Origin of the sequence: Stieleria maiorica, from assembly GCF_008035925.1 — a bacterium.
Lineage (GTDB): Bacteria > Planctomycetota > Planctomycetia > Pirellulales > Pirellulaceae > Stieleria > Stieleria maiorica.
This window is the reverse complement of record NZ_CP036264.1, coordinates 8,036,343-8,094,013: the sequence shown is the minus strand read 5'-3', so window position 1 is coordinate 8,094,013 and position 57,671 is coordinate 8,036,343. Positions and strand designations below refer to the sequence as shown.

Here is a 57,671-nt window from a genome sequence, read left to right as displayed (position 1 = left end):
ATCCGGGCCATCCCATTGGATCCACCGTGTTTCAACAAAAGGCACGCCAACGTCTGGGTAGCGATCACGCCAGTCTGGTCCGTCAAGGTGTTGGTATACGCGGCGATTGTACGCCTGGTCGACGATCACGCGCGCGTGGAAACTCGTCTCAATGCCGCCTACGAAACTTGCCAACACGGCGTAGTCAGACGCCAGTTGTTCCGGTGCGGGATGGAGGTTGTCGAAACGCCACTGCGCCAAACTGGCCGGGTCGTTGGCGTCGAACACCAGCCGATCACGTCCGAAGGCGTCCGCGTGGAATTCGAAGATCCCCTCGGGGGTTCCCGTCGACGAAAAATGCGTTTGCGACTCGTTGTCACTGATCACCAGGTCGAGCCGGGGAAGGTCGTCCACCAGGCGAAACGGGCTTGCCTGCAGGGTGTCGACCTGTCCATCGGCAAGTAACGTGTTGTGGGCGTTTGAATCACCGCCGGTATCTCCTCCTCCTCCTCCCCCCGGCTCGCCATCGTCGACGCCATCGGTTTCCCCCGCGTCGCCACCGGGAATGTCAATGTCGACCGCCTGCGGCCGGTAATCCGGATCGACATCCGGCGAATAACCGATCTCGTGCGCTTTGCTCTCGATGAAATTCAGGTGCAGTTGGCCGTCTTCCAATTCCAACAGATGTGCCAACTCCTGCTCGCTGAGCCGGAATTTCGAATCGGCCAAGACATTGTTTTCCAGCGTCAGGCTACGGACTTCGTCGGCGAACCGATCATCGAGGTCGATGGACCGATCGTCGCCATGGACCACCAGATGATAGGTGTCATAGCGGCGCGGCTGCGCACCGGTGTACAGCGACGTCCGGTCGGTCCAGATCGACGCAAAGGGGCCCCATGTTTCGCTACCGGCAATCGTGCTGTTCTCGATCACCGTGGGCGGCGCGAATTCGGCAACCTCCGTGCGAATGATCGACTGGGTGCGATCGTGTTCGTCCGGGTGTGCGTACGATCCGCTGTAGACCCGATCGGTTCCGGTAAAGAGGTGGTCCCCCATCGCGTTTCCGGAGAAGGTCGTCCCGGAAATGGTCAGCGCGCCGGGGATCCCCCAAATGTGCGCGGCTTGATCGAAGCGGATCGGGACGGTGCCCTGCCGACCGCGTTGGATGTCGGCGACTCCGGTGAGCGGATCGATGGCGGTGATGGTCATCACTTCGGCCGCCCGCACATTGGCGTGAATCAGGTGTGTATTGCCGACCTGGGCTTCCGAGTGCAGCAGACGATAGTCTTCGGTCAACACATAATCCGGCTCCAGAGCGTCGTGCCCCCGGTTCGGCCCGTAGCCGTCGGCGCGATAGGCGACATTGGCTCGGTCATACACCGCGACGTAAACGTCCATCGGCAACTCATGTTGCAGTATCTGGTCGAGGTTGTCGATCACCATTTGGGTCGCGAATTCGTTGTGCACGACGACCGCTGATTCGGCTTCGTGTCGAACGGGAAAGACGCGATCAACGTCAATTGAACGGTTCGTGTGGTTGACGTCGATAATGGTCATCCGCTCATCGTTGATCACAACTTCCATGGGCAGATCGAACACCGTCAGTTCGATCGTATCGTGTAAATACAACGTCCGATCGTCCTCACCGACCTCCTGGCTGAGCGACAGTCGGCCCACATCCACGAGTTTCGTTTCATCTTCCACACCGACTCGATCGCTTTCAATGACGATGGCCTGCTGAAGGGTCGATCCGGCGAACAAGACTCTCGGGATCGAATCGACGGTCACCGTATTCGCCTGAAAGTCCACGCCGGTGATCGTGACCGGTTCGCCGCGGATGAAAACGTCCATCGGTAGCTGACGCCCGAAAAACGGGCCGGCATCGACCAATTCCAAGTATGGATTACCTTGCCCGTCGACCTGGCCGGGCGAAGCTTCAACGGCCAGTCGTGCGACGAGCGGATCGGTGGACGCCAGGTATTCGCCGTGCCCAAAGTGCTGGACCGCGCCGATCCAACGATACTCGATTTCGTTGGACGTCGTGTGAATCGTTGAATTGAGCAGGTTGAGTTCGCTGTCGCGGTTGTAGATCGTCGGCGCATCATGCGACATCACATTCGCGATGGTCGAATCAATGATGTTCATCACGCCGTCGTGCCCGCGGTTGACGATCGCAAAGAACCCTCCCGCATCCACCGAACCTCCATCGACGACGGTATTGAGAAACGTGAGTTCGCCACCGTAATTGTGAACGTGGGCATCCGTGATCGGGGCCGTTTCGTAGGTGTGACCGCTGGGAGCGTCTTCGGCAAGGTACGCCCAATCGACGATCAAGGCATCGGCCGCCCATCCACGGTTGCCCGTGATGTGCGAGTTTTCGATCAGCGCCTTGCCGGTACGGTAGTTCGTGATCACCTTGGTCGTCCCGTCAAACAACCCTCGGTTCACTTCAACGTTTCCGGAGGAGACGATGCTCGTGAACCGAGATCCCATGACGAACGAATTTGATTCGCCGAAATAGGAATCCTGCGACTTGAAGCTGCCCGACGGTTCGATCAGGATCTCGCTGGTCGTCGAGTACAAGCTATCCGCGTAACCGGCGAGAAGACCTTGGAGCAGTTCCGCCTCATACGAGTCGGTATCGTAGTCGTTTTTATAGACGGAGGAATCATCGAAACGCACCTCACCCCCTTCGACATAGAGGGCCACGCCTTCGGCCATCAGATCACCGCCGGCGTGCCCGTTGGGCAGGTTCTCGCCGAAGGCCCGATCGGTCCCCTGTCCGGTGATCAATGTCTTTTCATGAATCAGCAGATCCCCATCCTTGACATAAAATCCACCTCCCCGGCGCGTCATCAAGTTGTAAACAACGTCGCTATCGGAGACCGTCAATTCTCCCGAATCAAGATACGCCGCGGCGCCATTGGCACCGAGGTTGCCCGACAGAATGGTGTCTCGGTCCAGATGGGAGGTTCCTCCGACCGTGTAGACGCCGGCGCCGTATTGGGCGTAGCTTCCTGCAATTTTCGAATTGCGAACGTACAGATCCGCCTCTTGATTGAGCACCGCACCGCCAGATCCGGTGCCGTCCTCGAAGACCGCCGACCCCCTCCGCAGCTCGATGTCTTCGAAATCGACTCGGGATCCGGGATGCAGGTGGAAGAGACGATCGAGTCGGTGTGGAACAATGTACTGTCCGATCTCGTCTGAAAAGGCAGTCACCGTGGTGCCGTCCCAGGGGCCGTTCACGATGATGGACGACTGGCCGCTCCGATTCATCGATCCGCGAATGCTGACATCGCCGTAAATGTCCAGGTCGCCCGTTGCAGCGGAATCCTCCTGATTCCCTTCTTTCTTGATCTGATACCAGGTGGGACTGGCGACGTGGTCGAACAGGATGGCGCCCTCGAAAACCCCTTGGATCGAACCGAAGTCGTTGGCGTGCCCGGCCAGCGCATTGAGTTCCTGGATGGCGGCCCGCAGCGTGATTTGATCGCCCGGCGTCTGCAAATCGACGTCGACACGACCATCGCCCAGATCCGTCATGTCGCCCGCATCCAACGACCAACCGGTATTGTCTTCCAGAGGTTCGACGAAGAACGTGCCAAACTCGACGGCGCCGATATCAACGCGAGCGACCGAATCGCCCAGCGCATCGTGTTCCAGTCCGTCCAGTGTTCGCTCGGCACCGCGCTGGTCGACGAAGTGATGGATGTCGGTCCCCGCGTCGATGGCGGGACTGCCCGGCAACAACATGTGCGTGGGAGCCACTCCGCCGTTGTCCTGCAATTCGCTCAGTTTTGCATCCAGCGGTGCTGCTGCGCTGCCGATCTGATCCTCCAGCGCGGCGTCAAATCCGGTCGACGTCTTCACGACACCCACCAGGTTTCCGCCGTTCGATTCGATCGTGCTCTGTTCCACGTCAGCAAAACAGGGGTCGGACACCAGGATCGTGTTCGACAGACTCGCCAGTGAGACGGCGGCAAGGTTGGCGGCGGTATTTGCCGTGTTATAGGCGATCGTCGACGCGATGATTTCCGCGTCGCCGGCGTTGTAGACACCGCCGCCCCACGAGCCTGCCGCGTTGGATGAGACGGTCGACGTATTGACGATCACGGAACCGCCGTCCGCGTTGTAGAGTCCGCCGCCCATCGAGGCTGAACTGTCCGACAACGTGCTTTGCGTCAGTGTTAACGACGCACCGTTATCGTTGAACAGTGCGCCGCCCAGGCCGGTCGTCGTATGGTGCTCGGTCAGATGGACCCGCTCCAATGTCAGATCGCCTCGATTCAGAATGCCCGCGCCATCGTCTCCCTGTAGTATCGGAATCTGTCCCGATGGTGCTTCGCGGTGGGCGATCACCAGATCGCTGATGGCAACGCTGAATCCCGCCTCAATCTTGAACAACCTGGATTCATCGTCCGTCCACACCTCGACAGGAAAATCACCTCCCCGAATCTCCAGATCCGATGCGATCGTGATTTCGCCGTTGGACAACCGCACCTGTGGATTCTCCACCGCGAGGGCAAACTCGATGATGTCCTTTGACGGGCCATTGGCGTTGGCAAGTGCGATCGCGTTGCGCAGTGTCATCGCATTCGGATCGGTGCTTTCGCCATACGCGTTAACCACAATCGGCGTCAGTTTTTCCTCCAGGTCCAGCACGGTCGGCTCGGATTCGATCACTTCGATGTCAACGGTCGCCGGGTGACTGTAGTCGCGGCCGTCGAAGGCACGGTACCGGAAAGAATCAACCCCAAAGAAGCCAGGATACGGCTGATAATGGAACGATCCGTCACCGGCATCGGTCAGCGTTCCATAACGAGGTTTTGAAACCAGCTGGGAGCTCAGAGGGTCGCCTTCGTGATCAGAATCGTTTTCCAAATATCCGTCGGCGGAAACGACCAGGGGTTGATCCCGATAGATCGAGAAGTAGTTTGCCTCCGCCCTGGGCGCCTGGTTGGGACGATCCTGATTGGCAATGATGATCGTCGCGGAGTTGTTTGCGCCGATCGGAATCCCCTCCAGGCTGATCTGATCCAATGTGATCGTGACCGTTTCATCGGCCTCAGAAACCCCGTCGTAGATGACATCGATGTCGATCACGGTTTCACGCCGCCCGGCAGGTATGATCGCTGTTCCGGTCAGCGATTCATAGTCGATGCCAGGGGTTGCCGTTCCGGCGAGTGTGTAGGTGACAACGGCTTCCGTATTGAACGCCTCGCTCAACACAATGCGGAACTGTCCACGATCGCTCTCCTGCGACGCAAATCGCTCCGACGCGGAGGGATCGGAGACGACAACGAAAATGGGCGGAACGTCGTTGTCGACGATCACGCCCACTCCGGTCTGGTCAAGCAGCTGCGCGTTGCCGGTCACGTTGGAAAGCGTCACATGAAACGATTCCTCGTTTTCGATGTCTGAATCGTCGGTAATCGACACGTCGAAGGTCCGGCTGGTTGTGCCAGCGGGGAAAGTCAACGTTCCGGTCGCGGCGGCGTAGTCCGCCCCCGCGGATGCACTGCCGTCGCTGGTCCCATAGTCGACCGTGATCGGACCGGCATCGCTGATGTCCAGTGACACGGTGAACGTCGCCGTCGTTCCAGCTTCGTTGACCGAGACGTCGTTTACGCTCAGCTGAGGAATGGTCGAAAAATCGTCGTTTTGGATCGTTCCCACGGCGGATCCGTTTCCGACCGTTCCGCCACTCGGGTTAGACAGTGAAAATGTGAATGATTCATCCCCTTCAACCACATTGTCGTCGCCCACCGAGACATTCACCAACTTGCTCGTCTGGCCGGGGCTGAAGGTCAGGGTCCCCGTTTGCGTCGAATAGTCATCCGGAGCAACCGCCGATCCGTCCGCCGTGGCATAGTCGACGGTCACGGGACTCGCACTCGACGCGCTCAACGTGATCTGGAAACTGATCAGTCCTGAACTTTCAACGATGGAAACGTCGCTGACGTCGATGGTCGGAATTGCCGGCGACTCGGCGAGCAACTGCAGACGATAATTGCCAGTGCCACTCGATGTACCGGCCCCTTGGATCGTCGGGTCATAGCTCGTGTTGCCGTTGGCGGTCACGCCGATGTAGTACGATCCGGTCGCGCTGGGTGTGAACGTCAGGTAGCTGTCATAGCTGAATCCCTGGTAGTCGTTGGACGAAAGCATGTCGTCGTTGCTGGCCAGTTCCGTTCCGGAGGAATCGAAGACGCGCAAGTAGCTGTTGAACGAAAAATTCCCCGTGCCGTCGTCGAAGTAGTAGGCATCCACATCAACATTCACGGTTTGGCCAGCCGTCAGATCGATTTTGAACAAATCGACATCGGCTGAACCATAGTTGCCGTCACCCAAGGTCGCATCGGTCTTTACGAGCGTGTCGGGCGGCAGGCTGACTGCCAGGGCGTCCTGCAAGCGATCACCGGGGGGATCACCGGGCGGTAAATCGTCGTTGGCGATCGTCGCGGTTCCGGTCGAGTCGTTCACCGCCACGCCGACGACGTTCGAAATGACCAAATCAAACGTTTCGTCGGGTTCCTCCATCGCGTCGTTTGCGATCGGCACGCTGACCGTCTTGCTCACTTCGCCAGCCGCAAACGTCAGCGAACCAGACACTGTCGTGTAGTCACCCGGTGCCGTCGCGGTTCCGTCAACGGTGGTGTAATCGAGCGTCACCGCTGCCGAGGCCGCTTCACTCAAGGTGACATCGAAGACGGCATTTCCCCCGTCCTCACTGATCACCACGTCACCGACGCTAATCGAAGGCCCCGGCGCCGCCTGGGCGGTCAATTGCAACTTGTATGCGCCGGTCCCGGAGTAGTACCCGGACCCTTGGATCGTCGGGTCATAGCTCGTATTGCCGTTGGCGGTCACACCGATGTAGTACGATCCGGTCGCGCTGGGCGTGAACGTCAGGTAGCTGTCATAGCTGAAGCCCTGGTAGTCGTTGGACGAAAGCATGTCGTCGTTGCTGGCCAGTTCCGTTCCGGAGGAATCGAAGACGCGCAAGTAGCTGTTGAACGAAAAATTCCCCGTGCCGTCGTCGAAGTAGTAGGCATCCACATCAACATTCACGGTTTGGCCAGCCGTCAGATCGACTTTGAACAGATCGACATCGGCGGAACCATAGTTGCCGTCACCCAAGGTCGCATCGGTCTCCACAAGCGTGTCGGGCGGCAGGCTGACTGCCAGGGCGTCCTGCAAGCGATCACCGGGGGGATCACCGGGCGGTAAATCGTCGTTGGCGATCGTCGCGGTTCCGGTCGAGTCGTTCACCGTCACGCCGACGACGTTCGAAATGACCAAATCAAACGTTTCGTCGGGTTCCTCCATCGCGTCGTTTGCGATCGGCACGCTGACCGTCTTGCTCACTTCGCCAGCCGCAAACGTCAGCGAACCAGACACAGTCGTGTAGTCACCCGGTGCCGTCGCGGTTCCGTCAACGGTGGTGTAATCGAGCGTCACCGCTGCCGCGACCGCTTCACTCAAGGTGACATCGAAGACGACAAATCCGCCGTCTTCACTGATCACCACGTCGCCGACGCCAACCGAAGGCTCCGGCGCCGCCTGGGCGGTCAATTGCAACTTATATGCGCCCGTCCCGGAGTAGTACCCGGATCCTTGGATCGTCGGGTCATAGCTCGTATTGCCGTTGGCGGTCACGCCGATGTAGTACGATCCGGTCGCGCTGGGCGTGAACGTCAGGTAGCTGTCATAGCTGAATCCCTGGTAGTCGTTGGACGACAACATATCATCATTGCTGGCCAGTTCCGTTCCGAAGGAATCGAAGACGCGCAAGTAACTGTTGAACGAAAAGTTCCCCGTGCCGTCGTCGAAGTAGTACGCGTCCACATCGACATTCACGGATTGGCCAGCCGTCAGATCGACTTTGAACAAATCGACATCGGCTGAACCATAGTCACCGTCCCCCAAGGTCGCATCGGTCTCCACGAGCGTGTTGGCCTGGAGTGTGATCACTTGAGCCGATGCCAAGTCATCTCCGGGTCCATCGGCCGCCAACAATTGCCGTTGCTCCAGCGATTCGGAGAGCAGCTTCCGCCGATGCTGATCGACGGCTCGACGCTTGTCCCGCTTTCGACACAATAGACGCAATCGCCACGTGTTCTTTTTTTGGGTCACCGATAATACCGCCTCTGTGCGAGTGAACCCCAAAATCGTCGCGCCGACCGGATTCGTTGGCATTGCGATCGACCAGACACGATCAGTCCGTGACGCACCAACGAAGCATGGATCGACGCCCTAGCGCCAAAGAGAATTAGCCCCAATTTCACAGCCAAACTCAGAAGGTCGGCTGATCAAGATTTCAGGAATCTGTGATAAGACAAGAGATTGAACGATTCGAACGAATCTGCAGTTCCAACGCGATTACTCAGACATCGCCTACCCCCGATCGTCTGTGTGCATGAACTCAATCGTCACAGGGAGCGATACTCATCGCGATTCGTCGAATCAAGGTGCCGCTCACATGTTGCGGCCTGAATGTAGGGGATGCTCCACGCCCCAATCAACCATTTTCCGGTAAGAAACTGCAAATTGATTCCCGCGATCGTGGCCGTTACAATCGCCGACGCATCAATATCTGCGGGCGAGTTCTGGCGAACGGTTTCATCCAACCAGGTGATAGATCGCGATTTCGATCGCTCGATATCATTCGAATGCATGGAACAATTTGACGTGTCGATCCAACAGGGGCTTGCCTTTCATCAAGCCGGCAAATCGGACCAAGCAAAGCAGATTTATGTACGGCTGATTGAGCAGAATAAAGACAAGGTCGATGCACTGCATCTCCTCGGCCTGCTAATGCACGAAGAGGAGAAACATGACGAAGCGTACGACTTGGTAGCGACTGCCGTTAACCTGATGCCATCCTCCGCCATCTTGCACAACAGCTTGGGCGTGGTGGAACTTGCACGAAAACGATGGGAATGCGCCGCGAACCACTTCCGTGATTCCATCGCGATTCAACCCTCTCCCGAAGCGCATCGGAATCTCGGCATTTCGCTCTACCGCATGGGTGACGTCGCCGAAGCGGAATCGAGCATTGCAAACGCCGCGTTACTATCACCGATGCCTCCAAGCCCCTACCTGGACCTGGGAAGGCTTGCGATGGAAAACCAGGACTGGAAGCTCGCCGAACGCTGTCTTAGGCGTTTGTTTGATCCAAACGGGAACATCAAGACAGATTCCCGAATCATGATTGATTTGGCACGCGTCTTAAACGCCCAGTCACGCACCGACGAATCCGTTGCGATTCTATTGCCGTTGCTAAAACAATCTCCACCGAACTCCGATCTTCACACTCAACTGGGAATCGCTTTCGGGTTGTCAGGCGATCACGAGAAAGCGGTCCAGCATTTGAGTGCCGCGTCGCAACTGGCGCCGAACTGCGTCGCCAGCTGGATGAACCTGTCGATCAGTCTGTCGCACCTTCAGCGTTGGGATGATGCCCTGACGTGTGCCAGAACGGCGGCGTCGATCGATGAAGACCCGAAGGCACTCCTTCATCTCTGCCGCCTCCTGCATCAACGGAACTTCGTTGACGAGGAGTACCAGATACTCCGTCGTCACCTGCGCAATGCGGACAATCCGATTCCTGAATTGATCCAACGACTGGCAGAGATTGAAGCGGAACGTGGCAACCACGACGACGCGATCGCACTGCTGTGCGACCTGATAAACAACGACCCTGCCAATCACAGGGCGTTACTGAGGCTCGCCGAGATATCCGAGCATGCCAATCGCATTGACGCCACGGTGCGAGCCTGTGTGTCGCTGCTTCAGCGGGACCCAGATTCCGTTCCCGCCCATCTTTTGCTCGGTCTCGTGCTTTCATCGAGACTCACTCCACAGCATCGAGCGAAACTGGATCTCAAGGAACGGGACGGACTCGTCGACCGTGCTCTCAAGCATTTTTCTCGAGCCGCCAACCTGGATCCGTCTGCGGAAACTTACGACGCGTGGGGTGTCGGTCTGATTCGAAGCGGTGAACACGAGAAAGCCATTGAGAAACTCCAACACGCGATCCACCTGGCCCCGACTTTTGCCCCGAGTCATCTAAACCTTGGAAAGGCAAAACTGGAAACAGGTGATTTGACGAGCGCGAAAGCGCACTTCAGGCAGACGATCAAGCTTCAAGAGTGGTGCGGCGATGCACACTACGAGTTGGCATGCCTGGGAGACGATGACGACTCTTTCCAATCGCTCCGTCAACTGCTCGCCCTGCTCGAAAGCAAGCAACCGAACCAGCGCCAACGAATGATGCTGCACTTTGCCGCGGCAAAAAAGTTTGAATCAGAAAGGAAATCTGACCAAGCGTTCGAACACTACCGAAAAGCGAACGCGATCAAAAGCCGCCACGATCAATCAGGCTCCGTCCGAGACTTTGTTGCTTCGGACGCGATTATCGATGTTTTTTCGGAACGTTACTTTCATGACCATCCGATCGGATCCGAAAGCGACGTCCCCATCTTTATTGTCGGGATGCCGCGGTCCGGAACAACCTTGATCGAACAGGTGCTCGCGAGTCATCCTTGCGTGCACGGTGCCGGAGAATTGAACGACATCTCCGATCTCGCAAATTCCCTGACGAGAAAAAGCAGAACGGGTCTCCCCTTCCCTTATTCGGCGAAAGAAATTGATAAACCACTGGCCAATGAACTTGCCTCACAATACCTGACACGACTGCACCGCGTGGCAAACTCCGCGGGTGGAAATTCACGATACAGACACATCACCGACAAGATGCCAACCAACTTTCGTCACCTGGGTCTAATCGCAACACTGTTTCCAAACGCACGGGTGATTCATTGCACGCGAGATCCTCGCGACGTCTGTGTTTCGTGCTATAAACAAAACCTTGCGTGGCCGTTCTGCGACTTGATTGCGGTCGCAGATTACTTCACCCAGTATCATCGAATGATGGCACATTGGAAGAAAGTGCTTCCGATCAACATCCTTGATGTTAACTACGAAAAGTTTGTCACGGATCAACCCTCACAAACCAAACGCGTGCTCGCCTATTGCGGGTTGCCATGGGATCGACAGTGTTTGGAGTTCACACACACCAAACGTGTGGTCAGCACTCCGAGCAAATTGCAGGTGCGTCAACCCCTTTATCAGTCTTCCGTCGGAGCCTGGAAGAAATACGAAGACCACCTGCAGCCACTCCTAAAGCGGCTCGCAACGGTTCTACAATCAGTGTAGAACCGCTGTCCCCAGCTGTTCCCCCATGGCCGCGTAGCGGACACCCGCACAACCCTTAGGGCGAATGACTTGCAATGTGATCAGGCCGCGCGGGCGAGGTTTCGGACGGTTTGCAGTTGCTCGATTCGCCAGAGCAACGCTTCACGCTCGCGCGCGTGCTGACCGATCCGGCGTGATAATTCGGCGCTCAAACGATTGACTTCGTCGATCGGACGCTTGTGCTGTGCCCAATGATCAACTTCCGTCTGCAATGCTCGGATTTGCTCGGTCGCTTCGGCTTGCTGCGATTCAAAGGACGCGCGTTGATCGACCAGTTCTTGGATCTGTCGCTGCAAACCGTCGATCGTTCGCTGAAGATTCAATTCGTTTTGATGGTGTCGTTCGCGTAGCGTCAATTGGTGCTGCTCCGACTCCCTTACTTGGGCCGACCACCTGGCCTGGAATTCGGTTTCCAGCTCCGCCCTGACCGCTTCCAAAGTCTGCGTTCCCGATTCATTCTCTGGCGGCGATTGTTGGAGCGATTCCAATTGTTGCTCCTTTTCGTCCAGCGATTTCTGTTGTTGCTCGATCGTGTGTTGTGCCGAAGCGAGTCGATCGGCGAACTCGGCCAACTGCTGCTTTCGATCAAGGCTATCGGAGGTCAGCAGAGCGTTCTCTTGCTCATTCTCGGAAGCTTCGCGTTGCAGGTCGGCCAACGCAGCTTGAAGCGATGTGACCTGTTCGGCTTTCGTCTCCGCCGCCATCTCCAGGTCGGCAATTCGCCTCCCAAGCTGGTCGATCGTTTGCTGCAGACGGTCATTCTCGGCCGACGAAGCCGAAACTGCGCGACGGCTTTCAGCCAAGGCATCTTCGAGTTCCGCGATCCGAGTCTGGGCCGCGGCTTCGTGATTCGAACGATGGTCCTGTGATTCTTTCTGTTCGGCGAGTTCAGCTTCCAGCCGCTCGAGTTCGACCGCGTACTGTTGTTCGGCTTCGCTGGCTCTCAACAATGCATTGGCGTCCGCGGCTCGGGCGGCGGATTGAATTTCGCGCAGCTGGTGTTCGCGTTCGTCTACCGCGGCCTCGGCTTGCTCCACTCGATTCTTCGCGTCGGCAAGCTCGCTCTGCAACCGCTCGACCTCGTTATTGACGTCGCGAACTCGGTTTCGCATCTGGTCGTTCTGGCTGGCCAATCCCGCATTCTCGCGACGCAACTGCTCCAGTTGTCGTTGTGTTTCGGCAACGAGCCGTTTGGTCGCATCGATCTCTTGATCCTTGGCAAACAGCGACGCGTCAAAATCGTCCGCCGTCTCCTTCAAATTGGCGACGGTCTCGATCAAGGACTGTTTCTCTTCCGAGACCGCGCCCAGACGCACTCGGGCCTCATGTAATTCCCCACGCAACCTTTCGATGACACGTTGAGCCTCCTGCCCGTCACGCGTGGACTGGGCGACGACCGATTCAAGATCGACTTGCAACGATTGGAGTTCGGATTCCAGTTTGGCGTTCAGATGATCCAGGTCGGCATTGATCAGTTCGACCGTTTCGTGATCGGTTGCCAAGATCCCGGCGGTTGCCTCCAGCGTCGCGATCTCGTCATCGCAAAGGGTTAGCTCTTCGTTGGTCCGCGAGCGGAACTGCGCAAAGTCCTCGCTGAGTTCGGCGAAGCGAGCGCGGTCGCGTTCGTGTTCGGATTCATACCATTCGCTCAACTGCACCGCTTGTTCTTGTGCGGCACGCCAGTGCTTCAAAATCTGCTCCTGGTCGTCGACCCGCTTTTGCAGGTTTTCGATCGTGGCGAGGTGCTCGGCGATGGTGGCGTGGTGCCGAGTGACGATCGATTCGCAGGAACGTTGGAGTTCTTGTTGTTCGGTCGAGGCTGCGGTCGCGACGTTGGCGAGCTCCTGTTTCAGATCGACGATTTGCCGGTTCGCTGTTTCGGCGCAACGTCGCGCTTGGGAAAGTTGATTCCGGACGCCGACGATTTCCTGCGCGTGACTCTGCTGGCTTTGTTGGTTTTCTCGTTGCAGGGATGTGAGCTTCTGTTGCAGGGACTCGATTTGTCCCGACAGGAGATTGCGTTGTTGAACAAATGCCTGCTCACCGCGCTGCCGCAGTGCAGTGACTTGTTGCGCACACGCCGACTGTGTGGATGCGAGCAGGTGTCTCAGTCGGGCGATTTCGGCATGATACAACCGGACGTCAGCAGCCGTACCTGTCACGAACGAGGGGCTGATCGTTTGATGCGGCATCGCCGTGAAACCGGGACCGTCGGCGTAACTCCAATCGCGGTGAACCTCGCCTGGAAATCGCCCGCCCGCGCGTGTTGGTTCGGGCGAAGTGGTGATTGGTGGTGCGGCGTGGGGATGTGCAGCAGTGGTGTAGGCGGTGGGGTAGTCGTTGCGCCGGCGATCATCCATCGATTCGTCCCATCCATGGGAAAGGGGTTCGCCCCGCGAGATCGAAGGAGCTGGATTGACGTCCTCTCGCGCGGGTTGAGTGCGCGTGAAACATACGGCAGTCCGTCGCACCAGTGGAAGGGCAGTTTCACGCCAGAATTGATAGCAACGCAGCGATCTCCTGGCGCTGGGGTAGGCGAATCGGGCGATGGCTTCGGGTTCCCCGCTGCCCAATCAACGCGGATGTCGCCCCCCGGCCGATCCCGTTCGACTATCATCTGGATCGGCCGGATGTCTAACTTTTACGTGGCGGAATCAGATGCGTTTGGTGTTTCTTTTGATGGTGGTTTGGTCCGCGGTCTTTCCTTTGACCCCCAGTCTGGATGCGCAGACGACGACGGAGGAAAGCCCGGCTGGGAATGAAAAGGTCGCGGAGATTTTTCGCACGTTTTCTGCAAAGGGGGCCCAACGAGACGAATCGGAGCTGACGCCGCCGGAGGCGATGATCAGCCGACTGCGTCTTCGCAGCGACGTCGAAGCGGACCTGATCGCGCACGAGCCCGAGCTTTCCCAGCCCTTGTTTCTGACCTGGGACTCCCGCGGCCGCATGTGGGCGGTGCAGTATCGCCAGTACCAGTATCCGGCGGGACTGAAGGTCGAGCGATTCGATCAATACTTGCGTGCGGTCTACGACAAGGTGCCCGAGCCGCCGCCGCACGGTGATCGCGGGGCGGACAAGATCACGGTGTTCAGCGATACCGATGGCGACGGCGTGTACGATTCCGCCAAGGACGTGATCGAGGGTCTAAACATCGCGACCTCGGTTCAAGTCGGTCCGAAAGGCATCTGGGTTTTAAACCCGCCGTACCTGCTGCACTATCCCGATGCCGATGGCGATGACATCCCCGACGGTGATCCAGAAGTGCATCTGTCGGGATTCGGGTTACAGGACACGCACTCGGTCGCCAACAGCTTGCTGTGGGGACCCGATGGTTGGCTGTACGGTGCCAACGGCAGCACGACGGCGGGAACGGTCAGCTCCGAAGTGACCAAGGGCGTGGCTTTCGAAGGGCAATGCATTTGGCGTTATCATCCCGAAACGAAAGTGTTCGAAGTTTATGCCGAAGGCGGCGGGAACACGTTCAGTGTGGAAATCGATTCGAAAGGACAGGTCTTTTCGGGAACCAACGGCGGCAGCAAACGCGGTTATCACTATCCGCAGGGAAGCTACAGCGACAAAAACTGGGGCAAGCACGGGCCGTTGACCAATCCCTATGCGTTCGGCTATTTCACCGGAATGCCGATGAAAGGCGACACGCGACGATTCGCTCAAGCATTCATGATTTACGAAGGCGGCTTGTTCTCGGATAACTTCGATCGGACGATCGTCGCGCCGAATTCATTGCACAACCTGGTTTGGAACAGCCGTCTGATTCGCGACGGATCGACCTATCGCACCGAAGACGTCGAGAACCTGGTTGAAACCGATGATCGCTGGTTCCGGCCGGTCTACGCCGGCGCGGGCCCCGATGGTGCGATCTATCTGGCGGACTGGTACGACACCCGATTGTCCCACGTCAATCCCGTCGATGATTGGCACAAAGACAGCGGACGGATCTATCGAATTCGCCCCAAAGGATCCAAGCCCGTTTACCGATCGGGCGATCTGACGACGTTGCCAAGTGAGGACCTGATCGACCACTTTGATTCACCCAACAAATGGTTGCGCCGTCGAGCCGCTCTGGTGCTCGGCTGGCGAAAGGATCCCGAAGCAGTCGCCTCGCTCGTTGAACGTGTGGAACACGCCGAATCATTGGAATCGCTTTGGGCGCTGAATCTGATGGGAGAATTGTCAACCGAGCGGGCTGGCGGTTGGATGCGTCACGACAATCCCCACATCCGGCGTTGGGCAGTACGTCTGATGGGCGATCGACACGAAGGCCACCACGAAATGGTGGCCTTGGCGGAAACCGAAACCGATTTGCAAGTCCGCAGCCAACTCGCATCGACGGCCAAACGGATCGACAGTGACACCGGGCTGGCGATCATCGACCGACTGACGCGACGTGACGAGGACGCGCAGGACCCTCATTTGCCGCTGCTGTATTGGTGGGCAGTCGAAGCCCATGCGGATGATTGGAACGCGATCGAGACGTTTTTTTCAAGCGACGCCTCCTGGCACCGTCCCCTGGTACGGCAATCCATCCTCGGCCGATTGGCGCAGCGTTATGCAGCCTCGGGAACGGCCGCCGACATGGACCGCTGCGACGCCTTGGTCGCGATGGCACCGAACGAAACGACGCGCGAAATCCTGTTGGTCGGGCTGACAAAGGCGTTTCAAGGACGCTCGATCCCGGCGTTGCCCAAACGTTTGGACCAGGCGTTGTCGACCTATCAAGAATCACGCGGCGAGTCGGGCGCGGTGCTGGCCCTCCGCAGCGGCCGAGACGGCGCGGCCGATCAGGCAATCAAATTGTTGCGTGACCCCTCGACCGACCTGGGGCTGCGGATCGAAATCGCGCAGACACTTGGCGAGCTAAGCCTGACCCAAAGCGTTGATGTCTTGTTGCGATTGGCGACGGGGCGTGAAACCGGGGAACCGGCGCTCCAGCGAGTGGCGATCACGACGCTGGCATACTTTGACGATGCCCGAATCGCATCCGGATTGATCGGCGCGTTCTACGGCAAGATTTCACGCGAACATGGACTGCGTGCCGCGGCGTGTCGAACGTTGGCCAGCCGCGCCTCCTGGGCCGATCGATTGTTGGAAGAGGTGATCCAGTGGCGCGTCCGCGTCCCCGAGGTCCCCGAAGATGTGATTCAACGGTTGCGGACGTACGACGATCCCACCTTCGTCGCCCGGGTCGAACAGGCCTTCGGCAAAGCCGTGACGGTTTCCTCGGCCGAAAAGATCGCGGAGATCGAGCGGCTGACGGATTTGCTGAGCCACTCCGCCGGCGATCCCGAAGCAGGCAAAAAACACTTCATGTCCAAGTGCGGGACCTGCCACAAGCTTTTCGGCGAGGGGAAAACGATCGGTCCGCCGCTGGACGGCTACGAGCGGGGCAGTTTGAAGTTCTGGTTGCCGGCGATCATCGAACCGAGTCTGGAAATCCGCGAAGGGTTTCAGTCGTACATGGCGTTGACCGACGACGGCCGTGTCGTCACCGGGATGATGGCTGCCCAAGATCCCAAAACGGTCACACTCCGCACCGCCGATGACCAGTCGGTCGTGCTGGTGCGAAACGATCTGGAACAGTTCAAAGCGATCAAGACGTCGCTGATGCCCGAGCAAGTATTTAAAGACATGACGGATCAACAAATCGTCGACCTGTTCGCCTATCTGATGCTGGGCACACGCAGGTGAGTGGGAATCGGGCAACCGTTGGTGTCTAGCCTTGAGGGACCGGCCAGCTTAGGGCGATGCTTTTCTCGCACCTACGATGGCCCTTCCGGGCCGTCGCCCGTGGGGCTCTGCGCGACGAACTAGAAAGGACGTCGTACAACCGTGTCTGCCCCCGCGTCCCCAATCGGACGCAGCTTACAAACGCCGCAAAAACCGCACATTCACGGGAGTGCCGACGTTGATCTCGCTGCCGGTCGGCGAAAGTGCCCCCGTCGCCGGATCGATCTTCAGCGACACGATGTTGCCTGTTTTTTGATTGGCAACGACGACAAATTTACCGCCGGGATCGATCCCGAACCCCCGCGGTATTTCGCCCCGCGTGGATTCATTTTCGATCCACCGGATGTTGCCGTCGGAAGCATCGATGCCGAAGACCGCGATCGAATTGTGGCCGCGGTTGGAAACGTACCCGATTCGCCCGTTGGGATGCAGCAAGCATTCCGCGGTGCTGTTGCCTGGGACCGCCCGACCGCCGGGAAGCGTCGACGCGACGTCCAGGACCGACAAGCACTTTGCCGCATCGTCATAACGCAACAACGCGACCTGCGACGTCAGTTCCAAATTGGCAAACGCGACACTTCCCTGAGCAGCGAAACAGAAATGCCGCGGGCCTCCTCCGGCGGGCATCTTCAGTGACCGTTGTTTCGAAGGGGTCATTGCTGCCGTTTCTAAATCGACGTCGTAGATCACGATTTGGTCCAGCCCCAGATCAGCGACGAAGGCTTGGGTTCCGTCGGCGTTAAAATTGATCGAATGAGCGTGAGCTTCCTGCTGGCGACGCGGATTAATGCTGCTGCCGACGTGTTGGTGGAAGGACGCGATTTCGCCCATCGAGCCGTCGTCGTTGATCGGGAACGAGGCACAACTGCCACCGCCATAGTTCGCCACGCCGAGGCACTTGCCGCTCGGATCGACGGCCACGTGACAAGCCCCGCCGCCGCGCGTCGACCGCTCATTGAGCTTTTTCAGGGTTCCATCAGCAAGGATGGAATACGAGACGATGCCGATGGAATTCTCGTCCGTGAAAGGCGTTTCCGAGACGGCGTACAGCGTCTTGCCGCCGGGGGCAATCGCGACAAACGACGGATTGTCGGCTTCGGCGGCCAACCGTGGCTGGGACAACGCGCCAGTTTCCGCGTCCAGCTTCGCAACGTAGATCCCTTCGCTGGCCGAGTCTCCGCGTGTGTAAGTGCCGAAATAAACAAGTGTCTCCGCCGAACACACTGTGCCGGCCAGGAACAGATACAATAGTGCCGCGATCCGCATGGTGATTCTCCAAGATTCAGTGGAGCCGCCATTGTAGCTCGCCGGCGAAGACCGAGGTGCGACTGGCAATCATCCGTCATGCGATCGTCCCGCCGCTTTGCCAACGATTCGAACTCCCTGCCTTCCTGCCTGCATTCTCTGCAATGCACCATTCGTTGAATCCACATCGAGAACGAAACTGATGCGATACCTTTTTCCTGCCCTGCTTCCTGCCCTACTGATTGTGCTCGCGTTTACTGAGACGGGATTCACCCAACCCGTCGAATCATCCTCCACGCCGGGCGATCGGTTGATCGCCGAATACTTTCGCGGTGAGACTCGGAAGTTGGAGGAGCGGACATTCGCCGACATCGAGACGTTGGAGGATTGGAACCGGCGGCGTCCCGAATACCGTCGTCAGTTGTTGGAGATGTTGGGCCTGGATCCCATGCCGCCCAAGACGCCGCTGGAACCTGTGGTGACCGGCACGCTGGAAGAGTCCGGCGTCATTGTCGAGCGTTTGCATTTTCAGTCGATGCCGGGGCTGTACGTGACGGCCAATCTGTATCGTCCGAATGAGCAACAGGGCAAACTTCCGGCAATTCTGTATGTCTGTGGGCACGGCGGCGAACGGCACGACGGCAAGAGTCTGGGAAACAAGACGCATTACCAGCATCACGGAGCCTGGTTCGCGCGAAACGGATACGTGTGTTTGACTATCGACACGGTCCAGTTGGGCGAAATCGAAGGCATTCACCACGGAACGTATCGCGAGAAGATGTGGTGGTGGAACAATCGCGGTTATTCTTCCGCGGGTGTGGAAGCCTTCAACTGCATCCGCTCGTTGGACTATCTGCAATCGCGCGCGGAAGTGGACGGAGATCGAATCGGCGTGACCGGACGCAGCGGTGGGGGCGCGTATTCGTGGTGGATCGCGGCGATCGACCAGCGAATCACCGCGGCGGTCCCGGTGGCGGGGATCACCAATCTGAAAAACCATGTGGTCGACGGATGTGTCGAAGGCCATTGCGATTGCATGTACATGGTCAACACCTATCGCTGGGATTATCCGATGGTCGCCGCATTGGTTGCGCCGCGTCCGCTGTTGATTTCGAATTCCGACAAAGACCGCATCTTTCCACTCGACGGGGTCGTCGACGTTTATGCGAAGGTCCAAAAGATCTATGACCTGTACGATGCCCGCGACAAGTTGGGGCTGCAAATCACCGAAGGCCCTCACAAGGACACCCAAGAACTTCGCATCGCCGCCTTTCGCTGGATGAACCGGTTCTTGCGAGAGGATCAATCGTTAATCGAAACGGCCGCGAAGCCGTTGTTCGAAAAACGCGATTTAAAAGTGTTCGACAGCTTGCCGCAGGATCAACGGGTGACGACGATCCACGAGAGTTTTATCGCCAAAGCAGAACCGAGGGACCTGGATTGGGAGTCCCCCGAAGCGGTCCATTCACTGATCGAGCGACTGCGGGAACTCACCTTTCGGGGATGGCCCGATTCGCCGGAGCCCTTGGACGTCACGTCGGTCGCGGCAAAGGAGATACCGGATGCGCGGGTGATCGAGTTCAACAGCCAATCGCCGTTTCGGCTGCCTGTCTATGTGCTGCAGCCCAACCGAGGCGCAGACGCCCACGTCGACGTCGTGGTCCTGGATGACGCCGGGTGGAAACAATGGGGGCCGGCTCTGGCGGTATTCTTTCCCGATCACGTGGGCGATGTGAAACCCGACCGGCAGCTTGCCGAAACGTTGCGGCAAACGACTGCTAATCGCAACACGGCCTACATTGTCCCGCGCGGTGTCGGACCGACTCGCTGGACCGACGACGAGCGGACACAAACACATCTCCGTCGCCGTTTCATGCTGCTCGGTCAGACCCTCGCCGGAATGCAGGTCTATGACGTTTACCGAGCAGTCCAGGCGTTGCGGCAGACTCCGCGACTGGAAGCGGCCCCGGTTTCGATCACCGCCGCGGGAGACGCCGCCGTTTGGGGGCTTTATGCGTCACTGTTTGTCGATCGAATCGATGCACTAAACCTGGAGCAGTTGCCCGAGCGGAATCGTGATGCACCGGACTTGCTGAACGTCAGCCGGATCGTCGAGATCGAAGACGTCATGAAGGCGGCCCGCACGCGGTTGGTGGGGAAGTAGGCGATCGCGTTTCGCCGTGGGTGTGCGACGTCCTTTCCGGGGCGTCGTGAAACGTCGCGTGTACGACGGCCCGGAAAGGTTGCAGCGAAATGTGCGCTCGGATGCGGGAAGGGTTTTGTTTTATCGTGCGAGCCTTCCCCACGGTCTTTCAGTGGCCGCCTCGGTGGGGCGGGGCGATCAGCGCGCGCAGGTGTTCGGTCGCACGGTCGGGCTGATCAGAGCGGAACAGCAATTCAGCCAGTTGCAGACGCAATCGATGCTGCACCACGGGCGACCTCACCTGGTCGAGTGTGTCACCAAGAAAATCGGCGGCCGCTTCGGGTTCCAGATACGCCGCTGCCATCTCGATCGCATCCAAGGCGGCATCGTCCGCTTTGGAAATCGATTCGTGAGCCCGTTGTTCGAGTTCCAATTCGGCGGCGCGAAGCTCGAGCTGTTTGCGACGAAGCTCCAGTTCATGCATCTCACGCTCGATCGCACGCAGATGTTCGTCACGCTCGCGTTCTTCGTGTTCGCGACGCTCGTGCATCTCACGCTCGTGTCGTTCACGCTCATCCATCTCACGCTCGTGCATCTCACGCTCGTGCATCTCACGCTCGTGCATTTCACGCTCATGCATCTCACGCTCATGCATCTCACGCTCGTGCATTTCACGCTCGCGTGGATCACGCCCGCGTAATTCACGCCCCCGTCGATCACGCTCGTCAAATTCACGCTCGTGTCTTTCGCGTTGTTCGGCGTCCTCACGGTTTCGTTCGACACGTTCTCGTTCGCGGAATTCACGTTCCTGGTCGTCGGCGCGGGCGGCCAGCGGGACCAGTGTGGCACCGAAAAGGCAGAACACGAATCCGACGGTTCGTCGGGCTGACGATGATCGGTCGATGAGATTCATAGCTGGACCATGGGGTTGGAGACGGCGGGAGAGGTTCGCGAAAAGGGGGCAGATACGAATGGCACGGGCTTAAGCCGATACGCTGAGCCGTAGACGCTAGCCTCGAGCCCTAGCGCCGTGTAAAAGGCGTATCAAGGCCCGCGGCTAGCGCCGTCGGCTCACTAAGCCCGTGCCACTCCTACCTGCCCCCTTTTCGCTTCTCAGTCTAGCCGAGTCTTGCGTCATCTGCTGGCCTCAGGGACTCAGCAATGAAGCTCCACACGCTTTGGCCCAGCGAGGGTGGTACGTTCCCAGTCGCTGGGCGATCGTGCCTTGGGGCATGATGGTCGAGACATGCCCGATGACACGGTCGATGTCGTCCCACAGGTGTTGTGACGCGACTGCAGGGATCTGATTGAAGGCCGACCGATCGTATCGCGACGTCGGCATCGACTCGAGCAGAAACCGGATCAAGGGAGTGCACCAGGCATCGATCGCGACCGCCGAGGCCCCCAGGGCGATCAGCTTGGCGACGTCGCGCGCGGTGACTTCGCCCGGCACAACCCACAACGGTTTCTCCGCGAATTCATGCTCGTTCATCAGTTGCCGCGCCCGGGTGACGAGTGCGGCGAGTTGAATCCCTTCGATCTCGGGCTGGTTCATCCGCACGATCAAACCGTCGGGTTGGGAAATCAGCGCCGCTGCGATCTCCTCTTCCAATCGGTAGCAATCGATCGACACGAAAACAACGGCCGAGGGCGCCAACAGTCGCAACTGCTCGAGTTTGGTTTGCGCTTGCTTGAGCGATACGACGTCGGTGGGGAAGGCACCGGTGGCGACATACCCGCCACCGCCGATCGGTGAATGCTCCCCCGCGTTCTCCCAACGATTCATCTGGTCGGGGGAATAAGCGAGCCGTCCCGAGGAGTCTCGCGTTGCAGCCAAACGAACGTCAATGACACGTGTTTGGTCGAAATCGACCGGCGAGAACCCATAGCGTTCGGCGCGATAGGGGGTCATCCGCGGCAAGAACTGCGGTTGGGATCCATCGCCGGCCGCGGTTTCATCCACCGGGATCGGCGAAAACAATTCGCTGGGTTCTTCATCATCTGCCACGTCACGCCGCAATGCCGAAACAACGACGTCCAGGTTGGCGACCGAAGCGGCCAGGCGTCCCGCAACCTCCAAGGGCAATTGAATCCAAGGCGGTTCGTACCAAAACAATGGCAATTCGAACCGGACCGATGCCCCATCGCTTCGCGCGACCGTTTTGGCCACCGGAAACATCGGATGGGTCGCCCAAACGGACGTGGCGTGCGGGGGCAACAAGTGCAGCGAATCGAGTCGATCGGAAGTCACACAGAATCCTTTTTGATGCTACCGCCAATTGGGAACCACTTCGCCGCGCGCGGCGTTTTCCGCCGCCAGTTTCGCGATCGGCACGACCCGACGAAAGTCGGTCGCGTCGCCTCGGATCCCTGCACTGATCAGCAACAACCCCAGCTGGACCTCCTGTTTTTTCCGCAGCGGTGCTTCGGTGACACCGGGCGTCAAGCTGGCCGCTTTTCCGCGAATGAACACCGCAACGTTGCTGAGCGGATTGCCCAAGTTCTTTCCCGCGTCGCCGCCGATCACGATCGTTCCCGCCAGGGCACCGAGTCCGACATCGTCGCCGACGTTGCCACGCACGAACAGACCGCCCCCACGCATCGCGCCGCCGGCTCGATCTCCGGCCGAACCATAAATCCCCAACGTCCCGCCGGTCATCGCCGTTCCGGCACCGTGGCCGGCATGACCGCGGATTCGGACCGATCCGCTGCACATCCCCTCGGCGACGCCGTGTCCGACGTTGCCGAAGACCTTAATGACGGTCTGGGCGTTGTAGGCAAATGCGTAATCTCCCAAGGTGCCGCGAACCCGCAGCTTGACCGGGTGGTCGATCCGCATCAGCGCAGCGTGCTGGCCTTCGGCTCCTAAAACCTCGACCCGCGGCAGTTTCTCTTCATCGGCTTGCACGGGTACCGCACGAATCGCCTGACGGAGCTCTGCGTCGAACAGCTCCTGCATCGAAAACTCATGCTCGACGTCTGGCAGACTGGCCGTATCGACTGACTCTTGGTCGAACGCCGCCATCGAATCGTGGGTCGAATCATGCGCCGAATCGACCTGCGGCGCATCGTCGGGCAGGGCTTCGCTAGGGAGTGCCTCACGCGAAACCGTCTCACCACGCGGTGAATCCGAACCCCGCGAATCGGCTCCCGGGGCGACGGTTCGAGCCGATTCACCTGCCGCCGTGTGTTGCGGCGGGGTTGGCGGCTTGGCCGGCTTGGCCGGCTGCGATGGTTTGGGAACGTGCGGCATCGAAACGAATAATCAAGCGTTTGGACCGGAAATGACCCGACGAACGATCCCCTCTAGTTTAGCCGCAGCAGCGCCCCCTGCCTCTAGCACTTCTGCGTGATCGGCCACATTCGCACGATCCGGGTCCGCCACATTGCTGACAACCGACAAAGCGAGCACGGACATGCCAAGATTCGCGGCCGTTAAAGCCTCCCCAGCGGTGCTCATTCCCACCACATCGGCTCCGATGCGTCGCATCATTCGGTATTCGGCCCGGGTTTCATACGTCGGCCCCAGAGTTGCCAGGTAGGTGCCCAGGACGGCATGGAATCCACCCTCCCGGGCTGCGGACAGCGCTACCGCAGCCAGGTCGGGGTCGTAAATCTGTCCGCGCCGGCCGACCGGAAAGCCGGGCGAATCGGCGTCGCTTTGACTCGGTCGAGCCCACTGCCGGCGCCGATGCAGCCAGTCGATTTGGTCGCTCAGGACGACAATGTCCCCCACGGACAGCAGCGGATGGACACCCCCGGCTGCATTGCTGGCGATCAATCGCGTTGCCCCGATCGCATGCAGCACGCGGATCGGAAACGTCACCTGCTCGTGCGTCCAACCTTCATAGCGATGCAATCGACCAGCCATCGCGACCAGCGGCCGGCCGCCGAGCGTGCCGAAGACGAGCTGTCCGCGATGGCCGCTGGCGGTCGATCTCACGAACCCGGGAATCTCGCCGAACGGTACCATGACGGCCGATTCGATCTTGTCGGCCAGCGAACCGAGACCGCTGCCGAGGACAACTGCGGTGATCGTCGATCCGTCACCGTCGCCGTCGAATTCCCAAGTCGTCGCGATCCGGTCCTTGATCGCCGCGACTGCGACCGACAGCGAAGCGTCGATCGGCGGTGATGGATCGTCCCAAATGTCGCTCATGCGATCCGCACTTGCCCGGCCTGGGCGACGATTCCCGTCACCAACTTCAGCAGTTGGGGTGCGGCGGAATTCGCCGTCGCGATGATCTCTTCGACATTGGCCGGTTTCAGCGAATCGGGCAGACACATGTCCGTGATCACACTCAACCCGATCGTCTTCAACCCGCAATGTACCGCCACGATCGTTTCGGGAACTGTGCTCATCCCGACGACATCGGCACCGATCGTCCGCAGGAAACGATACTCGGCCCGCGTTTCCAGATTCGGCCCCGCGACCGCAACGAACACACCGCGGTGGATGCCGATATCTTCGCGGCGGGCCAACTCAAGCGTGCGGTCGATCCATTGCTGGTCATAGGGTTCGCACATGTCCGGAAACCGAGGCCCCAAGCGATCGTCATTGATTCCGATCAGCGGATTGTCGCCCATCAAGTTGATCTGGTCGTCGATCACCATGATGTCGCCGGATTGGTAATAGGGGTTCAATCCTCCACAGGCGTTGCTGACGATCAACAACTCGGCGCCGAGCCGTTTGAAGACACGAATCGGCAGCGTGATTTGTTTGAGCGAATAACCTTCGTACATGTGAAAACGCCCTTCCATCGCGATCACGGGTACGCCGCCCAAGTATCCACAGACCAGCCGCCCGCGGTGGCTGGTCGCCGTGGAGGTGGGGAAATGCGGGATCTCGCCGTACTCGATCGCTGCCTTGACATCGATTTGATCGACCAGTCCACCCAGTCCCGTGCCCAGGACGATCGCTACTTTCGGCGTTTCCGCGAAGGCGTTTTGAATGGCCGCGGCGGCGTCTTCGATTTTTTCGTACAGATCAAGCATTTCGATGGCTGGGGGAGAGTTCATGGGTGAAACAGAACAAGACGCGAGAATCATAACGCACCGCCGTCTTGCTGCCATCGTCAGGGAAAGACGCGTGCTTTGTTCCACTTGGATTTTAGGACAGCGAAGCGAAAAGGGGTCAGGTACCAAAAATGCGAAGCACCCTGCGGGCCATTTGGTTTTTGGTACCTGACCCCTTTTCGCGCCCCCCCATGAACCCGAACATCGAATTGGAACGCCGCACTCGCTAAACTTTGATTCATCAGTCACCGCATCGGCGTTTCCCTTGTCTCCCCCTCGTCCACCCCGTCTGCTTCATGGTTGTTCCCGACCCGAACCAGTTCGAAAAGCTGGCCTCATTCTACCTCGGTCGCCAGTACGATCTTTCGTCACAGCAGCGACTGGACCAGCTGTTGATGTACGATTCCAAAGACCTGTGCACGCACGCGATGTGTGTGGGGATGACCGGCAGTGGAAAAACGGGGCTTTGCCTTTCCTTGCTGGAAGAAGCCGCCCTGGACGGAGTGCCTGCGATCTGCATCGACCCCAAAGGCGACTTGGCGAATCTGTCGCTGTCGTTCCCCGAACTGAAAGCGAATGATTTCCGGCCGTGGTTGCAACAGAGCGACGCGACACGCAAAGGGATGTCGCTGGATGAGTTTGCGGACGAAACGGCCCAGCGGTGGCGCGAGGGGTTGGAGTCCTGGGGGCAATCACCCCAGCGGATACAAAGATTCAAGGATGCGGTCGATGTGGCGATCTACACACCGGGCAGCAACATCGGTCTGCCATTGACCGTGCTGAAAAGTTTCGACGCGCCGCCGACCGATGCGTTGGACGACGTCGAGGCGATCGGCGAGAAAGTCACCGGCGCGGTCTCGGGATTGTTGACCCTGATGGACCTCGATGCCGACCCGCTGACGTCGCCGGAACACATCCTGCTATCGTCGATCTTGACTCATCAGTGGCGCGAGGGCCGGAACGTTCCGCTACCCGATTTGATCCGCCTGATTCAATCTCCGCCGATCACACGCATCGGCGTGCTGGACCTGGACTCCTTTATGCCTGCCGAATCGCGGACGAAGCTTGCGATGCGGTTGAACAACCTGCTGGCGTCACCGGCGTTTGCGTCGTGGCTGGAAGGCGAGGGGCTGTCGATCGACAAGTTGCTTTATACCAGCGATGGTAAACCGCGGTTGTCGATTCTCTCGATCGCGCATTTGAGTGATACCGAACGAATGTTCTTCGTCACCATCGTGTTGAATGAATTGGTCGCCTGGATGCGACGACAGACCGGCACCAGCGCACTGCGAGCGATCTTTTACATGGATGAAGTCGCCGGCTATTTTCCGCCGGTCGCCAACCCGCCCAGCAAGCCGCCGATGTTGACCTTGTTGAAACAGGCCCGGGCCTTCGGCTTGGGCGTCGCGTTGGCGACACAGAATCCCGTCGATCTGGATTACAAAGGTCTGTCCAACATCGGCACCTGGTTCTTGGGACGACTTCAAACCGAACGTGACAAGGCCCGCGTTTTGGAAGGGCTTGAAGGCGCCGCCGGGCAATCCGGCCAACCGTTTGATCGCAACCGAATGGAACAGATTCTCGCCGGCTTGGGCAACCGGGTCTTCTTGATGAACAACGTTCACGAAGACGCCCCGGTGACCTTTCAAACCCGGTGGGCGATGTCGTTTTTGGCCGGTCCGCTGGCCAGGCGACAGATCACCGATCTGATGGCCGAGCGAAAGGCGGCCGCCGAAAAACGCCGCCAACAACACAGCGAATCGATCAGCCAGGAACCGCAAGCCCCCCAGCGCCCGGTCCTCCCCGCCGGAATCGAAGAACGATTCTTGGATCGATCTCAACCGCTCCCATCGGGCTGCAAGGCGGTGTATCGTCCGGCGCTGGGCGGTAAGGCGTCGCTGCATTACATCCGCGCCAGCGCCGACTTGGATCGTTGGGTCGACTCCGTGCGGATGATCCGCTGCGGCGGTGGCGTCCCGGACGACCTGTGGGAAAGCAGCGAACCCCTGTCACCGCAGTCCGAGTTTCTAAGCGCACCCGAGGAAGGGTTTCAGTTCAGTGATCTGCCCGACGCGCTGCGTGGTAAGTCGCCGTACCGGTCATTCAAGTCAAAGCTGAAGGACTATTTGTACCGAAACGAGAGCACGACGCTTTACAAGTGTCCCGGAATCAGTGGCTACGCGCCGGGCGTCAACACCCCGGAGGAAGCCAGACGCTATTTCCAACAACGGTTGCGTGAACAGCGGGACTTGGAAACCGAGAAGCTCCGCGAGAAATATGCCTCCAAGATTCGATCCGTCGAGAAAAAGATTCGCACCGCCGAAGACCGCGTCGCCCGCGAAGAGTCGCAATACGGCCAGGCGAAATGGTCATCGATTCTGTCGGTCGGCAATTCGATTCTGGGCGCGTTTATGGGCGGACGTCGCGGCGGCGTGATGACCGCCGCACGAGGCGTGGGCCGCGCGTCGCAGCAAGCCGATGACGTTCGCCGCGCCGAACAGGCACTGCAAGCCCTGCACGGCGACATCAAGGAATTGGAAGACGAATTGGAACAGGAAATCGAACAGCTTGCCAAAGCGTGTGACATCGACAAGATTGAATTGAAAACCACCCCGGTCCCGCCCCGCAAAAGCGATCTGAAAACGCAGGACGTGTTTATCCTGTGGACGCCCTGGCAAGTCGATTCGACAGGCATCGCGACGCCGCTGTTTGAATGAACGCTGACAACCATTCCCCTCTCCCAACCAACCCACGACCATGAAAGATTTTAAAATCATTCCGACCGATGACGAACTGGAAAACCTGGAGCGTGATCTTCGGTTCCATCCGGCCGGTGTCGCGGATCCCAAGATCCTTTCGCGCCAGCAGATCGACCACTTCAACGAGCGGGGTTACATCGCCCCGTTGGAGATCTTTTCCGGTGACGAGATCGCCCAGATTCGCGACTACTTTGACGATCTGCTGAGCAAGGTGACTGCCAGCGGCGGTGACAGTTATTCGATCAGTTCGGCCCATCTGAAATACGGCCCCGTTTATGACATTTTGAAAGACCCGCGGATTGTCGATCCGGTCGCCGATCTGTTTGGCGAAAACGTGATCGGATGGGGATCGCACTTTTTTTGCAAGATGCCCGGCGATGGAAAGTCGGTCGCCTGGCACCAAGACGCCAGCTATTGGCCGTTGTCACCAAGCAAGGCGGTCACCGTTTGGTTGGCCATTGACGATGCCGACCAAGAAAACGCGTGTATGAAATTCGTCGCCGGGTCCCACACCAAAGGCCACATGACATATCGCCCCAGCGATTCGACCGAGCACAACGTGTTGAACCAGACGATCGATGATCCGGAGCAATACGGCGACTTGGTCTATGACCCGCTGAAGGCAGGCCAGGCGTCGATTCACGCCGATTTGCTGCTGCACGGCAGCGATGCCAACGACTCCGACCGGCGACGCTGCGGATTGACGCTGCGTTACTGCAGCGCCGACGTTCATGCCGCCTTGGGCTGGAACGAAAAAGGCGTGCATGTCCGGGGAACGGACCCCAGCGGCCACTGGAGCAATCAGCCGCGCCCGGAATAGGATCCCCACGGTGCGATGCGGCGACCGAGATGTACCGCAATGCGCCGAGAGAAGGGCAGAATGATTAAGACCATGCTTGCGCTGAAACATCATTCTGCCATCCTTCCCCTGGTTCCCAACGAGTTTGCTGGCACGTTGGCCGGGGGGAGAGGTAGGAAAATTGGCGAAATCGAGTGGAGCGTGCGTCACACCATTCGATCACAACCTGAGCCGTAGGCGCTAGCCTCGGGCCGTACAAGAGCCTCGGGCCTTACAAGTCGCGAACGGCAATCCAAGGCCCGCGGCTAGCGCCGTCGGCTCATAGAGTAGGTGGCTTTGGGCATTTCCCGGGGGAGCGCCGATCGACGGGCGCAGAAACTCGGCAACAAGAAGTTGACGATCCTGGCGACGGTCAGTAGAGTTGTAAGGAGTGGAAGCTCGCCATAATCGTGGGTTTCCGCCCCCCGCCTGCCCCTTCCTGGGCTACCTACACGAAGCTTTCTGAACCGAATCAGAACCGGCGCGTGTCGGACTGGCCTTCGTCAGAAATGAAATGTTCCGCAGGACTTTCCGTTTCCGACGCGTCGAGTGGTCATCGTCCTTCGAAATGACCGTACGACGGGTCAGCGGTGCGGTCACTGCGGATCCGACGGGTTCATTCCCCAGGTATCCATTGTGAAAACTCACTTCTTCTTCGGTCGGGCCGCCGCGTTGCTGTTGGTGGCGGTTGGTTTCTCGCATGCTTGCGTCGGTTCGCTGTCGGCGGACGAGTCCCCCGCGTCGGCGGAAGGTCCCTCTGTGGCGGAAACGCCAGTCAGTTTCTCGAAGCAAATCGAACCGATCTTTCGACAGCATTGCTACGGGTGCCACCAGGGCGCAAAACAATTGGGCGCCTACGTCATGACCGATTTCACGTCGCTGGTCCGAGGCGGCGAGACCGGAGAACCCGCAATCGTTCCCGGGCATCCCGAGCAAAGCTATCTGATCGATCAGATCACGCCGGTCGATGGCGTGGCGGAGATGCCGAAATCGCCCGCCAAACCGCTCGGCGAAGTCGAAGTGGAATTGGTGCGACGTTGGATCGCCGAGGGAGCCAAGAACGATTCGACCAGCGGGCCGGCAACTCCCTACAGCGCGGACAATCCCCCACGCTATAACGAAGCCCCCGCGGTGCCTTCGATCGATGTCTCGCCCGACGGTTCCCAAATCGCCATCGCGGGATTGCACGAAGTGTTGCTGATCGACGCCGACAGCGGAGTGATCGACCGTCGCTTGATCGGGATCAGCCCGCGGATCAATTCGGTCCGTTACAGCCCTGACGGAAGCCGATTGGCGGCGACCGGTGGCACACCGGGTGTGCGTGGCGAAGTCCAGATCTGGAACCCCGCCAGCGGCGAATTGGAATTGTCCGCGCCGTTCACCTACGACGCGTTGTCCGGTGCGGGATGGTCACCCGATGGCAGCAAGCTCGCGTTCGGAGCGTCGGACAATGTCGTCCGCGCAATCGACGCCGGCACCGGAACGCAGCTCCTGTTCCAGGGAGCCCACGAGGACTGGATTCGTGACGTCGCCTTCACGCCCGACGGAACACACCTGGTATCGGTCGCGCGCGACATGTCGTGCAAGTTGACCGAAGTGGAAACCGAACGCTTTATCGACAACATCACCTCGATCACGCCCGGGGCACTGTCGGGCGGATTGAGCAGCATCGCGATGCATCCGTCGCGAAACGAAATCTTGATCGGCGGTGCCGACGGGGTTGCAAAGGTCTATCGCATCTTCCGCGAAACCGCTCGCAAGATCGGCGACGACGCCAACCTGATTCGCACGTTGCCAGCGATGAAAGGGCGGATTTTCAACGTCGCGATCAATGACGATGCCTCACGGATCGCCGCGGTTGCGACCCTGGATGGAAAATCCGAAGTCCGTGTCTGGGCCTATGACTTTACCGGCACGTTGACCGACGAGCTGAAGAAGATCTTGGCCAAACGCGTGGCCGATCGATCGGCCGACGAAAAGAAAAAGGCCGACGCGTATCGCAAAACCGAAACGAAGGAACTCGCCGCCTATCACATCGACGATGCCGCGGCTTATGCCATCGCGTTTGCACCGGACAACTCGCTGTTGATCGCGGCCAGCAACGGGACGCTACAACGATTGGCCGAGGATGGAACCGTGGCCGACGCGATCGACTGGTACCGGGCCACCGAGAACGCTGAAGCGGGCGACGAACAGAGGATCGCTGCTCGTTACGATGCCGGTGCTTGGATCGGCACGTTGGAGACCGCTTCAAAGGACAAGGTGGATCCGAAGTCGATCCAATCGATCCAGGTGTCGCCGCAATCGGCGGAGTTTCAATCGCCCTACGCCTACGTCCAATTGGTCGTCACCGCGACAACCACCGACGGTGACACGATCGACGTCACGCGAGCGTGCAACATTGAAACACCCGAGTTCATCACGGCGGGGGCCGCCGGACTACTGTGCGGAACTCAAAACGGCGGTGGCGAAGTCGTCGTCTCACTGGGCGAGCACCGTGACAGCGTGAAGGTGGTCGCGAACAACATTTCCCAGGGTTCCGACGGGGCAATCGGTGCCGTCGATTTCATCCGAGACGTCAACCCAGTTCTCAGCCGACTGGGTTGCAACCAAGGGACCTGCCACGGAGCGCAGAAAGGCAAAAACGGGTTCAAATTGTCCTTACGCGGTTACGATCCGATCTTCGACCTGCGGGCATTGACCGACGACTTGGCGGCACGACGGATCAACGCGGCCGCGCCCGAGGAATCCCTGATGCTCCGCAAACCGCTGGGACAAACCCCGCACCAAGGCGGCGTGCTGATGTCCCAAGGGGATCCTTACCACGCGATCCTTCGCCGTTGGATCGCCGACGGCAGTCAATTGGAATTGAACACCCCGCGGGTGACCAAATTGGAGGTCTATCCGCAGAACCCCGTGATCCAGTCGATCGGAACCGAGCAACAGGTTCGCCTGGTCGCCCACTACGCCGACGGCCGGATCCGTGATGTGACACGTGAAGCGTTCATCGAAAGCGGGAATACCGAAGTCGCAACCGCGGGCAAAGGCGGATTGTTGAAGGCCGTCCGCCGCGGCGAAGCGGCCATCCTGGCACGGTACGAAGGCAACTATGTCGCCACGACGTTGACCGTGATGGGCAATCGCGAGGACTACCAGGAGCAAGACTATGAAACCTGGGGGAAGATCGACGAGTTGGTCGCCGCGAAATGGCGCCGCGTCAAAGTCCAACCCAGTGAGTTGGCCGACGATGCCGCTTTCCTGCGACGCGTGACGTTGGATTTGACCGGATTGCCACCGACCAGCGAGCAGGTCCGCGACTTCCTGGCCGACGACACGCCGACGCAGCAAAAACGCGCCCAAGTAATCGACCAACTGCTCGGCAGCGAAGGCTACGTGGACTACTGGACCAACAAGTGGGCCGACCTGCTGCAAGTGAACCGAAAGTTCCTCGGCGTCGAAGGCAGCAAGGCGTTCCGCGATTGGATTCGAACCGCCGTGGTCGAAAACCGCCCTTACGACCAGTTCGCTCGCCAAATCCTGACCGCCACGGGATCCAACAAAGACAACCCGGCGGCCAGCTATTTCAAAGTGCTGCGTGATCCCGAGAACACGATGGAGAACACGACGCACTTGTTCCTGGGGATTCGGTTCAATTGCAACAAGTGCCACGACCATCCGTTCGAACGATGGACCCAAGACCAGTACTACGAATTGGCCGCGTACTTCGGCCAAGTCGATCTGCAAAACGATCCCGCCTCGGGCGGTAAGAAGATCGGCGGTACCGCCGTCGAAGGCGCCAAGCCGTTGTACGAAAAAGTCGTCGACAAGCAGGACGGCGAAGTCATTCATGGACGCACCGGTGACGTCGCGCCGCCGAGTTTCCCCTACCAGGTTCCTTGTGACGTACCAGAACAGGGAACGCGTCGCGAAAAGCTGGCCACGTGGATGACCGATGCCGACAACCCGTATTTCGCACGCAGTTTCGTCAACCGCTTGTGGGGCTACCTGTTGGGTGTCGGATTGATCGAGCCGATCGACGACATCCGCGCCGGTAACCCGCCGACCAATCCCGAGTTGCTGAATCATTTGACCGAACAGTTCGTCGAATCCGGGTTTGATGTCCGCGCGATGCTGCGACAAATCTGCAACAGCCGGACCTATCAATTGAGCGTTGCAACCAATCCGCTGAACGAAGACGACACGTTGAATTACGCGCGTGCGATTCCGCGGCGATTGCCCGCCGAAGTCATCTATGACGCCGTGCATGCGTTGACGGGGGCCGAAAGCAACATTCCTGGCATGCCCAAGGGAACGCGTGCGGCCGCCGTCACCGACTCCGGTGTCAAACTCAACGACGGGTTCCTTCAGAACCTGGGGCGCCCGGTCCGCGAAAGCGCTTGTGAATGTGAACGTTCTAGCGAACTGCAACTCGGGCCGATCATGGCGTTGATCGGTGGGCCAACGGTGGCAACGGCGATCGCCGACCCCAAAAACGAACTCGAACGCATCGTCCAAGAAAACCCGGACGACCGCGAACTGGCGACGGAGATCTTCCTGCGATCGATCGGTCGGCCACCGACCGAAATTGAACTGGCCGCCTTCGATCAAATCAAACAGCAGATCAAGATCGATCACGAACTGCTGGAAAAAGAGCTGGCGGCCAAGGAGACCGAGTGGGCCGAGCGTAAGCAGGAACTCGAACAGATCCGCGAAACCAAACTCGCCGAGACCAACGCTCAGCTGGCCGCACGAATCGAAGCGGCCAAGCCCGAACAAGAACGGCTGGCCAATGAACGCCAGGCCAGGATCGAGAAAGCCACCAAGGCACTCGAAGCGGTCAACCAAAAGCTGGCTGAGAAGGTCAAGCAATGGGAATCCGATCACGCCGCCGCGGTCGAATGGCATCCGCTTCGACCATCCAAGGCGTCGTCGACCAACAAGGCCAAACTGGTCGCCGCGGCCGATCGATCGATCACCGCCAGCGGCAAAGCAGGCAAGGCGGTTTACACGGTCCATTTCCCGACGTCGCTGAAGAACATCACCGGATTTCGCTTGGAAGCCCTGTCCGATCCGTCGCTGCCGAGCAACGGTCCCGGGTTGCCGCCAAACGGGAATTTCGTGATCACCGAACTGGAAATCAAAGTCGCATCCGACGCCGACCCAAAAACCTTTTCCGACGTGACGATCGCGAGCGGCAAGGCCGACTACTTGCAGCAAGGATTTACGATCGAAGCCACCTTTGACGGCAATAAGCGAGACCAGGGCGGATGGGCGGTCGCCGGGGCAACCGGTGCCGATCACTGGGCCACGTTCAAGCTGAAGCAACCGCTGGAAAACCCCGACGGCTGTGTGCTGCAGTTCCAGATCCACCAGTTTCACAACGCAGCCGATCACCAGCTAGGTCGGTTCCGCATCAGTGCGACCACCGACGGGGGTGACATTCCGTTGGACCTGCCCGAAACGCTGCGCAGCATCGTCTCGACACCCGACGCCGATCGCGACGAGGCGGCAAAGAAGACACTGATCGATTACATCGGAAAAACAGACCCGGAACGGGCCAAGGCGGAAGCGGCGTTGGCCGAGGCCAAGAAGGCGGTTCCACGCGACGCCGAAACGGTTCGATTGGAAAAACGCCGCGATGCCTTGATGGTTCCGACGCCCGATGACGCCCGAATCGTCCGCCTGCGCAGCGATGTCGCGCAAAGCAAACAGCAAGTCGAACGGCTGCGATTGACCGCAGCCGAAGACCTGACGTGGGCACTGATCAACAGCCCCGCATTTTTGTTCAACCATTAACGTTTGACTGGCCTTCAGCCCGTCAAACGTAGCTACCTTCGCCAGAAGGTGGCTGCCCACCACACATTCATCCAAAACCGCTGCCCAACCCCGCCCCACTCGGAGACCTGATCATGCTTTCGTTCAAAGGCTTTGCCGCAAAAGATCTTTGTGATCCCCATCTGGCTCCGACACGTCGCACGTTTCTACGTGTCGGCGGGTGCGGCATGCTGGGGCTGTCGCTGCCATCATTGATGCAGCTCGAATCGGCGGGCGCCGGCGAAGTGCTGGGCGGTGGTCCCGGATGGGGCAAGGCAAAGAGCATCATCATGGTGTATCTGCAAGGCGGACCGAGCCATCTGGATCTCTGGGATCCCAAAGAAAACGTCCCCGACAACGTCAAGAGCCAATTCAACCCGATCAGCACCAAGATTCCCGGGATCAAGTTCACCGAGAATCTGCCGCAGCTGAGTCAGCTGAACGACAGGTTCACGATGATTCGGTCGATGTCGTACACGCCCAACGGTTTGTTCAACCACACCGCGGCGATCTATCAGATGATGACCGGCTACACGACGGACAAAGTCAGCCCGTCGGGACAGTTGGAACCGCCATCGCCGAAAGACTTTCCCAACTTCGGCAGCAACATCGTCAAAATGCAGCCGGTCGATGAACCGATGCTGCCCTTCGTCATGCTGCCACGCCCGTTGCAGGAGTCCAACGTGGTCGGCAAAGGCGGAACGGCGGGTTTTTTGGGGAAATCCTATGATCCCTACACGCTGTACCCCGACGGCGATGATTTGGACATGGACAAGATGAATCGCATCAAGATCGACGATCTGAAACTGCGGCCGGAAGTCTTTAGCGTGCGGCTGAAGCGACGGGCACAACTGCGGGATTTGCTAAATGCACAAATGCCGGAAATCAATAAGGCCGTCGAGAGCTTCGAGCTGGACGAGTACTACGACCGCGCACTGTCGCTGATCGTTTCGGGGCGAGCCCGCGAGGCATTCGATTTGGCCAGCGAACCGGACGACTTGCGTGACAAATACGGTCGCAACACGTTCGGCCAAAGCTGTTTGCTGGCGCGACGTCTGGTCGATGCAGGGACGCGCGTCGTCGAAGTCATTTGGCCCAAGGTTGCCAACAGCGACAACCATTCGTGGGACCACCACAGCGGATTGAGCAAGCGGATGAAGGACCAATCGGCGCCGATGTTGGACGCCGGATTGTCGACCTTGATCGAAGACTTGGACAACCGCGGCATGTTGGAAGACACGCTGGTCGTGGCCGTTGGCGAATTCGGCCGCAGCCCACAACGCGGAGTCAGCACCAGCGGCAACAACAATTCCGACGACGGACGCGATCACTGGCCGTATTGCTACACCGCCGTCATGGCCGGTGCGGGAACCAAGCGGGGCTATGTGCACGGCAAAAGCGACAAGACCGCGTCGGCACCGTTGGAAAACCCGGTGCACCCCTCCGAGTTGCTGGCGACGATCTACCACAGCTTCGGAATCCATCCCGAAACGATCGTCTACAACCACCTCAATCAGCCCCGTGAGTTGGTCAAGGCACAAGCGTTGACGGCGCTGTTGTCGTGAACAGGCGGGGTGAAGGCAGCGGGTGAAGGCAGCGGGTGAAGGCAGCGGGTGAAGGCAGCGGGTGAAGGCAGCGGGTGAAGGCAGCGGCAGTGTGTTTGCCTCGATACGCGTCAAGTGCAGGAGAGATCCTTCCGCGATCATCCAGTGTCGACTCACCTATTTGCCTGAAGGGCATGCAAACCATAGCCCGGGGCAAGCCGTCCGAGCGCTAGCGAGGCGGCGCCGCCCCAGGACGCCCGCCAATGATCTCGAAATTTGCCAATGGCCATGGACAAGGCTTTATCATGCCCCTACGGATGTTTATGGCCGTTGGCCAACTGATCTCGATTTTCAAATTGGACCTTGGGCGATGTCCAAGGCTAAGGGTGTGAACGGCCTTTGGCCGAGTTATCGGGGCGAGTCAGCCTGCCTCCCCACCACCCCGATCGTGAAACACACGATTCTTGAATCAATCCACCCGCAATCCTGAAATAATTACCTGCGGGTTTGAAAATCATTCTTCGCGTGATGACGTTTTTTCGGTCATCGTTTGATCACCGCAATCGTTATTTCAGGCCGCAAATCGCGGCAGATTCTTGGGCGGCACGTTTTCGCTCCCGGTGATTGGCCCGGTCGATGCTTCTTCCGACGTTTCAACGCTCACCGGCGATTGAACGCAACACCGTTCCCGGCGAGCGTCACGGTTGATACGCGATCGCACTGCATGGGCAGGCCGCGTTTCGACACATCACACCTTGATCGAAGGATAAAAAGGTATGAAACGTTTGAGTGTACAGGCTCTGGAAAGCCGTAAGCTGTTGGCTGCCGATATCGGCGTTGTGGATTCAACGCTGCACATCGAAGGCACCGGCGGCAACGACATTGCAGAAGTCTACACGGTCGAAAACTCTGTCGTCGTCAAACTGCAAACCGAAGGTGCCGACGGCCAAGTCGCGTCGATGGAGCAGACTTTTGACGCCGATCAAATCGACGGCATCATTTTCGAAGCACTCGGTGGCGATGACTTGTTGGTCAACGAAACCTCCATCGACTCCATCATGCGGGCCGGAGGTGGAAACGATGTCCTGATGGGCGGCGCCGGCCGAGACATCCTGGTCGCCGGCCCCGGCGCAGACGTCGTGCTCGGCGGCGGCGGCGACGATGTGATCTTGGGAGGCCCCGGCGACAACGTGATCATCGACTCGGCCGACGAAGCGGTTGATGATTCGACCGGCGATACGTCCGCGGATTCCGAGTCGGGAGGAGACACGGTCGTCGATGAATCCTCCGATGACGCACCCTCAGCAGAAGACGGTGCCGACCAGGACATCGACGATACTCCGCTGGGCGATCTGCTGACCAACGGTGATGCCGATTCACAAGATTGCGAACTGGAACCCGTCGCGGAGGATGACGCCGAGGCGACCGCGGAGGCAACGTCCGACGACACCGTCGGGATCCTCGGCGACCCCGATCCGGTTGACGCCGCTGATGGAGACACCGTCGACGATGCCGTTGAACCGACCGGGGAAGTGACCAGCGATCCGGTCGATGAAGTCGCGGTCGATCCCGTCGACGAAACCGACGGCGAAGTGACCGGAGAAGTCGACGGTGAAGTGACCGGGGAAGTCGATGGTGAAGTCACCGGAGAAACCGACGGTGAAGTGACCGGAGAAACCGACGGTGAAGTGACCGGAGAAGTCGACGGTGAAGTGACCGGAGAAACCGACGGTGAAGTGACCGGAGAAGTCGATGGTGAAGTGACCGGAGAAGTCGATGGTGAAGTGACCGGAGAAGTCGACGGAGAAGTGACCGGAGAAACCGACGGTGGCGTGACTGGAGAAGTCGACGGTGAAGTGACCGGGGAAGTCGACGGTGGAGTGACCGAAGAAGTCGACGGTGGAGTGACCGAAGAAGTCGACGGTGGAGTGACCGGAGAAACCGACGGTGAAGTGACCGGTGGCATCGACGGTGAAGTGACCGACGAGGCCTCCGATGCCCCCGAGTCTCAGTCGGACATCATCGACCCGCAGCCTGTCGCGGAGGACTCCGATGACAACAACGACGAGACGGTCGACCCGGTTGCCGAGGACACCGACGATTCCTCCGACATCGCCGTTGAAGAGTCTGACAACGACGTCATCTTCGGCGGAACCGGCAACGATTGGATCTTCGGCGAAAGCGGCGATGACATCGTGTTCGGTGGCGATTCCCCGTTGGCCGAAGATCTGCTGACGCAACTGCTGACCGATCGTTTGGCCTGAATCAATTCCTCCGAGAGCGTTTGATGCGCTCCGATGACATTCGGCTGGGGCAAGGATGCCTCCTAGGCCGGATCATACGCTCCGCTACCCAACCCCGGACCGCGCGGGATGAAGTGGCACATCGCGATGCCCAGGAAATAAAGCACCATCAAGGGAACCGCCAACGCGACCATGCTGGTGACATCAGCCGGGGTCAGCAACATCGACAAGATAAAGATCACCAGGATGGCCACACGCCAGCTGCCGACATACATCTCGGTTTCGATCAACCCGATCCGCTGCAAGAACAACATCACCAAGGGCAACTGAAACGCCAACCCGAAACCCAACGGCAGCAACAGCACGAAATTGATGTAATACGTCAGCCGCGGTTCGACTTCGACATCCATGCTGCCGTTGAACGCCAGCAAGAAGTTCAACACGTAGTGCAAAACCAGAAAAAACGCCAGCACCACACCCGAAACGAACAACGTCACACTGACCGGCAAATAGATGTAGACGTATTTGCGTTCGTGTCGGTGCAGCCCCGCGGCGACGAACTGCCACAGGAAATAGAACACGCCCGGTGAGGACAACACGGCGCCGACGATCAATCCCGCCTTGACCCAGATCATGAACGACTCTTCGACCTTGAACGTGCTCAAACCCTTGGTGTCGCGAATGAACTGGACTTTCGGACGCAGATCCGATGCGGCGGGCAGGGCACGCAAAATGTCCGCGATCTCACGTGGCTTGACCCGCGTCCCCGGAGTTGCCATCGCCGCTGATTCCGTCACCACGGCACCGGCGGTCTGCTTCACCGGCTCCGCTGACTGCTCTTGGGCCGGTTTCTTGGCGTCGCCTTTTTCAGCGTCGGACTTTTCGGCGGGCTCCTCGTCTGGGCTCGTTTCCCCGGCCGCCGGAACCAGCTCGATCGATTCGGGCGTCAGGTTTTGCAGCTCGTCGGGGATTTCGTAGATCACCTGCCATTTCAGCGACCGCTCGGTGATCAACGGCAACAACGCCTGAACATCTGGATCCTCCATGTCTTCGTAGCCCAGCATGGCTAGGCTACGCTTGGCGTTGAAATCGACGATCGCCGCTTTCAGCGGTTCGGCGACGTAGCGAACCACTTGGTTGGCAACAGTCAGTCCGAAGGCCAATCCGATGCCTAGGCAGATGATGGCTCGGACGAGAGAATGTCGCAGCTCTTCGAGGTGCTCGCCGAAGGTCATCGTCGAGTTTTCGAAGAGATCGTCTTTCGGCCGCGTGGCTTGAGGCGGGCGGGCCGAGGAGTTGCGTTTAGCCGTAGCGTCCACGATTGATTAACTGTTCCGGGAAAGTTGAATGAGCGCGAATGACCGACGCAGTCGACATCAGCGGACGACGGCGAACGGACCACCAGAAAGAATTCCGTCAGAAGGGAATCCTGGCGTTCGGCCGATGTCCATAGCCGAACAGTTTAGCAAAAGCGTCCGGAAAGTCGGACTGTCCTTGTCCGCTACATTTGGCGCTTTCAGGCAGATCTTCGTGACCGCGGATTCATTATCCATTTAATTGAACCATTTGTGCCGCCTTTTGTCACCGCCCAATACACCATGACGATCAAAGAATCCCCCTATCCGCTGATTTTTCGCCCCCTGATCAAACAAACCCTCTGGGGTGGTTCGAAACTAGGGCAGCTGCTGGGTAAACCGATCGGCGACGAGAATAATTATGCCGAGAGCTGGGAAATCGTCGACCACGGCCAGGACCAAAGCGTGGTCGAAAACGGTCCGCTGGCCGGCAAAACGCTCTCCGGGTTGATTCAAAATGACGCATCTTGGACGCTCGGCAAGTCGACGTCCGACGCGATGTTTCCCCTGCTGCTGAAATACCTGGACTGCAACCGCGTCCTATCGGTCCAAGTCCACCCCGATGACGCCTACGGCCAGACCATGCAGGTGCCCGACCGCGGCAAAACGGAAGCCTGGTACGTCGTCGATGTCCAGCCGGGCAGTTTGATCTACGCGGGATTAAAACGCGGCGTCGATCGCGAGGCACTGGCCGAAGCGATGGCCGCCGGGGAGACCGATCGTGTGCTGCATTCCTTTTCCCCCAACCCCGGCGACTGTGTGTTCATTCCTGCGGGAACCGTCCACGCCCTGGGCGCCGGCTTGGTGATCGCCGAAATCCAACAATCCAGCGACACCACGTTCCGGTTGTTCGATTGGAACCGCATCGGCGCCGACGGGAATCCGCGACCGCTGCACGTCGAGCAATCGTTGGAGGTTTCGGACTACGAATCCGGCCCGGTCCAGGCCCGTCAGAGTGATCCCGCGATCGACGGCTGGCAGCGTCTGGTCGCCTGTGACAAGTTTGAATTGTCGTCGTTGGAAAAGGGCAGCGGGGAGGTCGGCGGTGACCAGCGGTTTCACATCTTGACCGTCCCGCACGGGACCGCGACGCTCCACACCCCGACCGAGACGATGGAATTGTCACGTGGCCAGTCCGTGTTGCTGCCCGCGGCGATGCCGGAATGCTCGATCAGCGTCGATGCCGAATCGACGGTGCTGCGGGCAGAGTGAGAAACCCGTCGCCATTGCCAGCCCTCCGCCATTGCCAGCCCTCCGCCATTGCCAGCCCGCTGCGTCAGCAAGGGGCACAGCGTCGACAATCGTGGGGCCGCTCGCTCACCGGTCTGTTGATTTCATCAGCCGTTTGGCGCGAGCCTACGGGCGACAGTGCATTTTCTTGGTATTGGAGGCCCGTACGCTTGCGCGAAACGGCTGATCCCACGTGTGATCGAATTAAATCAACAGGCCGTCACGCGTCCCGCTGGCATCGGCCCTGCTGTCTACTGAGCCAGCTGGTCGGTCAGGATGAAATCTGATGCCGGGACTTCGCTCTTGGCACCGTTGGACGTCAAGATTGCTTGATAGACCCGGTAATCGATGTTGTTTGGGATCGACTTGGTCGCTCCATCGGCGAACACCATGTTGGCTTGGTCGGGGTGGTTGGATGAGGGGCGAGCTAAATCGCGGCAATTGCTGAGATTCATTTCCAGAATATCGTTCCGATCGCCACCCGTCGTGCCGGCGGTCCCGTTGATTCGGTGAACGGCTCGGACCGGATTGTTGGGGCCACCGGGGTAAGCGGGGACACTTGGGTCATCGTCCTCGAAATGCCACACCATGCCCGTGGAGAACTTGGCCCGCAACAAGCATTGCAAAATCGACGGGCCCGCGATGGATGAGTCGGAAGTTGACGAGGGCTGTGACCAATCCAATTGTCCGGTGGCAGCATGAATACTCTTCATGTCGTTGCCTTCCAGAAAACCCGGGCGATACCAGCCGAGTGCTTGCAGGTTTTCACCGTACATCGCCGTGTTGGATTGGCCGTCACGGATGTCTTCGAGGGTCATTTTTCCGCCCGAAAGCGAAAATGGACTGCTCGGGGCCGAGGCGGTGTACCCGGGGCTGGTCGTCACGCCCATGTAGCCGATTCGGAACAATCCGTTCTTGCTGTCTTCGGCCTGATTAAAGACGAAACCACGCCCAGCGACCCCGGTGTTGTCGATCACATTTTGAACGAACGCGGGAGGGCTGCCGTTGTTGGGCCCCGAGTCGACCGAACCGGTGTTGGCAACGTAGCTGTTGTAGCCGAACCGGCCTCGGGACACCGTGCTGCTGGGACAACGGAACACGTCGACGGTGGCGCCCGAGAGTTCGTTCCAAGCGGCGAATCCGCCGCTATCGTCGGCCGAGATCACGGGGAACTTGTTGAGCGACCATCGATCGTACAGCGGTTGGTTGTCCAACAGGGGCAACAAATCGACGCCATAGCCGCCTATTTTCACGTGCGCCGCGATCGGAGGTCCGCCGGGAACCGCCGGGTCGTTGGTTCCGCCCGCAAACGCTCCGTAATCATTCACGTAATACGGCAGCCGCCCCTTCTGCGAATGAAAGTTCTGTGTCGCCAAACCCAGCTGCTTCAGGTTGTTCAAGCACTGCACGTTTCGCATCCGTTCGCGTACGGCACCGATCGCGGGCAGCAGCAAACCGACCAAAATCCCGATGATGGCGATCACCACCAGCAATTCCACCAGGGTGAAACCCTTTGTTTGACGTTTCATTTGCTCGCGTTCCGAACGAAGAGAAGAAGAGACCAGCGATCCGATTCAATCAGACCTTTAATGTATCCGAACTGGCCGGCATGGGTTTGTAATCGGTTCCCGCACGATTCACCGGACTGCATTATCGCCGTATTTCAGAGCGAGTGCAAATGCAACGGCCGTTGAAATGCTAGAAAAATCGCTCCCGATTTCGGGCGGTTTGGTCAAAAGGATGGCAGTTTTTGTCCACTGAGTGGGGAACGTTGCCAGCCCGTCGCGTCAGCAAGGGGCCCGCGGGCGGCAGATTTCACCGTGGGCCGCCCGCTGACCGGCCTGTTGATTCTGTCCGATCACACGTGGGATCAGCCGTTACGCGCGAGCGTACGGGCTTCCTATACCAAGAAAGCGCTCTGGCGCCCGTAGGCTCGCGCCAAACGGCTGATTAAATCGACAGGCCGTGACGCGTCCCGCTGGCATGGCACGCTCACCGACGGGGGGAGTACCGCTAGGAACGCTGCCCGGAACCTGCAAAACTCTGGGATGCCGACTATGGTGTTGGGTCTCGTGTCCGCCCCTTTTCGTTTTTCGCCGAGCCCGATCGGCGTCGATGCTCCCCTGTTTCCGTGATTTATCTCGACTTCAACCGTACCACCCCGCTGGCCCCTTCGGTGCTCGAAGCGATGCAGCCCTACTGGGCGACGCACTACATGCTGCCCGGCCAGGAGCACGCCCACGCCCACGCGGTCGGCGAAGCGCTTGAGGGGGCACGCGAAAATATCGCGGCCCTGGCGGGATGCGAGTCCTTTGAAATCGTCTTCACCAGCGGCGGGACCGAAGCGAACAACTTGGCGATCCTGGGGCTGCTCGGTGCGGCCGAACCCGGGCACGTCCTGGTCAGCCAGCTCGAACACGAATCCGTACTCGGGCCGCTTTCCGGTTTACCCGCGCGGGATCCACGCTGGACAATCGAGACGATTCCCTGTGAGTCGTCGGGCATCATTTCGCCATTGAAAGTCGAAGCGATGCTTCGCGAAGACACGCGGCTGGTGTGTTTGCAAGGTGCCAACGCCATCGTCGGCACGATCCAGCCGGTCCGTGAAGTCGCCGATCGATGCCACAACCGCGGAATCTGTCTGCACTGCGACGCGACGCAAATGTTCGGCAAGGTCCCCGTCGACGTCAAACACCTGCGCGCCGACACGGTCGCGATCAGCGGACACAAGTTCTATGGCCCCAAAGGCTCCGGTGCGATCTACGTCCGCCGAGGGTTGCAACTCGATCCGATCACGTTCGGCGAACCCCGCGAGATGGGGCTGCGTCCGGGTGCCGAGAACATTCCCGGCTGCATCGGCCTGGGCGCCGCGGCCAGCCTGGCCGAACGATACTGCGTCCAAGCCAACGACCAACTGGCCGAGCTTCGTGACCAATTCGTCCAACATCTCGCGGCGCAACTGGCGTCTCCACCGTTGGTCCTGTGCGAAGCATCGCCGCGATTGCCCAACACCGTTGCCATTGAATTGCCCGGCGACGCGCGGCGCATCCACGAGTCGGCTCGGGAACTGGCCCTGGCCACCGCCCAAGCCAATTCGCCGCCGGACGAATTCACGCGTTCCTTGCGTGCGATCGGACGCAGCGATTCTCAAATCGGTCGCACCTTGCGCGTCTCACTCGGCTGGACCACCAGCAACGAGCAGGTCGAACGCGCCGCCGGATTGATCGCCGAAGCGTTTGACGGGTGACGTTCACCCCCAGGCGGAGCCCGGGATCCGGGCATCACCTGCTAACGGCCTGTTGATTTACGGTCCGTCTTCAAAGCCGACCTGGTTGATCTCCAGCAGCTCGGGGTTTTGGATGTACACGCCGCGGAAATCTGGCGGTTGCGGCTGGTTCTTGATCCGGATCCCGCAGCGGCTGCAATCACCACCGGGCACGGCTTGGACGGTCGTTCCCGGCAAGGTCAGCAGGTATTCCGGGTCGATCGGGCCGGGGTCGATCCACATGCCTTCCGGAGTCAGTTCCATGGTCCCCAGATCCAGGTCCAACCCACGCCGGATGACTTCGTAATTGACGAAGATGTTCAGCAACGCGTTCTGGGCGTCCAGCAAATCCTCGAGGGCCGAAATCGTATCGCGGGCGGCGGTCGGACCACTGCTCAGCCCGCGAGCGTCGCGGAGTTCGCGAAGGTCGGAGTTCAGCTCGATCTGTGCCGCTGCGATTCGAACCGATTGGCGACCGTATTCGAACGTGACGCGGTTGACCTGCAGCTGCCGAATTTGGGCCCGCAACAATTGCCAGATGCTGTCTTCGTACTCGTAGTAGCCGCGTTTGGCTTGTTCAAACTCGATCAGCGATTGCCGATAGGTGTTTCGTTCTTGCAGCCGTGTGATCGGGGCATCCCATTCCAGTCCGACACTCAAGGTGCTCGATTTGCCACGCAGTGCGAAGGGGTTGTTTTCTCCTCCCAGCGTCCCGACGCCGCCGCTGACGCGGACGTCCAGCGAGCTTTCCAGGTCGTCGGCGATGAACTCGATCGCTCGCCAGCTGTCGACCAACGCCGCACGAGCATTGGCCCAGTCACGTCGGTTGCGGCGGGCGATTTCGAACGCTTCGGCCGGCTGGATGTTGACCTCGGGCAGCAGGGCGCTTTCGGTGCGGGCGCGAGCCTGGATCAGCTGCATCGTCAAGACGTCGTCGCCGAGTGCCGCTAGCAGGTCCTGTGTCGCCAAGATCAGCTCTTCACGAATCTGTTTGGACAATTCGATCGGCGTGGCGTCTTGCGGGCCTTCGCTGACGAATTGATTCAGCGATGCATTGATGGTCGCGAATCGCGATCGGTAGGACTGCAGACGTTCGATCAGGCCTTCGAACGAGTCGCCCAAAGTCGATTGCAATGTCGACAATTCGCTGACGTCGAAGACGGATTCATCGATGCTGTCGACCTGCAACAAGGTGCAGATGCTCTCACGCTCGGTCTTGTACAGTTCCAACAGTTGGTCGTTCTGTTGGATCCGCTGGGGAATCGTTTCGGCCAACTTCGCGATGTCGGTTTCCACCATCGGCGCGTCATCAACCAGCAGTTCGTTGAGGAACGCATCCAACGGTTGCAACTCGGCCTGCAGTCTGGCGACGGTTTCTTGAACGGCCGGGGTCCAGGACAGGCGGGAAATCGGCAGTCCGGTGTCGGGGTCGGTGCCCGCTTCGGTTTCGCCCAGCAAGGCCAGGTTCAGGTCCCCGACGATGCTGCGCAACCGGGTCAATTCTTCGCGGCGTGACCGCAACTCGCGATCGATCAGCTCAAACCGTTCTAGCATCGGGTCTTCGATGCGGGCGCAGATGTACGGCGGCAAACCGAGCGTGCTCATGAAGCGATCCAGCGATGCTTGGTAGGCGGCCTTGCGTCCCACAAGCTCGCTTTGTCGCGACAACAGGGCACTCTTCTGTTGAGCGACTTGCAACCGCTGGCTGACGATTTCTTGCGGGTCTTCGGGAATCGTCGTCAACAATTCGATCAGCGTGTTCTCCAACACCAACTGGTCTTCGCTCAACCTCGCGATGTTTTCTTCCAGGTTGCGGATCTGAAGTTGGTCTTGCAGCAGCCCCATGAATCCGCCGGCGTCCTGAACACCACCGCCGCCGCCACCGCCACCGCCGCCGCCGCCGCCGACCAAGCCGCTGCCCAGCCCGGTGAACCCAGACAGGCCCACGCCGAACACACCGCCGCTACGGCGAACGCTCGCGTCGATGTTGCGTCCGACCGTGACGTTCAGATAGAAGCCGCGACGGAATCGTTCAAAGGAGCGGATGTTCGCCAGCAAGGACCGTTCGGCCAGCGTCAGACGCGTCATCACCTTGTCGCGACCGGCTTGACGCAGCAGCGGCTGGAACAGTTCGAAACTCATCAGCGACGACGCGTTTTGAGTGTTGTTGCCGCTCAGCTCCCAGACGATGTTGTTCGCCACGCCGGCCACCAGGCTGCCGCCGTGGGCGAAGGCGCGACTGAAACTCAGACCCGTCGAACCCAGCCCGATATCCGAGTTGTCTCCACCGGGCGTGTCATCTCCACCGAGATCAAAGAATGCTCCGCTGCCGCCGAAAAACTGCGTGTCGAACTGAAACCGCTCGCTGCTGACGTCCAGCGCCGACAAATACAGCGTTTCGAGTTGCTGCTGGTATTCCGTCGAATGCAGCAGCGCGACCTGGACGGCGGTGTCGGAGTTGAGCACCAGCACGCCGTCTTTGTCCAACGGCAAGAATTGCCACCAGTCCGGGTTTTCCACCGAGTTGGTGAATCCCGCCGCGTCCCACATCGGGTAGCCGCGACGTCCGTCGACGCATTGCATGTAGCGATGGGATGCCGGATCGTCCATCGGCATCGGCTGGAAATCCAGATCGAACGGGTTGTACATCCGGCTGCGTCGATCGACTTGAATGCTCAGGTCGGTGTTCGGCCGCCGCGCGACGTGCGAGGTCTTTTCCTGCAACAGACAATGGACTTCTTGGTCGGCCTGTTTGCGGTAGTACTGCCGGTGGCATCCGATCGCGCTGATCCCGGTCAGGGCCGCCAGCGAGGCACTGATCAGCGCCGTGGCCAATCGGTTTCGTTTCCCTGAGGTTGCCTTCGCGCCAGCCAACCCTGATCGCAATGTCGTCTTTTTTGTAGCCACGTTTGATCCGCGATTCCGTTCGAATGGTTACGATGCGGCGAATTGCTACCAAAAGGGAATTCGCTGCGAGTCCATCGAGTCGTTCAATTGGCATTGCCGGAACAACCCATCCATCGATTCGGAACGGGAGCAAGCAGATCATCACCGATTCGATCCCCCTGTGGGCCGTTTTGGCACGCCAGGGGGGCAGGTTGTTCGGGCTGTGACGGTTGTTCGGGTTGTAGGCCAAAACAGCCCCACCCATTCGGAGAAACCGACTCAGCCGGCAGGCGGCTTCGGGCGCAGCGGTCTGGGGACAGGCAGCATCGCCCCCAATACGGGCGGAGCCGCCGTTTGGTGCCCTAGAGGACTGAATCAGTCAGGCAAGCGGCTCGGAAAGCACAGAAATGCTTGACGCTCTATCTTGCCCAACTTAGTATCCATCGGTCGGAATTCCGCACCTTTTCCGCACCAACCCTGTTTCGGAGCCTGATCAAAGGTTCCGGGGCACCGGCACCGCAACCCCGCGGGCCCCAATCAATCGCCTCCTCTGACGACGATCTGTCGCCACCGAACCATCATGAAATTCATTATTCTGGCAGTCCTGTTGGCGATGTTCATCGCCTTCGTCGTGATGGTGGTCAAAGCGGCCAATCAGTGGCGCTGGTACCACATCACCAGTGCAGTGATCGCGATGCTGCTGGCGGTGATCTTGCTGTTCCCCACCGCGGGTGTGCTCAAAAGCCGGCAAGCGTGGCATAAGATCAAGGAGGACCTCGAGAAACGACTCGAGAGCGTGGAAGAGGAAAACGAGCGAATCCAGTACGGCGATTCGGACGGTTCGACCGATGGTGAAGGGCTCAAGTCGCTGGCATTAAAACTCTCCAATCTCGGCACCGAAGCGGGTCGCCGCTGGAGAAGTTTGTCTTTCGGCGGGGCCGACCCCTCGGGACAGATCATCCTGCGTGCCAACACAGCCCCCGCGGTGCCAGGCCAGCCCGCAGCGCCGGCTGACGATGCGACCGGCCCACTGATCCCGCTCGGATTGGTCGTCTATGGCTTCGCCGAGGGTAAGTTTCGCGACTTGGAACAACCCGTTCCGATGGTGTACCTGGGCGAATTCAAAGTCATCGCCAGCCAGCCCAACGTGGTCACCATCGCCCCCACGTTCCCGCTGGAACGCAACCAGATCGATGCGATCAACAGCGGTCGGGCGACAAGCTGGTCGCTGTATGAAATGTTGCCGCTGGACGGTCACGAACCGTTCATCGCCGAAGGCAGCAAGCCCGATGACGACAACATCCTGGGCCGCGTCGACGACGAACTGGTCAAGATGATCCTGAGGGCCAATCGCGAAGAATCCAACAAGGAAACGATCGCCAACTACCTGCGCGACGGACAACGGGGATCCCCCGAGGACCCTGCGGCGCGCTGGATCAAAATCCGCTTCGACCAAAAGTACACCATCGACGTGGACAGCCCCGAACAGCGCGGGGCGCTCGAAGGCGGTTTCTTTGACAACAACGGGCGGGCGGTCGATAGCAGTCTGCAACGCGCCGATGGCGGATCGATCTCGTTTGCCGTCGGTGACGAATTGATCGTCAAAGAGGAAGCCGCCAAGCTGTTGATCGACCAAGAGAAAGTCGCCTCGCTGGTCGACACCTATTACCTCCGCCCGTTGAACGACTATCGGTACGTGCTGCGACGCATTCGGCTGCAAATCAGCGAACTCGATATCCGCATCGCGGAAATGGAGTACGAAAAGCAAGTCTTGGACGCCGCCGTCGCAGCGACGGTCAGCATGCTGGAAAAAGGGCAGACCGAAAAGCTAAAACTGGAGCAGGACCTGGCTCAGCACCAAGTCGAAAACAAGGCGGTGAGGCAGTACTTTGACCAGGTCCGCGAAAGCTTGCGGCAAACCAAAGAAGCCACCTCGGTACTGTACCGCGACAACTTCGCCAAACTCCGCCAGATCCAGCAACTGGCCGCCGCGGCCATGCTGACCGAGACGTAACCATTACCGGCACCGCCTGCCAGGGCGACGCCTGCCAGGGCGACGCCTGCCAGCCCGACGCGTAAGCGAGGGGCCACACGTCGCTCTCCCCGTGGTTCAGCGAGCGCCAGAAAAACTTTCGCTTCCCCTCAGGATCATCGACAAAAAGAGCACCCGACCTCTGCCGGTCAGGTTTCTGGCTTCACCTGGCCCTACGCCGCTCGCTTGCGCGGCGTCTCTCGCTCGCGCTTCAGGCTTGTAAGAAAAATCCGACGCCCCTACCTCGCCGCCCGGAACGGACGGTCCACCCCGTCGACCACCGCGCTCAGGTACAACCCCGCTCCGGTCGCCACAGGCTCTTGCTTGTTCAAATGATCGCGAACCTCACGCATCACATCACGGCGTGAGATCTGGCCCAGCAATCGCCGATTCGCATCCAACACCGGCAACCGTCGACAGGACGCATCGAGAAAGGTTTGAGCGATGGTCAGCAAGTCCGTGCGGGCTTCGATCGTCGGAGGATCTCGATCGACAAAGGACATCAGGTTGTTGGTCGGCATCTGCTCATAGGCGGCGTCGACCACAAATCGGATGCAAGACTTTTCCGAAAAGATTCCTAAAAAACGGTCGTCCCGATCAACCACCGGTGCACCGGAAATTCGATGTCGCAACAGTACATCAAGCGCTTCCAAGACGTCCATGTCTGGCGAGAGGGTCGTCAAGTTGGATACCATCATGTCGCGGGCACAGGTGTTGGGCATCATAGGGATCACTCCGGGGTGGCTAGAATAGGAAACGAAGGCCGGCCGAGGACGATGAATGAAGGGACAGCCGGCGTTTTCCCGTTGTTCGCTCCCGCGGCACGGGTGTCAAGAAAATTCTCGTGGTCGTGGAGATCCTTTGCCAACGCGCGGCCGGCTGCGGAATCGTCGTAGCGGAGCCCCCGGACTCGCAAAAAGTCCGTTGTGGCGTTAGGTTTTCCGTATGCGGCCCGTTGATTCGGCGGGGCTGGACACACGCCGGGTCATGCCATGTGATTCTTTTCACAACCCCAGGAGAAAATCCAATGAAAGGCCAATGGGTCGAAATCGAATTCGATTGCTTGCCGCTGCGAAGCGTCGCGCGCTTGGACGTCCCCCTGGACGCATCCCCGGCGTACGAGCAATTCGTCCAACGGGTCAAAGCCGCGATGAAAAAGCACGGTACGCACAACACCTACTACCTGCATCGTTGCAGTTGTGTGTTTCATCTGACCAACGCCATCGACCGCGGTGAGATCGCATTCGAATTCGAAGGCACGGCGCTGACGGGGCAAGAAGATCGTAAGACCCGTTCGGTGGACTTGAACGTCAAACTGTTGCGAGAAACCTGCGGCTGGCTCTCCCAGCCGATCGTCGACTTCTTCGCCGAATCGGTTCAGCACGCCGTGCTGGTCGAGTTCGATCGCTACATCGCCGCCGGCGATCTTTCCAAGACCGAAGCCCGCATGCAAAAGCTGGCCGAACAAAACGAACTCGGTCAAGGCTTCGTGGGCATGTACCTGTAACGCTGGTGTTTAGCTGGACAGCGCCACTTTGGGGGTAGCTACGCTCGATGCGAGCGTGGAATACCCCGGGGATCCACCTTCTGGCAAAGGTAGCTACATCACCTCGTTCCCAGGCTCCGCCTGGGAACGGGAATTTCCAGAGGCTCCGCCTCGAGTCCCGTCCCTTTGTGGCCGGAGCCACACGTGCGGCGCGTTCCAAGGCGGAGCCTTGGAACGAGGTAATACCCCGGGGATCCACCTTCTGGCGAAGGTAGCTACATCGCCTCGTTCCCGGGCTCCGCCTGGGAACGGGAATTTCCAGAGGCTCCGCCTCGAGTCCCGTCCCTTTGTGGCCGGAGCCACACGTGCGGCGCGTTCCAAGGCGGAGCCATGGAACGAGGTAAGAAGGTTCAGACGGCTGGCGACAGCGTCCATGCGACTCATCATACTGCCCCGCATCATTCTGCCCTGTATCATTCTGCCCCGCACCATTCTGCCATCCCTCACCTGACTCACACCGGCGACGGCCCGGAAGGGCCATCGTACAGGAGCTCGCCGCCGCTGCCGGCTGGATGGTTCATCACCCCAGAACGCCGCGGGCCAGTTTCAGGTACCCGGCTCCGGTGGGATCGTCGATGTCGATCTCCGGATAATTCTTCGGCGGCATTTTAGTCGTCCCCGGTTTCTTTTGCGGACGCAGTGGGATGTAGGCGCGCTTGCCGTCGACGATTCGCACCGGGTACTTCGATTGCTTGGCCAACGTCTCGACACGTCGCCGCTGGGTGTAATGCAGCACGATGAAGCGGGCGTCGCTGGTGACCGATGCGATCTGCCAGGCGGCGGCATCCAGACGCAGTTCGGCCAGCTCCAACATCCGTTCGGCCGCGTCGGGCAGCGGCCCGAAACGGTCCAACAACTCTTCGCGAATCGCCCCGATCTCTTCGGCACTCTCCAGTTTTGCGATCCGACGATACAGATCGATCTTGTGGCGCAGATCGGGCACATAGTCCGGCGCCAAATAGGCTTCGACCGGCAGGTCGATGTCGACGTCGGCCGACAGCGCCGGTGGCAGGTTTTGCATCTGCCGCACCGCCTCTTCGAGCAGCTGGCAATACATCTCATAGCCGACCGCGGCGATGTGACCACTTTGCTGGCTGCCGAGCAGATTTCCCGCGCCGCGGATCTCCAAGTCGCGCATCGAGATTGCAAACCCGGCGCCCATCTGGCTGAACTCCTCGATCGCCCGCAGCCGTTTGCTCGCCTCGGGGGAAAGGTGTTTGTGGGGGGCGACCATCATGTAGCAGAACGCCTGGTGTTTGTAGCGTCCGACGCGACCGCGCAGCTGGTGCAGATCACTCAGTCCGTAATGGTCCGCGTCGTCGATGAAGATCGTGTTGGCATTGGGGATATCCAGTCCGCTTTCGATGATCGTGGTCGCCAGCAACATGTCGTACTTGTGTTCGATGAAGTCGACCATGACTTGCTCCAGTTCGCCCTCGGCCATTTGGCCGTGCCCGATCACGATGCGAATCTCTGGGACGATGCCGCGGATCTTCTCGGCGACCGTCTCCATGTCGCCGATCCGGTTGTGCACCATAAAGATCTGACCGCCGCGATTGAGTTCGCGGACGATCGCGCTGCGAATCAGTTTGTCGTCCCAGCGGGTGACGACGGTTTCGACACTTCGTCGCTCGGCCGGCGGTGTCTCCAAGTTGCTGATGTCACGCACTCCGACCAAAGCCATGTGCAGGGTCCGCGGGATCGGGGTCGCCGATAGCGTCAACACGTCGACGTTGGAATGTTTATTCTTCAGCCGTTCCTTCACCCCGACTCCGAATCGCTGTTCTTCGTCGATGATCACCAGTCCCAGGTTGGAGAACGCGATGTCCTTTCCGGCGACGCGGTGCGTGCCGACGACGATGTCGACCTTGCCCGCTTTCAGATCCTTCAGCGTTTGGCGCTGCTCGGTGGCCGAACAGAACCGGCTAAGTTTCTCGATCCGCACCGGGAACTCGGCCATTCGATTGCGAAAGTTGTGAAAATGCTGTTCGGCCAAGACCGTCGTCGGCACCAACACCGCGACTTGATAGCCGCTGGTGACCGCTTTGAAGGCGGCCCGCATCGCGACTTCCGTTTTGCCGAACCCGACGTCACCACAGATCAACCGGTCCATCGGCTTGACCATTTCCATGTCGTCTTTGCAATCGGCGATCGCAGTGACTTGGTCCGGTGTTTCCTGGTAGGGAAAACTGGCGTCGAACTGTTGTTGCCAGATGTGGTCGGGGTCGAACGCGATGCCTTGCCGCCCGGTCCGCTTGGCTTGTAATTCCAACAACTCGCTGGCCATGTCGGTCACCGCCGACTCGGCCGCCTTCTTTTGACGCACCCACGCTTGCCCGCCGATCTTGGCCAGCTTGGGACGATTCTTGGTGCCGCCGACGTAGCGTTGGATCAACCCGATCCGCGAGGCGGGCACATAGATCTTCGATCCGCCGTCGTATTCGATGACCAGGTGTTCGACGTGCTGGCCGTTCTTTTCGATGTGGTCGAGTCCGCGGTAGAGCCCGATGCCGTGGGAGAGGTGAACGACCAGATCGCCCGCATCCAACTGCATCGACGTCGTGATCGGTTTTCCCGCGGCACGCGTCTTGCCACGCCGCACCGGGCTGCGGTGGAACAGTTCCGCACCGGTCAGCACCAAACGTTTGGCGGCGGTCAAACGGAACCCGCCGCTGATTTGGGCGACGGCCGGTTTGATGTGCCCGCTCCGCGCCGCCTCGGTTTCGGCCAACAGTTCCATCAGCCGCTGGCTGTCCGAAGGCGTGTCACCGACCAACAGAATCTCGTGGTCGGCCGCAACGGTGTCGATCCGCGTTTGTGTTTCCTCCAGCGCCAGTGCAAACCCTTCGGCGCTGGTCGATTGCAGATCGATCGTCGTCTCGGCACCTTCATTCAACAGCGACGCCGTGACCACCTTCAGGTGCGACATCGACGCCAGTAGCGCGGCAAAATCGGTGAAATGGCTGTGGTCATCGGTCCGCGCCAACAGCGTTTCGGCCGACAGCTTGCTGTCATGCGGATCGACCAAAATCACCAACGTGTCGTCAGGCAGGTAGTCGGTGATCGGTCCCAAGTCGATGTCGTGCAACGAATCTTCGGACGTTTGATCATCTGCGCCGACGGCGGTGATCTCGACCTCCCGGATCGATTCGACGCTCCGTTGGCTGCCCAGGTCAAACTTGCGGATCGATTCGATTTCATCACCGAACCATTCCACCCGGATCGGATTGGACTGGTCGACCGAAAAAATGTCCATCAACCCGCCCCGCGTGGCGTACTCCCCCGGCAGTTGGACGGCGGTGGTGCCGACAAACCCGCTCTGGTCCAGCCAACCGGCGACCGCGTCCATCGTGACCTGATCCCCGACGGCAAGCCGCCTTGTGGACGCCTCCATCTGGGCGGGCGTGGGGACCAATTGAATCGCCCCGCCGATGTAGGCCGTCACCAACAGGGGATCGGTGTCGCCCGATTCGCGGCCGCGGAGTTTATTCAGGACCTGCAGCCGTTCGGCCAAATCGCTGTCGGCCAACGCGTGTTTGCCAGAGCGTCCCACGCTCAGCGGCAGCGCGAGCGAATCGGCGATTCCGAATGCGATCGCGTCGCCGGCCACCACATCGGCGTCGGCCGCTTGGGGCAACAGCATCAGCACGTTGGGGCAGCGCCGCGCCGCCGCGGCGGCCAACACCGCGCGAAGCGATCCCCAGACGCCCGAGAACGCCAGCTGGTCTCCCGGGGAACACGCAGCGATCGCCGCGCCGATCTGCGCATGCTCGTCCAACAAGTCAACGATTTCTAGCAAACGCTGCGTTCCGAGGGGACTGGCGATGGACAAGGTCGATCGGTTGGGTTTCGGTGGGGGTGGTCGCGGCTGCCAAGAGGTGTCAGAAACGAATGGCAAGGGCACTCGCGTTGGTATACAGGCTTCGGCCGCCCACGATCACTGCGAACGCCCACGATCACTGCGAACGCCCACGATCACTGCGAACGCCCACGATCACTGTGAAGCAACGGCGCGGAATCGACTCCAGGCGAGACACCAACGATTGCTGTCCCCTTTCCCGCGCGACAATCGCAACCCGAAAATTTAACGCGGACGGCGCCCTAGTTGACTCTAACGGCACGAAAAGATCGAGACCGCATTGCCGCGGGGCGGTTCACAGGACTCGGTTTTAAGGCGACAATCACGGCCGAACCACTGAATCCAATCACCGGGAAGAGGACGCTAGATGAGTATCGGAATCGGAATCGTCGGCTGTGGCATGATCGCAAATTTCCACGCTCGGGCCATCGCCGATGCCGAAGGCGCCCACCTGGTGGGTGCCTACAGCCGCCGCAAGCAGGAGTGTGATGCGTTCGCCGAAAAGCACGGCGGGCGCGGATTCGGCTCGCTGGAGGAAATGCTGGCCGATCCCGAAATCCAGGCGGTTTCGATCTGTACCCCCAGCGGCTTGCACTTGGATTCCGCCGTCGCGGCGGCCAAAGCCGGCAAACACGTGATCGTCGAAAAGCCGCTCGAAATCACCACCGAGCGTTGCGACCAGATCATCAAGGCCTGTGACGAAGCCGGCGTGCGACTGAGCGTCGCCTTCCAGAGCCGCTTCCACCAGTCCAGCCTGTTGATGAAGGAAGCCGTCGACTCCGGGCGGTTCGGGAAAGTGACCATGGGCGATGCCTACGTCAAGTGGTACCGAAGCCAGGAGTACTACGACAGCGGGGAGTGGCGTGGGACCTGGAAACTCGATGGCGGCGGCGCGCTGATGAACCAAGCGATCCACAGCGTCGATTTACTGTTGTGGCTGATGGGACCGGTCAAGCAACTCAGTGCGATGACGTCGACGCTGACACACGAACGCATCGAAGTCGAAGACGTTGCGGTGGCGACGTTGCAGTTCGAAAGCGGCGCACTGGGCGTGATCGAAGCGACGACGACCGCCTACCCCGGAGCGCTCAAACGGATCGAGATCAGCGGCAACGAAGGCAGCGCGATCCTGGAGGAGGAAGACATCAAGGCTTGGGAGTTTGCCAACGAAACGGAAACCGACGCAAAAGTCCGCGCCGAAATGGTCGGCAAAACCGACACCGGCGGCGGGGCGTCCGATCCGTCCGCGATCAGCCACGACGGCCACACCAAGATCATCGAGGAAACCGTCCGAGCGATCAATGAAGGCCGCCCGACGACCATCAACGGCCACGAAGGCCGCCGCAGTGTCGAAGTGATCTGCGCGATTTACGAGAGTGCAAAGACCGGCAAGATCGTGAAGCTGGGCTGATCAGATCGCCAGGCCCGAGCCCGCCTTCGCGTTCGAGGACAGGTCAATTCCTACCTCGCTCCCAGGCTCCGCCTGGGAACGGCGATTACCCGAGGCTCCGCCTCGCGTTGCGTGTGGTTTGTGTGGCAGGAGCCACACCTGCAGCCCGTTCCAAGGCGGAGCCCTGGAACGAGAATAATGGCTGCGGCCCGTTCCAAGGCGGAGCCTTGGAACGAGTTGAATCGACGTCGCGTGGTTTCATATTTCTTGGTTCATCTTCCCATGCCCGACCGCATCCCCGCTTGGTTCGACCGCCGTCCTCTGGACGAATGGCTACGGAGCCGCGGACACGATGCGTTCGCCGACTCGGTCGCCGAGACCTGCGCGCGGCGGCTGCACCAACCGACCAACGGCGACCTGAAACGCTGGGTCCGCAACTTGGACGCCTTGCCGCCGGCCGAGGGACGCCAACTGGAGTGCCGTGACGGCCGCGTCGCGGTGGTCGGACCGGCCGTCCAATCGACAGCGCTACGCGAGACGCTGATGGCGTTTCACCCCTGGCGCAAAGGCCCGTTCGATTTTCTGGATCTGACGATCGACACCGAATGGCGTTCGGATTGGAAATGGGACCGCATCGCACATGCCGTCGACCTGAGCGACAAATCCGTGCTGGATGTCGGTTGCGGTAACGGCTACTACGGCTGGCGGATGCTGGAGGCGGGGGCGTCGATCGTGATGGGCATCGACCCGATTCTGCGATTCCTGCTGCAGTTCGAAGTCTTCAATCGCTACCAGGCCAAGCCGCGGCGCAATTTTGTCGTGCCGATGGTCGACACCGATTTGCCAGAAAAGCTGCAGGCGTTTGACGTCGTGTTCTCCGCCGGGGTCTTGTACCACCGGACCAGCCCGATCGATCACCTCCGCAGCCTTGCAGGGGCCCTGGTCCCCGGCGGCGAACTGGTCCTGGAAACGCTGATCATCGACGACGACCAGCCCAACGTCCTGGTTCCCGAAGACCGCTACGCGCAGATGCGAAACGTGTGGTTCATTCCTTCGCTGGCGATGCTTTGCCGGTGGATCCGGCGAACCGGTTTTGAAGACATCCAGACGGTCGACATCACCGCGACCAACACCAGTGAACAACGCTCGACGGACTGGATGACGTTCCAGTCACTGACGGATTTTCTGGACCCTGACGACCCGTCCAAGACGGTCGAAGGCTACCCGGGTCCGATTCGAGCGACCGTGGTCGCAAAGAAGAAAAAGGCAGAATGATTAGCAGGAACGAAAAGGGGCGACAAAAAAAGGGGTGACGGGAGACTGCCAAGACCATCGCCCGGCTAGCGGAAGCACTCACTCACGCCCCAGCATTCTGCCTTCCCATCCTTCTGCCTTCCCATCCTTCTGCCTTCCCATCCTTCTGCCTTCCCATCATTCTGCCTTCCCATCGTTTTGCCCCCATCGTTTTGCCCCCATCGTTTTGCCCCCATCGTTTTGCCCCCATCGTTTTGCCCCCATCG

General features: G+C 59.6%; 27 protein-coding genes (1 of these 27 only partly in view). 14 read left to right on the top strand and 13 right to left on the bottom strand.

Translation table 11 applies throughout. From position 1 onward, the window contains the following. A protein-coding gene (locus Mal15_RS27520; RefSeq protein ID WP_233903064.1) for a DVUA0089 family protein crosses the window boundary here: on the bottom strand, positions 1-8,118 show its beginning. The gene continues 15,846 nt to the left of window position 1, outside the view; the window shows 8,118 of its 23,964 coding nt (coding positions 1-8,118); the start codon lies at positions 8,116-8,118; the stop codon falls past the left edge of the window. Positions 8,119-8,658: 540 nt separating this feature from the next. On the opposite strand from Mal15_RS27520, the gene Mal15_RS27515 reads away from it, so the two are divergent. Beyond that, the gene (locus Mal15_RS27515; RefSeq protein ID WP_167547086.1) at positions 8,659-11,202 is read left to right on the top strand and encodes a tetratricopeptide repeat-containing sulfotransferase family protein; all 2,544 of its coding nucleotides are present in this window, start codon (positions 8,659-8,661) and stop codon (positions 11,200-11,202) included. 80 nt (positions 11,203-11,282) lie between these two features. Here the strand turns inward: Mal15_RS27515 and Mal15_RS27510 are convergent, their stop codons facing one another. After that, entirely contained in the window at positions 11,283-13,601 is a 2,319-nt protein-coding gene (locus Mal15_RS27510) for a coiled-coil domain-containing protein (RefSeq protein ID WP_147870692.1), read from the bottom strand. Between the two features lie 298 nt (positions 13,602-13,899). Between Mal15_RS27510 and Mal15_RS27505 the strand changes: the two genes are divergently transcribed. Then, complete coding sequence (locus Mal15_RS27505) at positions 13,900-16,947, top strand: PVC-type heme-binding CxxCH protein (RefSeq protein ID WP_233903063.1); 3,048 nt, start codon at positions 13,900-13,902, stop codon at positions 16,945-16,947. Between the two features lie 174 nt (positions 16,948-17,121). Here the strand turns inward: Mal15_RS27505 and Mal15_RS27500 are convergent, their stop codons facing one another. Continuing rightward, on the bottom strand, positions 17,122-18,252 hold the full coding sequence (locus Mal15_RS27500) for a lactonase family protein (RefSeq protein WP_147870691.1): 1,131 nt from the start codon (positions 18,250-18,252) through the stop codon (positions 17,122-17,124). Positions 18,253-18,433: 181 nt separating this feature from the next. Here Mal15_RS27500 and Mal15_RS27495 point away from each other — a divergent pair, with 181 nt between their 5' ends. Next, positions 18,434-20,395, top strand: coding sequence for an alpha/beta hydrolase family protein (locus tag Mal15_RS27495; protein WP_147870690.1), 1,962 nt, complete (start codon positions 18,434-18,436; stop codon positions 20,393-20,395). A 148-nt stretch (positions 20,396-20,543) separates the two neighbouring features. On the opposite strand, the gene Mal15_RS27490 is transcribed toward Mal15_RS27495, so the two are convergent. The 5 genes from Mal15_RS27490 to Mal15_RS27470 all read right to left on the bottom strand — a co-directional run bounded on the left by Mal15_RS27490 (position 20,544) and on the right by Mal15_RS27470 (position 25,369). Beyond that, complete coding sequence (locus tag Mal15_RS27490; protein WP_147870689.1) at positions 20,544-21,287, bottom strand: hypothetical protein; 744 nt, start codon at positions 21,285-21,287, stop codon at positions 20,544-20,546. A gap of 234 nt (positions 21,288-21,521) precedes the next feature. Continuing rightward, positions 21,522-22,625: a beta/alpha barrel domain-containing protein gene (locus Mal15_RS27485; protein WP_147870688.1), complete on the bottom strand. Its 1,104-nt coding sequence runs from the start codon at positions 22,623-22,625 to the stop codon at positions 21,522-21,524. Between the two features lie 18 nt (positions 22,626-22,643). Then, positions 22,644-23,627, bottom strand: coding sequence for a tributyrin esterase (locus Mal15_RS27480; RefSeq protein ID WP_233903062.1), 984 nt, complete (start codon positions 23,625-23,627; stop codon positions 22,644-22,646). A gap of 12 nt (positions 23,628-23,639) precedes the next feature. Next, positions 23,640-24,533, bottom strand: coding sequence for a purine-nucleoside phosphorylase (locus tag Mal15_RS27475; RefSeq protein ID WP_147870687.1), 894 nt, complete (start codon positions 24,531-24,533; stop codon positions 23,640-23,642). Further along, a complete protein-coding gene (locus Mal15_RS27470; RefSeq protein WP_147872578.1) occupies positions 24,530-25,369 on the bottom strand; it encodes a purine-nucleoside phosphorylase in 840 nt (279 codons plus the stop codon). The genes Mal15_RS27475 and Mal15_RS27470 overlap by 4 nt, the downstream gene beginning before the upstream one ends. Positions 25,370-25,686: 317 nt before the next feature. On the opposite strand from Mal15_RS27470, the gene Mal15_RS27465 reads away from it, so the two are divergent. The 5 genes from Mal15_RS27465 (at position 25,687) to Mal15_RS27445 (ending at position 38,609) form a co-directional block, all read left to right on the top strand. After that, positions 25,687-28,107: an ATP-binding protein gene (locus Mal15_RS27465; protein WP_147870686.1), complete on the top strand. Its 2,421-nt coding sequence runs from the start codon at positions 25,687-25,689 to the stop codon at positions 28,105-28,107. 40 nt (positions 28,108-28,147) lie between these two features. After that, a complete protein-coding gene (locus Mal15_RS27460) occupies positions 28,148-28,969 on the top strand; it encodes a phytanoyl-CoA dioxygenase family protein (RefSeq protein WP_147870685.1) in 822 nt (273 codons plus the stop codon). 654 nt (positions 28,970-29,623) lie between these two features. After that, entirely contained in the window at positions 29,624-34,783 is a 5,160-nt protein-coding gene (locus tag Mal15_RS27455; RefSeq protein WP_233903061.1) for a DUF1549 domain-containing protein, read from the top strand. Positions 34,784-34,896: 113 nt separating this feature from the next. Further along, positions 34,897-36,366 carry a DUF1501 domain-containing protein gene (locus Mal15_RS27450; RefSeq protein WP_147870684.1) on the top strand — a complete coding sequence of 490 codons (1,470 nt, stop codon included), beginning with the start codon at positions 34,897-34,899 and terminating at the stop codon, positions 36,364-36,366. A 755-nt stretch (positions 36,367-37,121) separates the two neighbouring features. Next, positions 37,122-38,609, top strand: a complete 1,488-nt coding sequence (locus tag Mal15_RS27445; RefSeq protein WP_147870683.1) for a hypothetical protein — start codon at positions 37,122-37,124, stop codon at positions 38,607-38,609. Between the two features lie 62 nt (positions 38,610-38,671). On the opposite strand, the gene tatC is transcribed toward Mal15_RS27445, so the two are convergent. Beyond that, entirely contained in the window at positions 38,672-39,823 is a 1,152-nt protein-coding gene (gene tatC, locus Mal15_RS27440) for a twin-arginine translocase subunit TatC (RefSeq protein WP_147872574.1), read from the bottom strand. 363 nt (positions 39,824-40,186) lie between these two features. Here tatC and Mal15_RS27435 point away from each other — a divergent pair, with 363 nt between their 5' ends. Further along, positions 40,187-41,155 (top strand): type I phosphomannose isomerase catalytic subunit, encoded by a 969-nt coding sequence (locus Mal15_RS27435; RefSeq protein ID WP_147872573.1) that lies wholly within the window; start codon positions 40,187-40,189, stop codon positions 41,153-41,155. Between the two features lie 269 nt (positions 41,156-41,424). Here Mal15_RS27435 and Mal15_RS27430 read toward each other — a convergent pair whose 3' ends face one another. Next, on the bottom strand, positions 41,425-42,702 hold the full coding sequence (locus Mal15_RS27430) for a DUF1559 family PulG-like putative transporter (protein WP_147872571.1): 1,278 nt from the start codon (positions 42,700-42,702) through the stop codon (positions 41,425-41,427). Positions 42,703-43,304: 602 nt separating this feature from the next. On the opposite strand from Mal15_RS27430, the gene Mal15_RS27425 reads away from it, so the two are divergent. Beyond that, positions 43,305-44,420: a cysteine desulfurase family protein gene (locus Mal15_RS27425; protein WP_147870682.1), complete on the top strand. Its 1,116-nt coding sequence runs from the start codon at positions 43,305-43,307 to the stop codon at positions 44,418-44,420. Between the two features lie 57 nt (positions 44,421-44,477). Here Mal15_RS27425 and Mal15_RS27420 read toward each other — a convergent pair whose 3' ends face one another. Beyond that, entirely contained in the window at positions 44,478-47,273 is a 2,796-nt protein-coding gene (locus Mal15_RS27420) for a coiled-coil domain-containing protein (RefSeq protein WP_233903059.1), read from the bottom strand. A gap of 631 nt (positions 47,274-47,904) precedes the next feature. On the opposite strand from Mal15_RS27420, the gene Mal15_RS27415 reads away from it, so the two are divergent. Continuing rightward, positions 47,905-49,338, top strand: a complete 1,434-nt coding sequence (locus Mal15_RS27415; RefSeq protein WP_147870681.1) for a hypothetical protein — start codon at positions 47,905-47,907, stop codon at positions 49,336-49,338. Positions 49,339-49,595: 257 nt separating this feature from the next. Here the strand turns inward: Mal15_RS27415 and Mal15_RS27410 are convergent, their stop codons facing one another. Beyond that, positions 49,596-50,081, bottom strand: coding sequence for a CBS domain-containing protein (locus Mal15_RS27410; protein WP_233903058.1), 486 nt, complete (start codon positions 50,079-50,081; stop codon positions 49,596-49,598). Positions 50,082-50,383: 302 nt separating this feature from the next. Here Mal15_RS27410 and Mal15_RS27405 point away from each other — a divergent pair, with 302 nt between their 5' ends. Then, a complete protein-coding gene (locus Mal15_RS27405; protein WP_147870680.1) occupies positions 50,384-50,863 on the top strand; it encodes a hypothetical protein in 480 nt (159 codons plus the stop codon). A gap of 559 nt (positions 50,864-51,422) precedes the next feature. On the opposite strand, the gene mfd is transcribed toward Mal15_RS27405, so the two are convergent. After that, positions 51,423-54,701: a transcription-repair coupling factor gene (mfd, locus tag Mal15_RS27400; protein WP_315854276.1), complete on the bottom strand. Its 3,279-nt coding sequence runs from the start codon at positions 54,699-54,701 to the stop codon at positions 51,423-51,425. A 427-nt stretch (positions 54,702-55,128) separates the two neighbouring features. Between mfd and Mal15_RS27395 the strand changes: the two genes are divergently transcribed. Together Mal15_RS27395 and cmoB are read left to right on the top strand one after the other, a co-directional pair. Next, positions 55,129-56,172, top strand: a complete 1,044-nt coding sequence (locus Mal15_RS27395) for a Gfo/Idh/MocA family protein (protein ID WP_147870678.1) — start codon at positions 55,129-55,131, stop codon at positions 56,170-56,172. 261 nt (positions 56,173-56,433) lie between these two features. After that, positions 56,434-57,426, top strand: a complete 993-nt coding sequence (gene cmoB / locus Mal15_RS27390; protein ID WP_147870677.1) for a tRNA 5-methoxyuridine(34)/uridine 5-oxyacetic acid(34) synthase CmoB — start codon at positions 56,434-56,436, stop codon at positions 57,424-57,426. Positions 57,427-57,671: the final 245 nt, after the last annotated feature.

Excerpts from the sequence above, each read along its gene's own strand:
- Mal15_RS27515 (WP_167547086.1), top strand. The coding sequence starts at position 8,659 with ATGGAACAATTTGACGTGTCGATCCAACAGGGGCTTGCCTTTCATCAA.
- Mal15_RS27510 (WP_147870692.1), bottom strand. The coding sequence starts at position 13,601 with ATGGATGATCGCCGGCGCAACGACTACCCCACCGCCTACACCACTGCT.
- Mal15_RS27505 (WP_233903063.1), top strand. The coding sequence starts at position 13,900 with ATGCGTTTGGTGTTTCTTTTGATGGTGGTTTGGTCCGCGGTCTTTCCT.
- Mal15_RS27500 (WP_147870691.1), bottom strand. The coding sequence starts at position 18,252 with ATGCGGATCGCGGCACTATTGTATCTGTTCCTGGCCGGCACAGTGTGT.
- Mal15_RS27495 (WP_147870690.1), top strand. The coding sequence starts at position 18,434 with ATGCGATACCTTTTTCCTGCCCTGCTTCCTGCCCTACTGATTGTGCTC.
- Mal15_RS27490 (WP_147870689.1), bottom strand. The coding sequence starts at position 21,287 with ATGAATCTCATCGACCGATCATCGTCAGCCCGACGAACCGTCGGATTC.
- Mal15_RS27480 (WP_233903062.1), bottom strand. The coding sequence starts at position 23,627 with ATGCCGCACGTTCCCAAACCATCGCAGCCGGCCAAGCCGGCCAAGCCG.
- Mal15_RS27475 (WP_147870687.1), bottom strand. The coding sequence starts at position 24,533 with ATGAGCGACATTTGGGACGATCCATCACCGCCGATCGACGCTTCGCTG.
- Mal15_RS27470 (WP_147872578.1), bottom strand. The coding sequence starts at position 25,369 with ATGCTTGATCTGTACGAAAAAATCGAAGACGCCGCCGCGGCCATTCAA.
- Mal15_RS27465 (WP_147870686.1), top strand. The coding sequence starts at position 25,687 with ATGGTTGTTCCCGACCCGAACCAGTTCGAAAAGCTGGCCTCATTCTAC.
- Mal15_RS27460 (WP_147870685.1), top strand. The coding sequence starts at position 28,148 with ATGAAAGATTTTAAAATCATTCCGACCGATGACGAACTGGAAAACCTG.
- Mal15_RS27450 (WP_147870684.1), top strand. The coding sequence starts at position 34,897 with ATGCTTTCGTTCAAAGGCTTTGCCGCAAAAGATCTTTGTGATCCCCAT.
- Mal15_RS27445 (WP_147870683.1), top strand. The coding sequence starts at position 37,122 with ATGAAACGTTTGAGTGTACAGGCTCTGGAAAGCCGTAAGCTGTTGGCT.
- tatC (WP_147872574.1), bottom strand. The coding sequence starts at position 39,823 with ATGACCTTCGGCGAGCACCTCGAAGAGCTGCGACATTCTCTCGTCCGA.
- Mal15_RS27435 (WP_147872573.1), top strand. The coding sequence starts at position 40,187 with ATGACGATCAAAGAATCCCCCTATCCGCTGATTTTTCGCCCCCTGATC.
- Mal15_RS27430 (WP_147872571.1), bottom strand. The coding sequence starts at position 42,702 with ATGAAACGTCAAACAAAGGGTTTCACCCTGGTGGAATTGCTGGTGGTG.
- Mal15_RS27415 (WP_147870681.1), top strand. The coding sequence starts at position 47,905 with ATGAAATTCATTATTCTGGCAGTCCTGTTGGCGATGTTCATCGCCTTC.
- Mal15_RS27410 (WP_233903058.1), bottom strand. The coding sequence starts at position 50,081 with ATGATGCCCAACACCTGTGCCCGCGACATGATGGTATCCAACTTGACG.
- Mal15_RS27405 (WP_147870680.1), top strand. The coding sequence starts at position 50,384 with ATGAAAGGCCAATGGGTCGAAATCGAATTCGATTGCTTGCCGCTGCGA.
- Mal15_RS27395 (WP_147870678.1), top strand. The coding sequence starts at position 55,129 with ATGAGTATCGGAATCGGAATCGTCGGCTGTGGCATGATCGCAAATTTC.
- cmoB (WP_147870677.1), top strand. The coding sequence starts at position 56,434 with ATGCCCGACCGCATCCCCGCTTGGTTCGACCGCCGTCCTCTGGACGAA.